Origin of the sequence: Paraburkholderia oxyphila NBRC 105797 (genome assembly GCF_000685075.1) — a bacterium.
GTDB classification, from domain to species: Bacteria; Pseudomonadota; Gammaproteobacteria; order Burkholderiales; family Burkholderiaceae; genus Paraburkholderia; species Paraburkholderia oxyphila.
The window spans coordinates 115,047-172,446 of sequence record NZ_BAYD01000007.1 but is presented as its reverse complement, the minus strand read 5'-3'; the positions used below and the strand labels follow the sequence as shown (position 1 = coordinate 172,446).

51 protein-coding genes (2 of these 51 only partly in view) are annotated in these 57,400 nt (G+C 65.9%); 10 read left to right on the top strand and 41 right to left on the bottom strand.

Annotated elements, in window-relative coordinates; translation table 11 throughout:
- A protein-coding gene (locus BO1_RS06855) for a Tex family protein (RefSeq protein ID WP_028216928.1) crosses the window boundary here: on the top strand, positions 1–2,295 show its 3' portion. The gene continues 45 nt to the left of window position 1, outside the view; 2,295 of the gene's 2,340 nt are visible here — the last part of the coding sequence; its start codon lies off the left edge, out of view; it ends in the stop codon at positions 2,293–2,295.
- 108 nt (positions 2,296–2,403) lie between these two features.
- On the opposite strand, the gene BO1_RS06850 is transcribed toward BO1_RS06855, so the two are convergent.
- The 17 genes from BO1_RS06850 to ndk form a co-directional block, all read right to left on the bottom strand.
- Positions 2,404–4,290, bottom strand: a complete 1,887-nt coding sequence (locus tag BO1_RS06850) for a potassium transporter Kup (RefSeq protein WP_028216927.1) — start codon at positions 4,288–4,290, stop codon at positions 2,404–2,406.
- A 309-nt stretch (positions 4,291–4,599) separates the two neighbouring features.
- The gene (locus BO1_RS06845; protein ID WP_028216926.1) at positions 4,600–5,172 is read right to left on the bottom strand and encodes a phosphoribosyltransferase; all 573 of its coding nucleotides are present in this window, start codon (positions 5,170–5,172) and stop codon (positions 4,600–4,602) included.
- A gap of 23 nt (positions 5,173–5,195) precedes the next feature.
- A complete protein-coding gene (locus BO1_RS06840) occupies positions 5,196–6,542 on the bottom strand; it encodes an adenylosuccinate synthase (RefSeq protein WP_028216925.1) in 1,347 nt (448 codons plus the stop codon).
- 143 nt (positions 6,543–6,685) lie between these two features.
- On the bottom strand, positions 6,686–7,837 hold the full coding sequence (locus tag BO1_RS06835; protein WP_028216924.1) for an ATP phosphoribosyltransferase regulatory subunit: 1,152 nt from the start codon (positions 7,835–7,837) through the stop codon (positions 6,686–6,688).
- A 135-nt stretch (positions 7,838–7,972) separates the two neighbouring features.
- Positions 7,973–8,164 (bottom strand): DUF2065 domain-containing protein, encoded by a 192-nt coding sequence (locus BO1_RS06830; RefSeq protein ID WP_028216923.1) that lies wholly within the window; start codon positions 8,162–8,164, stop codon positions 7,973–7,975.
- A 47-nt stretch (positions 8,165–8,211) separates the two neighbouring features.
- The gene (gene hflC, locus BO1_RS06825; RefSeq protein ID WP_028216922.1) at positions 8,212–9,120 is read right to left on the bottom strand and encodes a protease modulator HflC; all 909 of its coding nucleotides are present in this window, start codon (positions 9,118–9,120) and stop codon (positions 8,212–8,214) included.
- Positions 9,121–9,132: 12 nt separating this feature from the next.
- Positions 9,133–10,596, bottom strand: coding sequence for an FtsH protease activity modulator HflK (gene hflK / locus BO1_RS06820; RefSeq protein ID WP_028216921.1), 1,464 nt, complete (start codon positions 10,594–10,596; stop codon positions 9,133–9,135).
- Between the two features lie 108 nt (positions 10,597–10,704).
- Positions 10,705–11,877, bottom strand: coding sequence for a GTPase HflX (gene hflX / locus BO1_RS06815; protein WP_028216920.1), 1,173 nt, complete (start codon positions 11,875–11,877; stop codon positions 10,705–10,707).
- Between the two features lie 74 nt (positions 11,878–11,951).
- Positions 11,952–12,188, bottom strand: coding sequence for an RNA chaperone Hfq (gene hfq, locus BO1_RS06810; RefSeq protein WP_028210028.1), 237 nt, complete (start codon positions 12,186–12,188; stop codon positions 11,952–11,954).
- 163 nt (positions 12,189–12,351) lie between these two features.
- The gene (gene der, locus BO1_RS06805; protein ID WP_028216919.1) at positions 12,352–13,689 is read right to left on the bottom strand and encodes a ribosome biogenesis GTPase Der; all 1,338 of its coding nucleotides are present in this window, start codon (positions 13,687–13,689) and stop codon (positions 12,352–12,354) included.
- Positions 13,690–14,152: 463 nt separating this feature from the next.
- Positions 14,153–15,298 (bottom strand): outer membrane protein assembly factor BamB, encoded by a 1,146-nt coding sequence (bamB, locus tag BO1_RS06800; RefSeq protein ID WP_028216918.1) that lies wholly within the window; start codon positions 15,296–15,298, stop codon positions 14,153–14,155.
- Positions 15,299–15,364: 66 nt separating this feature from the next.
- Positions 15,365–15,994: a YfgM family protein gene (locus BO1_RS06795; RefSeq protein ID WP_028216917.1), complete on the bottom strand. Its 630-nt coding sequence runs from the start codon at positions 15,992–15,994 to the stop codon at positions 15,365–15,367.
- A 143-nt stretch (positions 15,995–16,137) separates the two neighbouring features.
- A complete protein-coding gene (hisS, locus tag BO1_RS06790; RefSeq protein WP_028216916.1) occupies positions 16,138–17,475 on the bottom strand; it encodes a histidine--tRNA ligase in 1,338 nt (445 codons plus the stop codon).
- Between the two features lie 70 nt (positions 17,476–17,545).
- Complete coding sequence (ispG, locus tag BO1_RS06785; RefSeq protein ID WP_028216915.1) at positions 17,546–18,853, bottom strand: flavodoxin-dependent (E)-4-hydroxy-3-methylbut-2-enyl-diphosphate synthase; 1,308 nt, start codon at positions 18,851–18,853, stop codon at positions 17,546–17,548.
- A gap of 112 nt (positions 18,854–18,965) precedes the next feature.
- Positions 18,966–20,111, bottom strand: a complete 1,146-nt coding sequence (locus BO1_RS06775) for a helix-turn-helix domain-containing protein (protein ID WP_028216914.1) — start codon at positions 20,109–20,111, stop codon at positions 18,966–18,968.
- 249 nt (positions 20,112–20,360) lie between these two features.
- Positions 20,361–21,515 (bottom strand): 23S rRNA (adenine(2503)-C(2))-methyltransferase RlmN, encoded by a 1,155-nt coding sequence (gene rlmN, locus BO1_RS06770; RefSeq protein ID WP_028216913.1) that lies wholly within the window; start codon positions 21,513–21,515, stop codon positions 20,361–20,363.
- Between the two features lie 128 nt (positions 21,516–21,643).
- Positions 21,644–22,069, bottom strand: coding sequence for a nucleoside-diphosphate kinase (ndk, locus tag BO1_RS06765; RefSeq protein ID WP_028216912.1), 426 nt, complete (start codon positions 22,067–22,069; stop codon positions 21,644–21,646).
- A 293-nt stretch (positions 22,070–22,362) separates the two neighbouring features.
- Between ndk and BO1_RS06760 the strand changes: the two genes are divergently transcribed.
- Positions 22,363–23,061: a Bax inhibitor-1 family protein gene (locus tag BO1_RS06760; protein ID WP_028216911.1), complete on the top strand. Its 699-nt coding sequence runs from the start codon at positions 22,363–22,365 to the stop codon at positions 23,059–23,061.
- A 117-nt stretch (positions 23,062–23,178) separates the two neighbouring features.
- Here the strand turns inward: BO1_RS06760 and BO1_RS06755 are convergent, their stop codons facing one another.
- The 10 genes from BO1_RS06755 to BO1_RS06710 form a co-directional block, all read right to left on the bottom strand.
- Positions 23,179–23,952, bottom strand: a complete 774-nt coding sequence (locus BO1_RS06755; protein WP_028216910.1) for an MBL fold metallo-hydrolase — start codon at positions 23,950–23,952, stop codon at positions 23,179–23,181.
- A gap of 8 nt (positions 23,953–23,960) precedes the next feature.
- Entirely contained in the window at positions 23,961–25,100 is a 1,140-nt protein-coding gene (gene bamC / locus BO1_RS06750) for an outer membrane protein assembly factor BamC (protein WP_028216909.1), read from the bottom strand.
- A 137-nt stretch (positions 25,101–25,237) separates the two neighbouring features.
- On the bottom strand, positions 25,238–26,143 hold the full coding sequence (gene dapA / locus BO1_RS06745) for a 4-hydroxy-tetrahydrodipicolinate synthase (protein ID WP_028216908.1): 906 nt from the start codon (positions 26,141–26,143) through the stop codon (positions 25,238–25,240).
- Between the two features lie 44 nt (positions 26,144–26,187).
- Positions 26,188–26,913, bottom strand: a complete 726-nt coding sequence (locus BO1_RS49925) for a class I SAM-dependent methyltransferase (RefSeq protein WP_063744666.1) — start codon at positions 26,911–26,913, stop codon at positions 26,188–26,190.
- Between the two features lie 14 nt (positions 26,914–26,927).
- On the bottom strand, positions 26,928–28,130 hold the full coding sequence (locus BO1_RS06735) for a tryptophan--tRNA ligase (protein ID WP_028216907.1): 1,203 nt from the start codon (positions 28,128–28,130) through the stop codon (positions 26,928–26,930).
- 4 nt (positions 28,131–28,134) lie between these two features.
- Positions 28,135–28,800 (bottom strand): site-2 protease family protein, encoded by a 666-nt coding sequence (locus BO1_RS06730; RefSeq protein ID WP_028216906.1) that lies wholly within the window; start codon positions 28,798–28,800, stop codon positions 28,135–28,137.
- A gap of 78 nt (positions 28,801–28,878) precedes the next feature.
- Positions 28,879–29,514, bottom strand: a complete 636-nt coding sequence (locus BO1_RS06725; RefSeq protein ID WP_028216905.1) for an L-threonylcarbamoyladenylate synthase — start codon at positions 29,512–29,514, stop codon at positions 28,879–28,881.
- Between the two features lie 161 nt (positions 29,515–29,675).
- A complete protein-coding gene (locus tag BO1_RS06720; RefSeq protein ID WP_028216904.1) occupies positions 29,676–30,506 on the bottom strand; it encodes a 3',5'-nucleoside bisphosphate phosphatase in 831 nt (276 codons plus the stop codon).
- Positions 30,507–30,609: 103 nt separating this feature from the next.
- Complete coding sequence (locus BO1_RS06715; RefSeq protein ID WP_028216903.1) at positions 30,610–31,518, bottom strand: alpha/beta fold hydrolase; 909 nt, start codon at positions 31,516–31,518, stop codon at positions 30,610–30,612.
- Between the two features lie 69 nt (positions 31,519–31,587).
- Positions 31,588–32,532, bottom strand: coding sequence for a ferritin-like domain-containing protein (locus BO1_RS06710; RefSeq protein WP_084687787.1), 945 nt, complete (start codon positions 32,530–32,532; stop codon positions 31,588–31,590).
- A 214-nt stretch (positions 32,533–32,746) separates the two neighbouring features.
- Here BO1_RS06710 and BO1_RS06705 point away from each other — a divergent pair, with 214 nt between their 5' ends.
- The 3 genes from BO1_RS06705 (at position 32,747) to BO1_RS06695 (ending at position 34,825) form a co-directional block, all read left to right on the top strand.
- Positions 32,747–33,271, top strand: coding sequence for a gamma carbonic anhydrase family protein (locus BO1_RS06705; RefSeq protein ID WP_028216901.1), 525 nt, complete (start codon positions 32,747–32,749; stop codon positions 33,269–33,271).
- Positions 33,272–33,337: 66 nt separating this feature from the next.
- Positions 33,338–34,300, top strand: coding sequence for an Hsp33 family molecular chaperone HslO (gene hslO / locus BO1_RS06700; protein WP_028216900.1), 963 nt, complete (start codon positions 33,338–33,340; stop codon positions 34,298–34,300).
- A gap of 105 nt (positions 34,301–34,405) precedes the next feature.
- Positions 34,406–34,825 (top strand): hypothetical protein, encoded by a 420-nt coding sequence (locus BO1_RS06695; protein ID WP_407669906.1) that lies wholly within the window; start codon positions 34,406–34,408, stop codon positions 34,823–34,825.
- Between the two features lie 129 nt (positions 34,826–34,954).
- Here the strand turns inward: BO1_RS06695 and ftsB are convergent, their stop codons facing one another.
- From ftsB to BO1_RS06650, 9 genes are all read right to left on the bottom strand, one after another.
- Complete coding sequence (ftsB, locus tag BO1_RS06690; RefSeq protein WP_028216898.1) at positions 34,955–35,380, bottom strand: cell division protein FtsB; 426 nt, start codon at positions 35,378–35,380, stop codon at positions 34,955–34,957.
- 101 nt (positions 35,381–35,481) lie between these two features.
- Positions 35,482–36,765: a phosphopyruvate hydratase gene (gene eno / locus BO1_RS06685; protein ID WP_028216897.1), complete on the bottom strand. Its 1,284-nt coding sequence runs from the start codon at positions 36,763–36,765 to the stop codon at positions 35,482–35,484.
- A 339-nt stretch (positions 36,766–37,104) separates the two neighbouring features.
- A complete protein-coding gene (gene kdsA, locus BO1_RS06680) occupies positions 37,105–37,959 on the bottom strand; it encodes a 3-deoxy-8-phosphooctulonate synthase (protein WP_028216896.1) in 855 nt (284 codons plus the stop codon).
- Positions 37,956–39,617 (bottom strand): CTP synthase, encoded by a 1,662-nt coding sequence (locus BO1_RS06675; protein ID WP_028216895.1) that lies wholly within the window; start codon positions 39,615–39,617, stop codon positions 37,956–37,958. The genes kdsA and BO1_RS06675 overlap by 4 nt, the downstream gene beginning before the upstream one ends.
- A 164-nt stretch (positions 39,618–39,781) precedes the next feature.
- Positions 39,782–40,585, bottom strand: coding sequence for an alpha/beta fold hydrolase (locus BO1_RS06670; RefSeq protein WP_028216894.1), 804 nt, complete (start codon positions 40,583–40,585; stop codon positions 39,782–39,784).
- Positions 40,586–40,752: 167 nt separating this feature from the next.
- Complete coding sequence (locus BO1_RS06665) at positions 40,753–43,320, bottom strand: DNA internalization-related competence protein ComEC/Rec2 (RefSeq protein WP_028216893.1); 2,568 nt, start codon at positions 43,318–43,320, stop codon at positions 40,753–40,755.
- Positions 43,321–43,429: 109 nt separating this feature from the next.
- The gene (locus BO1_RS06660; RefSeq protein ID WP_028216892.1) at positions 43,430–44,218 is read right to left on the bottom strand and encodes a TatD family hydrolase; all 789 of its coding nucleotides are present in this window, start codon (positions 44,216–44,218) and stop codon (positions 43,430–43,432) included.
- Between the two features lie 89 nt (positions 44,219–44,307).
- Positions 44,308–45,039, bottom strand: coding sequence for a lipoprotein-releasing ABC transporter ATP-binding protein LolD (gene lolD / locus BO1_RS06655; protein ID WP_043283964.1), 732 nt, complete (start codon positions 45,037–45,039; stop codon positions 44,308–44,310).
- Entirely contained in the window at positions 45,032–46,285 is a 1,254-nt protein-coding gene (locus BO1_RS06650) for a lipoprotein-releasing ABC transporter permease subunit (RefSeq protein WP_028216890.1), read from the bottom strand. Before BO1_RS06650 ends, lolD begins: the two co-directional genes overlap by 8 nt.
- 361 nt (positions 46,286–46,646) lie before the next feature.
- Between BO1_RS06650 and BO1_RS06645 the strand changes: the two genes are divergently transcribed.
- From BO1_RS06645 to BO1_RS06625, 5 genes are all read left to right on the top strand, one after another.
- Positions 46,647–47,867: a hypothetical protein gene (locus BO1_RS06645; protein ID WP_028216889.1), complete on the top strand. Its 1,221-nt coding sequence runs from the start codon at positions 46,647–46,649 to the stop codon at positions 47,865–47,867.
- Positions 47,868–47,898: 31 nt separating this feature from the next.
- A complete protein-coding gene (gene recJ / locus BO1_RS06640) occupies positions 47,899–49,605 on the top strand; it encodes a single-stranded-DNA-specific exonuclease RecJ (RefSeq protein ID WP_028216888.1) in 1,707 nt (568 codons plus the stop codon).
- Positions 49,606–49,721: 116 nt separating this feature from the next.
- Positions 49,722–50,826, top strand: a protein-coding gene (prfB, locus tag BO1_RS06635) for a peptide chain release factor 2 (protein ID WP_167338316.1) whose coding sequence is annotated in 2 segments (ribosomal slippage) — positions 49,722–49,802 and positions 49,804–50,826 — 1,104 coding nt in all. Because the reading frame shifts where the segments join, the coding sequence is not laid out codon by codon here.
- A gap of 216 nt (positions 50,827–51,042) precedes the next feature.
- On the top strand, positions 51,043–52,578 hold the full coding sequence (lysS, locus tag BO1_RS06630) for a lysine--tRNA ligase (RefSeq protein WP_028216886.1): 1,536 nt from the start codon (positions 51,043–51,045) through the stop codon (positions 52,576–52,578).
- Between the two features lie 376 nt (positions 52,579–52,954).
- Complete coding sequence (locus BO1_RS06625; protein ID WP_028216885.1) at positions 52,955–53,698, top strand: glycine zipper 2TM domain-containing protein; 744 nt, start codon at positions 52,955–52,957, stop codon at positions 53,696–53,698.
- A 155-nt stretch (positions 53,699–53,853) separates the two neighbouring features.
- Here the strand turns inward: BO1_RS06625 and iscX are convergent, their stop codons facing one another.
- The 5 genes from iscX to iscA form a co-directional block, all read right to left on the bottom strand.
- Positions 53,854–54,051 (bottom strand): Fe-S cluster assembly protein IscX, encoded by a 198-nt coding sequence (iscX, locus tag BO1_RS06620; protein WP_028216884.1) that lies wholly within the window; start codon positions 54,049–54,051, stop codon positions 53,854–53,856.
- A gap of 26 nt (positions 54,052–54,077) precedes the next feature.
- Positions 54,078–54,419, bottom strand: coding sequence for an ISC system 2Fe-2S type ferredoxin (fdx, locus tag BO1_RS06615; RefSeq protein ID WP_028216883.1), 342 nt, complete (start codon positions 54,417–54,419; stop codon positions 54,078–54,080).
- Positions 54,420–54,610: 191 nt separating this feature from the next.
- Complete coding sequence (gene hscA, locus BO1_RS06610) at positions 54,611–56,482, bottom strand: Fe-S protein assembly chaperone HscA (RefSeq protein WP_028216882.1); 1,872 nt, start codon at positions 56,480–56,482, stop codon at positions 54,611–54,613.
- A 131-nt stretch (positions 56,483–56,613) separates the two neighbouring features.
- A complete protein-coding gene (gene hscB / locus BO1_RS06605; protein WP_028216881.1) occupies positions 56,614–57,150 on the bottom strand; it encodes a Fe-S protein assembly co-chaperone HscB in 537 nt (178 codons plus the stop codon).
- Positions 57,151–57,268: 118 nt separating this feature from the next.
- Positions 57,269–57,400 carry the 3' portion of an iron-sulfur cluster assembly protein IscA gene (iscA, locus tag BO1_RS06600; RefSeq protein ID WP_028216880.1) on the bottom strand. 192 nt of this gene lie beyond the right edge of the window, so only the last 132 of its 324 coding nucleotides appear in the window; its start codon lies beyond the right edge, outside the window — the gene reads right to left on this strand; it ends in the stop codon at positions 57,269–57,271.

Genomic DNA, 57,400 nt, shown 5'->3' with positions numbered 1-57,400 from the left:
GAACTGACCGTTCAACCGCGTCAGGTGGCGGCCGCCGTCCAGCTTCTCGACGAAGGAGCGACCGTTCCGTTCATCGCCCGTTATCGCAAGGAAGTCACGGGCAATCTCGACGATACGCAGCTGCGCACGCTCGAAGAGCGACTGCTCTATCTGCGCGAGCTCGAAGACCGTCGCGCCACGATCCTCGAGAGCATCGAAGAGCAAGGCAAGCTCACCGACGAGCTGCGCGCCGCCATCGAAGCGGCCGACAGCAAGCAGGTGCTCGAAGACCTCTATCTGCCGTACAAGCCCAAGCGCCGCACGCGCGCACAGATCGCGCGCGAAGCCGGCCTGCAGCCGCTCGCCGACGCCTTGCTCGCCAATCCGCTGCTCGATCCGCAGACGGAAGCCGCGCAATACGTGAACGCCGAAAAGGGTGTCGCCGACGTGAAGGCCGCGCTCGACGGCGCGCGCGACATCCTCTCGGAGCAATTCGGCGAAACGGCCGAGCTGCTCGGCAAGCTGCGCGACTGGCTGTTCAACCAGGGCGTGGTGATGTCGAGCGTGGTCGAGGGCAAGGAAAACGAGGAAGGCGAGAAGTTCCGCGATTACTACGAGTACTCGGAGACGATCAAGACGGTGCCGTCGCACCGCGCGCTCGCCCTGTTCCGCGGCCGCAACGCCGGCGTGCTGATGGTCAAGCTGGGCCTCGGCGGCGAGCTCGACGCGCAGGTGCCGCATCCGGGCGAAGCGATGATCGCGCGCCACTTCGGCATCGCCAACCAGGGCCGGCCGGCCGACAAGTGGCTCTCCGACGTGTGCCGCTGGTGCTGGCGCGTCAAGGTGCAGCCGCACATCGAAAACGAGCTGCTCACGAACCTGCGCGAGCAGGCCGAGGCTGAAGCGATCCGCGTGTTCGCGCGCAATCTCAAGGACCTGCTGCTGGCGGCGCCCGCCGGCCCGAAGGCCGTGATCGGCCTCGATCCGGGCCTGCGCACCGGCGTGAAGGTCGCCGTGGTCGACCGCACCGGCAAGCTGCTCGCCACCGACACGATCTACCCGCACGAGCCGCGCCGCGACTGGGACGGCTCGCTCGCGAAGCTCGCGCGCATCGCCGCGCAAACGCAGGCGGAGCTCATCAGCATCGGCAACGGCACGGCTTCGCGCGAAACCGACAAGCTCGCGAGCGAGCTGATTTCGAAGCATCCGGAGCTGAAGCTGCAGAAGATCGTGGTCTCCGAAGCCGGCGCCTCGGTTTATTCGGCATCCGAACTGGCCGCGAAGGAATTCCCCGAGCTCGACGTCTCGCTGCGCGGCGCGGTATCGATCGCGCGGCGCCTGCAAGATCCGCTCGCCGAGCTCGTCAAGATCGAGCCCAAGGCGATCGGCGTGGGCCAGTACCAGCACGACGTGAACCAGCGCGAACTGGCGCGCTCGCTCGACGCCGTGGTCGAAGACTGCGTGAACGCCGTGGGCGTGGATGCGAACACGGCGTCGGTGGCGCTGCTCGCGCGCGTGTCGGGCCTGAACGCGACGCTCGCGCGCAATATCGTCGATTACCGCGACGCCAATGGCCCCTTCCCCTCGCGAGAGCAACTGAAGAAGGTGCCGCGTCTGGGCGACAAGACCTTCGAGCAGGCTGCGGGCTTTTTGCGCATCAACGGCGGCGCGAATCCGCTCGACCGCTCGTCGGTGCACCCGGAAGCCTATCCCGTGGTCCAGCGCATGCTCGCGAAGATCAAGCGCACCATCGGCGACGTGCTCGGCAATCGCGAAGCGCTTTCGGGCCTCGCGCCCACCGAGTTCGTCGACGAGCGCTTCGGTCTGCCGACCGTGCGTGACATCCTCTCGGAGCTCGAAAAGCCGGGCCGCGACCCGCGCCCCGAGTTCAAGACCGCGACCTTCCGCGAAGGCGTGGAGAAGGTCTCCGACCTCGTGCCGGGCATGGTGCTCGAAGGCGTCGTGACCAACGTGGCGGCCTTCGGCGCGTTCATCGACGTGGGCGTGCATCAGGACGGCCTCGTGCACGTCTCGGCGATGTCGACGAAGTTCATCAAGGACCCGCACGAAGTCGTGAAGGCCGGCCAGGTGGTGAAGGTGAAGGTGCTCGACGTCGACGTGAAGCGCCAGCGCATCGCGCTCACGATGCGCATGGACGACGATCCGGCGAGCGCGGCGCAGCGCAGCGGCGGCAATGCCGGCAGCGGCGGCAACCGCGATCAGCGCGGCGGCAATGCGAACCGCGGCGGCCAGCGCTCGCGCGACGCTGAACCCGTCAATGCGATGGCGGCGGCGTTCGCGAAGCTCAAGCGCTGACGCGCGAGCGCCGCGCGGCGCGGGGCCTGCAACAACCCCGCGCTCGCCTGGCTGCAGACAACAAAAAAGGCGCCGTGGCGCCTTTTTTGTTGTCAACGCAACGAAGCATCAAATCTCGATCTTCGTGCCCAGCTCGACCACGCGATTCGCGGGAATGCTGAAGAAGTCGGTCGGCTTCGCGGCGTTCTGATGCATCCACGCGAACACGCGCTCGCGGAAGATCGACATGCCCGGCAACTGTGTGGGCACCACGGTCTCGCGTGCGAGGAAGAACGACGTATCCATCATCTCGAACGTCATGCCCTCCTTGCGGCCGATCTCTTCGAGCACGGCCTTCACGTCCGGCGTCTCGTTAAAGCCATAGTCGGCCTTCGCGAGATACAAGCCGCCACCGATATCCTTCACCTGCACGCGCTCCGAGTCGGCCACGTAGGGAATGTCGCGAATCCGGAATGTGAGAAAAATCGTGCGCTCGTGCAGCACCTTGTTGTGCTTGAGGTTGTGCAGCAGGCTCACCGGCACGAGCGTGTCGCTGCCCGTGAGATAGATGGCCGTGCCCGACACGCGGTGCGGCGGATGCGCGAGCAATCCCTGCAGGAAAGGCATGAGCGGAATACCATCGGCGGCGGTGCGCTCCTTGACGATCATGCGCCCCTTGAACCACGTCATCAGCAGGAAGAACAGCAGCGCGCCGATGCTGAGCGGCAGCCAGCCGCCCTCCTCGACCTTCAGCAGGTTGGCGCCGAAGAAGCCGACATCGACCACCATTAAGCACCCGATGATGAGCGACACGAGCCAGATGTTCCACTTCCACAGCTTCACCATTACGACGCTCGCGAGCATGGTGGTGATGACCATCGTCGCGGTCACGGCAATGCCGTATGCGGCGGCGAGATTATCGGAGCTCTTGAAGCCGACGACGATGCACAGAATGATGAGGAGCAGCATCCAGTTCACGACCGGCACGTAGATCTGGCCGATCGCGAGATCAGACGTATGCAGCACCTTCATGCGCGGCACATAGCCCAGCAGAATCGCCTGGCTCGTGAGCGAGTACGCGCCCGAGATCACAGCCTGCGAAGCAATCACGGTTGCGACCGTCGACAGCACCACGAGCGGCAGCAGCGCCCAATCCGGCGCGAGCAGGAAGAACGGATTCTCGATCGCGCTGTGGTCCTGCATCAGGAGCGCGCCCTGGCCGAAGTAGTTGAGCACGAGCGATGGCATCACGAGCCCGTACCACGCGTAGCGGATCGGCTTCGCGCCAAAGTGGCCCATGTCGGCGTAGAGCGCTTCCGCACCGGTCAGCACCAGCACGACCGAGCCCAGCACCACATAGGCCTGCAGCACGTGCGCGCTCATGAACGTGACGGCATAGTACGGATTGAGCGCGGCGATGACGCCCGGCGCCTGAACGATGCGCGAGAGGCCGAGCACGCCGATGGTCACGAACCAGAGCACCATGATCGGCCCGAACAGGCGACCGACGAGCGAGGTGCCGTGCCGCTGGATCCAGAACAGCGCGACGAGGATCACCATCGTGAACGGCAGCACGAGATGCGAGAGCTTGGGCGCGGCGATCTCGAGGCCTTCGACCGCCGACATCACCGAGATGGCCGGTGTGATGACCGCATCGCCGTAGAACATGCAGGCGCCAAAGATGCCCAGCGCAGTCAGCACGACGGCGGACTTGCTCTTGCGGTCGAACGAGCGCAAGGCGAGCGCCATGAGCGCGAGCACGCCGCCTTCGCCGTTGTTGTCGGCGCGCATCACGAAGAGCACGTACTTGACGCTGACGACGATGATGATCGCCCAGAACAGCAGCGAGATGACACCAAGGATGGATGTTTCGTTGAGCGGAATGCCGTGTGCCGGGCTGAACGCTTCTTTGAGCGAATACAGCGGGCTCGTGCCGATGTCGCCGAACACCACGCCGATGGCCGCTACTGCGAGTGTGGGGAGCGGCTGCTTTGCCACGTGCGTGCTAGTTGTCATATACGCGGAAATCCGTTCGAGGCGGAAAAAACGAGCGCTATTCTAAACCGGCTGCGGGGGAAACCCGAGTGATCGTTGTGACCCCGCGACGCCCCTCTTGTCCCGCGGCAGTTTAGCATGGCACCCTGCGGCGCCTGGCGGGCTGTGCGCCAAAGCTTGACACGCGGAGGCGGTAACGCCGCTGCAAGCCAACGCGACAAGGCGCGCAAGCACGGGACACATAAAAAAACGGAGCCCGAAGGCTCCGTTCCTGATGATGTCCGCCGGCAAGCGCACGCTGCCGGCGACACGGCGTTCTGCTGAGCGCCCTTACTTCTGCGGATCCTGCTGGGCCTGCTGAAGCCCGCGCTTGATCCATGCGCCGAGGTTGTGCGGACGCACCGTGTCCCACTCCTCGAACGGCTGGTGGATCCACGGATTGGTCGGCAGATGCTGGACGAAGTAATCCGGCTTCACCTTCGAGCAGCCCTTGTACCAGAGCACCGCCGAGCGCACGCCGGTCACGGACGGATAACGCACCTTGAGATGCTCCTGCACGCGCGCGAGCGTGACGCCCGAATCGACGAGATCGTCGACGAGCAGCACGTTGCCCGCGAGTTCGCCGCGCGTCATCGTGATGTACTGCGCAATGTCGAGCTCGCCCTGCTCCGTGCCCGCCGCTTCGCGGTACGAGCTCGTCGCGAGGATCGCGAGCGGCAGGTCGTAGATGCGCGAGAGCTGGTCGCCCACGCGCAGGCCACCGCGCGCGAGACACAGGATCTGGTCGAACTTCCAGCGCGACTCGTGTACCGAGAGCGCGAGCAGTTCGATCAGCCGGTGATATTCATCCCAGCCGACCCACAGGTTCTTTTCGTCGTTGCGCGGGTCCATCATTTGAATCATTTTTGCTTCTACCTTCTTGCCACTTAGACCTTGAACGGATGACGCAGCAGGATCGTTTCGTCGCGATCCGGGCCGGTCGAAACCATGTCGATCGGCACGCCGGCGACTTCCTGCACGCGCGTGAGGTACGCCTGCGCGCTCTTGGGCAGCGCGTCGAACTGCGTGATGCCGATCGTGCTTTCCTTCCAGCCTTCGAACGTTTCGTAGACCGGCTCGCACGCCGCCACTTGCGAGGCGCCGCGCGGCAGGATGTCCACATCTTTGCCGTCGACCTTGTAGCCGACGCACAGCTTCACTTCGTCGAGGCCGTCGAGCACGTCGAGCTTGGTGATGCACAGGCCCGTCACGCCGTTGATCTGGATCGAGCGGCGCAGCGCGGCGGCATCGAGCCAGCCGGTGCGGCGCGGACGGCCCGTGACCGAACCGAATTCCTTGCCGACCTTCGCGAGCGTGAGGCCCACTTCTTCCTGGCGGTCGGCGTTGTCGGCGTCGTACAGCTCGCTCGGGAACGGGCCCGAACCGACGCGCGTGCAGTACGCCTTGGTGATGCCGAGCACGTAGTTGAGCTTTTGCGGACCGACGCCCGCGCCGGCCGAAGCCGCACCCGCGACGCAGTTGCTCGACGTGACGTACGGATAGGTGCCGTGGTCGATGTCGAGCAGCGTGCCTTGCGCGCCTTCGAACAGCAGGTTGCCACCTTCGTTGTTCACGTCATAAAGGCGACGCGAAACGTCCGTTACCATCGGCTTCAGACGCTCGGCGTACGAAAGCATCGTGTCGAGGGTCTGCTGGAAATCGACGGCTTGCGCGCCCAGGTACTGCGTGAGCACGAAGTTGTGGTAATCGAGGTTTTCGCGCAGGCGCTCGGCAAAGACTTCCGGCTCGAACAGGTCCTGCACGCGCAGACCGCGACGCGCCACCTTGTCTTCGTAGGCCGGGCCGATGCCACGGCCGGTCGTGCCGATCTTCGCGGCGCCGCGCTTGGCTTCGCGCGCCTGGTCGATGGCGATGTGATACGGCAGGATGAGCGTGGTGGCTTCGGAGATGAACAGACGCTTCTGGACGTCGATGCCCGCTTCTTCGAGTTCGCCGATTTCCTTGAACAGGGCTTCAGGCGAGAGCACCACGCCGTTGCCGATGTAGCAGGCGACGCCGGCGCGCATGATGCCCGAGGGGATCAGCCGGAGAATGGTCTTCTTGCCGCCGATGATGAGTGTGTGACCGGCGTTGTGACCGCCCTGGAAACGCACCACGCCTTGCGCGTGGTCCGTCAGCCAGTCGACGATCTTGCCCTTGCCCTCATCGCCCCATTGGGTGCCCACGACGACGACATTGCGCCCCGGGGTTACATTCACTGCGCTGGCAGACATGGTGTTTCGTTAGCTGGTTAAAAACGTATTCTACCTGGGTTCGGCGGCAAGGCCGCCATTTTTTCCCAAAATTCCGGGAATTTCCTTTTGCGCTCAACGGCATGCGCGCCACGGCGCCCTCTCCGCGGCACCCCGGTGCGGGCTCAGGCGCGCGCTTCGACCACCCATGCGCCGTCGCGCTCGACCAGCACGCGGTCGCATGCGAATTCGTCCATGTCGTGCTCGTGGCCCGGCAGTGCCTGGATCACGACCTCGCCCGCATCGCGCAGGGCCGCGACAGCGGCGCGCAGCGATTCGTCGTGGCGCCACGGCGCGAGCACCGCGCTGCTGCGCGCCTCCACCGGGGAAATACGCGCCACTTCGCGCAGATCCATCGAAAAACCTGTCGCCGCGCGGGCGCGGCCATATGCCTCGCCCACCTTGTCGTAACGGCCGCCACGCGCGACCGCATTGGGCACGCCGTCCACGTACGCCGAGAACATCACGCCGCTGTGGTACGCGTAGCCGCCGAGATCGGCGAGGTCGAGCATCAGCTCCGCGCCCTCGATCTTGCTCATGAGGAATGCCAGGTCGTCGAGTGCGCGCGCGATGCCGGGCAGCGCCGGCAGGCGCTTGCGCGCCTCATCGATCACGCTCGCGTCGCCATACAGCGAAGGCAGCGCGCGCAAGGCGTCGCGCGACACCGGCTGCAGGTTCGCGGTGAGCTCGGCCAGATCCGGCACGTCCTTGCCAGCCAGCGCTTCATACAAAGCATCGCCGAGCACGGCGGCTGCCGGATCGGCTTCGAAGATCGCCGCCAGTACGCCCGCGTGCGAGAGGTCGAGACGCACCTTCGTGAGACCCGCGAGGCGCAGCGCGTCGAGCATCAGCTGCTGGATTTCGAGGTCGGCTTCGAGGCCCGCGTGGCCGTAAATTTCCGCGCCGATCTGGATCTGCTCGCGCGTGGCGTGCAGGCCGCGCGGGCGCGTGTGCAGCACGTTGCCTGCGTAGCACAGGCGCGTGACGCCCTGGCGGTTCAGCAGATGCGCGTCGATGCGCGCGACCTGCGGCGTCATGTCCGCGCGCAGGCCGAGCGTGCGGCCTGAAAGTTGATCGACGAGCTTGAACGTGCGCAGGTTCAGATCGCGCCCGCTGCCCACCAGCAGCGACTCGAGATACTCGAGCAGCGGCGGCATGACCATTTCGTAGCCATAGGCGCGGAAGCGGTCCAGCAGGCGGCGGCGCAGCTCTTCGATCTTGCGCGCCTCGGAAGGCAGCACGTCGGCGATATTCTCGGGAAGTAACCAGGTCGACATCGGGTCAGTCCTACGACGATGAAAGGCCGCGCGGGCGCGGAACGCGCCAGCCGCAGGGACTCGAGCGCGCACACGCGCCTGCCGCGCGGGCCGGACGATAGAAACGGCGCACGCCTCGCGGCACGCGCCTTGAATTCAGGTAGCGATCAGCAGCAGCACGAGGCCGAGCCCCATCACGATCAGCCCGCCGATCCGGATGTGATGCGGCGGCCGTTCCGCAATTCTACGAAATGTATCGCGCCACGCCGTCGGGAAAACGAACGGGAACATGCCCTCGATAATCAGCATCAGCGCGATCGCGAGCAACAGGGAGCCAGCTATGTCCATGCGAAGAAACGCGCCGCGCACACGCGCGGCGCCCGTGTCTCATTGATCTAGTGTTTGCGCGCTGCGGCGGGGGCGGCAGGAGCCGGCGGCGCCTCTCCGTTCGGACTGCGCATGAAGCGGAAGAAGTCGCTCGACGAATCGACCACGACCACATCGCCCGGCTTGAAGCTCTCGCGGTACGCCTGCATGCTCTGGTAGAAGCGATAGAAGTCCGGATCGCGGCCATACGCCTGCGCGGCAATCGCAGCGGCCTTGCCGTCGCCGTCGCCCTTGATGGCCTGCGCCTGGCTGTACGCGTCGGCGATCACGCCCTGCTGCTTGCGCTCTGCCTCGTCCTTGATCTTCTGCGCCTCGGCGGCGCCCTTCGCGCGCTCGTCGGCGGCGGCCTGCTCGCGCGCGGCGCTCATACGCTTGTAGACCACCTCGGCGAGTTCCGCCGGATAGTCGATGCGCGTGAACTCGATGTCGACCACGTCGATGCCGAGCGGCGCAGCGGCGGCCTTGAGCGTGTCGCGCGCGCCGTTGGCGATTGCTTCCTGCTGGGCAAGCGCATCGCTCAGATCGACCTTCGAGAACGCGCCCGAAAGCGCATCGCGCGAGAGCGACGCGAGCCGGTCCGCGAGCGTCTGCGGGTCGCCCTTGGTGGCGGCGAAGAGCTTGAGCGGATCGGCAATGCGATAGCGCACGACCGGGTTCACGAGCAGCTCGGTCTTGTCCGACGTGGTGTAGCGGTCGGCATCGGGCGCATCGAAGGCCTGAATGCGGGTATCGATGAACGTCGCGGTCTGGAACGGCGGCGGCAGCTTCACGTGCAGGCCCGGGCCCGCGAGCGTCGCTTTGGCGCCGCCCGAGGAGGACACCACCGCCACATGGCGCGGACCGACGACGAACACCGCCGACGAGGCCACGAGCACCACCACCACGAAGGCGACGACGAACGCAATGATCTTGTTCATGTCGGCGCTCCGTTATTGCACGTCGTCTTCGCGGCCACGCGAACGCAGCGCGTCGCGCGAACGGAAGGCATCGCTCGCCGCCTCGGCCGCGTCGCTCGCCGACGGTGCCGGTGCAGCACTCTGCTGCGGCTGCGCGTTTTGCTGTTGCGTGCCCTGCTGCTGGCTTTGCGGTTGCGCGTTTTGCTGCGTCTCGCCGTTTGCTGCGGGCGCGGCGGCGGCATTCGCATCCGGCGCGGCGCTAGCCGGTGCCGCGGCTGCCGCAGCACCCGACGCGCCCGCGGCTGCCGCCGCGCGCTGACGCGTCGCGTCGACGAGCTTGTCGAGCGGCAGATAGATCACGTTGTTGCCCGACTTGCTGTCGACGAACACCTTCGTCGTATTCGAGTAGATGTGCTGCATGGTGTCCAGGTACATGCGCTCACGAATGACGGCCGGCGCCTTCGCGTATTGGTCGTAGACGCTGTTAAAGCGCTGCGCATCGCCCTGCGCCTGCGCGACCACACGGTCGCTGTAGGCCTTCGCGTCTTCGATGAGACGCGCTGCTTCGGCTTGCGCGCTCGGCAGCGTCTGATCGGCGTAGGCCTCGGCGTCGCGCTTCGCGCGCTCGCTCTCCTGATGCGCCTTCGCTTCGTCGTCGAAGGCGGCCTGCACGCGATCGGGCGCGCTGACGCTCTGGATCGTCACGCCAACCACGCCAAGCCCCGTCTTGTAGAGGTCGAGCGCGTGCTGGATGGAGTCGGCGAGTTGCGCGCGGATCGGTTCGCGGTCCGCATAGAGGAGATCATGCGTGCTGCGCGCGCCCACCACGGTGCGCACGGCCGCCTGCGCGGCCTGACTCACGGCGAGGTCGGGATCGACGCTGTGGAACAGATAGTCGGTGGGCTGCTTGACCTGATACTGCACGGTGAAGCGCACGTCGAGAATGTCGCCATCGTGCGTGAGCACCGAGGCATCCTTCACATTCGACGGGCGCACGAGATTATTGCGGCCGATCTCGACGCTGCGGATCTGACCGACATTGACGATTTCCTGCGTCTGGAACGGGAACGGCAGACGCCAGTGCACGCCCTGGCCGACCGTGTGGCGATACTGGCCGAACTGCAGCACGACACCGGCCTGGCCGTCCTGAACGACGAACACACCGCTGCCCACATAGATGGCGATGAGCACGCCGAGCACGATGCCCACGCCAATGCGCGCGCTGCGGCCATTGTCCGGCCGCGGGCCGAGCCCGCCGCCGCCCTTGCCCTTCTTGCCGAAGAACGCCGACAAACGGCGATTGAAATCGCGCCACATTTCGTCGAGATCGGGTGGGCCATCACCCTTGCCACCGTCTTTGTTGCCGTTATTGCCCGACGGACGCCGCGCGTCGTCAGTGCGCTGGCCATTGCCATCGCCGCGGCCCCAACGCGGGTCGTTCAGCGAGAAAATGGCGCGTGTGCGCTGCCAGCCAGTCCGCTTGTTGTAATCGTTCACCTGTGTTCGTTCACCAGAGTAGACAGCGGGTCATGTGCGTGGGGGCACCTCATCGGCGCACTTCGGGGCACGCCACGGGGAGCGCCTCAAGGCGTCGCCCGATAGCGTTCAGCGGCCCAGCTCGGGTTCCCTGCTGGGTTCGTGCGGCACCGCGTTCCAGTCGGCGGCGGGCAGGAGCTGCGACGCCTGGACGAGCGGCTCGGCAGTCGCGATTTCGGCGATGGCGGCGCGCAGCGCATCCAGTCCGACGCCCGTGCGCGCGCTCAAAAAGACGCGCGAAATATTACCATACTCGTCCCGCTCGACCGTCCCGCCGCGGGCCGCCAGTTCAGGCACGGCGTCGATCTTGTTGAACACCAGCACCTGACGGATGGTGTCCGCGCCAATCTCGTGCAGCACCTCGTTCACCTGATCGATCTGGTCTAGCCGCACCGGGCTCGAGGCGTCCACCACGTGCAGCAACAAGTCGGCCTGCACGGTTTCCTGCAACGTCGCGCGAAACGCCGCGACGAGCTGGTGAGGCAGTTCGCGGATGAAACCCACGGTGTCCGACAACACGATCTGGCCCACGTCGTCGCCGAGCCACAGGCGCCGCGAAGTGGTGTCGAGCGTCGCGAACAACTGGTCCGCGGCATAGGCCTGCGCCTTGGTCAGTGCATTAAAGAGCGTGGATTTGCCCGCGTTCGTGTAGCCGACAAGCGAGACCGACATCGTGCGCGTGCGCTCGCGCTGGCGCCGCTGCGTGCCGTGCTGGCGACGCAGCTTGGCGAGCTTGCCCTGCAGCATCTTGATGCGCTCGCCAATCAGGCGGCGGTCGGTTTCGAGCTGCGTTTCGCCAGGACCGCGCAGGCCAATACCGCCCTTCTGGCGCTCGAGGTGAGTCCAGGCGCGCACGAGGCGCGTGGCGAGATACTGAAGCTGCGCGAGCTCGACCTGCAGCTTGCCTTCATGGCTGCGTGCGCGCTGCGCGAAAATGTCGAGAATGAGGCTCGTGCGGTCGATCACGCGGCGATCGAGCGCACGCTCCAGATTACGTTGCTGGGCGGGCGAGAGCGCGTGATTGAAAATGACGATTTCGACGTCGTTCGCCTCGCAGGCGAGACGCAGTTCCTCGGCCTTGCCGCTGCCGATGAACATGGCGGCGTCGGGGCTGGAACGCCGCCCGGTGAGCGTGACAGCGGGCGTGGCGCCCGCGCTCTTGGCGAGCAGGCTGAGTTCTTCGAGACTGGCTTCGAAATCGGTCTTGCCGAAGTCGATGCCGACGAGTGCGGCGTTGATCAAATTAGCAGATGTCAAAATGGAAGCGGCCGGATCGGGAGCGCCGGCCTGGCGCTCCGGACCGGCCGCGTCAAAGATCAGGACGCTTCCGCATCCGGGTGGAAGTTCACCGGACGGGCCGGAACCACCGTGGAAATGGCGTGCTTGTAAACCATTTGCGTAACCGTATTACGGAGCAACACGACGTACTGGTCGAACGATTCAATGTTCCCTTGAAGCTTGATGCCGTTGACCAGATAGATCGAAACAGGCACGTGCTCCTTGCGCAGCGCGTTCAGAAACGGGTCTTGTAACAGTTGCCCTTTGTTGCTCATAGCAAACTCCGTATTTTTTTGCAGGTTTAACTAAATTGGCGCCGAAGAAAAAGAAATCCGACGCCAATCGCTACACTATAGCTGATTCTCGTTCCACCGCGCCGGTCCCCACCGTCCGGCCAGGAAGGCCAACAGCGCGATTGCGCGCGGTAGCGAACGCAGCTCAGCTTTTTTCAGTGTAGGGATTCGTCGAGGAACGAAACTCTATGCGCAATGGAGTCCCGGTCAGCGAGAAAGTTTCCCGGAAACGGTTCTCCAGGTAGCGCTTGTAGGTATCGGTCACCGCATCGAGCGCATTGCCGTGGATCACGATAATGGGGGGGTTCTGTCCCCCCTGGTGCGCATAGCGCAGCTTCGGACGCACCGGGCCGCGACGACGCGGCTGCTGGAATTCCACCGCTTCGATGAGCGCGCGCGTGAGTTTCGGCGTGGGAAGCTTCGCCATCGCCGCGGCATACGCGTTGTCCACCGAACGCATCAGCGGGCCGATGCCGAATTTTTCCGTCGCCGAAATGAAGCGCATTTCCGCGAAGTCGAGGAACTTCAGCTTGCGTTGCAGGTGGTGCTTGGTGCGCTCGCGCGCGTGGTCGTCCATGCCGTCCCACTTGTTCACGCCCACCACGAGCGCGCGCCCCTGTTCCACCACGAAGCCGGCGATATGCGCATCCTGGTCCGAGATTTCCTGGCGCGCGTCGAGCAGCAGAATGACCACGTTGGCGTCGGCGATCGACTGCAGCGTCTTCACCACCGAGAACTTCTCGATGGCCTCGAACACCTTGCCACGGCGGCGCAGACCCGCCGTATCGATCAAGGTGTACTTCTTGCCGCCGCGCTCGAAATCCACGTAGATGGAGTCGCGCGTGGTGCCCGGCATGTCGAACGCGATCACGCGGTCTTCGCCGATCAGCGTATTGACGAGCGTGGACTTGCCCACGTTCGGACGGCCGACGATCGCAATCTTGATGCCGTGCTTTCCGGCATCTTCTTCGCTTTCTTCCGGGCGATCGGCGTAGGCCTGATCGAGCGCCTCGTTGATCATCTCGGTCACGCCGTCACCGTGCGCCGCGGAAATCGCGCGCGGGTCGCCGAGGCCGAGTTCGTAAAAGTCGGCGGCGACCGCGCTGTACTTCATCCCCTCAGCCTTGTTGACCACGAGGAAGATCGGCCGGCCGGTCTTGCGCAGGTAATCGGCAATGTGCTTGTCCTGCGGCGCGAGGCCATTGCGGCCATCGCAGATGAACACGACGATGTCGGCTTCCTCGACCGCCTGACGCGTCTGGCGCGCCATTTCATGCAGGATGCCGTCCTTGGCGATCGGTTCGAAGCCACCGGTGTCGACCACGAGATACGCACGATCGCCCACGCGCCCTTCGCCATAGTGGCGGTCGCGGGTGAGACCGGGCAGATCGGCCACCAGCGCATCGCGCGAGCGCGTGAGCCGGTTGAAGAGCGTGGATTTCCCCACATTGGGGCGCCCGACGAGGGCGATTACGGGTTTCATCTGATCTTTTCTACAGTAAGGCGCGGCACCGGAACGTCCGGCGCGCTGCGCGGCAAGCACCTGCGTTCATGCTCGCAGAAGCTGCAATAGTTGCAAATTATCACGAATTGGGTCGTGCGCCCGGTACTTGAGCCCTTCGGGGCCCAGCACGCGCCGGGCCAGCGCTCGGGGCGTGCTCGCCAGCCGAGCAGTCCAACGGATCGATTCTTTCTTCAGCCTGGTCGCCGGTCTGGGGCAATCCAGCCCGGAGCCATCCAGCGTCTCATAATCTGCGCGCGGCCGGCATGCATCGGCCAGCGGAGCGGCAACCCAGACGAGGCTCGGGGCCGCCCACAATTTTCTATAAATGGCCCCGGGACAGCCAAATGCAAGAGGTGCGAGCACCAAATGCAAGAGGCCGCCGCCCGCGGGCGCGGCCCCTCGATGCGACGCCCGACGCCATGCGCCGGACATTGTCATCCGATCAACGCGGACGCAGACCGTAGAGGTCGCCGTCCTTCGTCTGCACGACCAGCGTGTTGCCAGCCAGCACCGGTGCAGCGGTGATCGGGCTGCCGTCGGTCTTCACGCGCGAGACGAAGCTGCCGTCGTCGAGCGAGAGGAAATGCACATAGCCCTGGTAGTCGCCCACCACGACCGCGTGGCCGAGCACGGCCGGCACGCTCACGTCGCGGTTCTTAAGCTTGTCGGTGCTCCAGGTCTGGTCGCCGTTCGAGACGCTGTACGCCTTCACGACCGACCAGTCGTCGCCGCCCACCACCGTGGTCTCGTCCTGAGCGATCCCGCTCGTGCTCGAGAATGCCTTCTCCCACATTGCACGGCCCGAGTTGGCGTCGAAACACCCCAGTTGGCCCTGGAACGTGACCGCACACGTGGTGGCGCCGACGAGCGTGGGCGGACCGCTCACGTCGTTGATGCGCTCGACTTCGGTCACGCCCTTCGGATAGGACACCGGCGTTTCCCAGAACGCATCGCCGGTCTGCAGGTTGATCGCCGCGAATGCGCCGCCCGGGAAGCCCGCGAGCACGGCCTGGTCGCCCGCGAACGTCATGCCCGCGGAGACGCGCAGGTTCAGCGGCACCGCGCGGTTGCGATAGACCCACTTCTGCTCGCCGGTCTGCGCGTTGAACGCGATGACCTGACCATCGATGGTGCGCACGATCACGAGACCGTTGCCGACCAGCGGCGGCGAAATGATCTCGCCCGGCGCCCTGGCTTGCCACGAGAGCTTGCCACTGGCGTCGAGCACGTAGACGTTGCCCTTCAGGCCGCCGACAGCCGTGAGATTGCCGTCGCTGCCAACGCCCGCCGAGATGTCGTCCTTGAGCTTGGTGCGCCAGATGTCTTTGCCGGTCTGCGCGTCGATCTTCGCGACCGAGCCGTTCTCGCCCGCGGCGTAAACAGCGTCGCCCACGGCGACCGGCGAGAACAGGTAGCGACCCGCCTTGCCGACGCTCGACTTCCACACCTGCTGGACGTCCAGCACCGGCTTGAACTCGGTCAGCGGCACCGGTACGCGACGCTCGTCTTTGGTGGACGAGCAAGCCGCCAGCGCGAGGACGGTCATCGCACAGGCGACAGGTACAACGGTTCGTTTCAGCAAATTCATCGGTGAACGAAGCATGAATGGAGTTGGTTTAGCTGTTTATATTCACGGGCGGGCAGCGCGGCTTCCTTAGCCGCCCAGCGCGTCGAGCTTGAACTGGATCAACTGGCGCTCGGAGGCATCGCTCTTGGGCAAGCTGTCGAGCGCGAGCTTGTAGGCCGTGCGCGCATCGTCGCGTTTGCCGGCTGCCGCGAGCAGGTCGCCGCGGCCATCCGCGACGATCCCCTTGAACGGGCCCGAATCCGGTTGCGGAATCAGCGCGAGGCCCTGATCGTAGGCCTTTTCGTCGAGCAGCACGGAGGCAAGACGGATCTTGGCGATCTGGCGGAACTCCTCGTCCTTCGCGTGATCGGCCGCCCATTGCAACTGCGCCTTGGCGCCCGCGGTATCGCCCGCCATGTAGAGCGCCTTGGCCACGTCCAGCGCGGTCATCTGCGCATACGCGGTGCGGCCGAAGCGGTCTTCCATGTCAGTCGCAATGCGCGTGAGCAGCGCTTTGTCGTCGCCGGCCGATGCCTGCTGAACCTGGTCGTACAGCACCGCGGCCTCGGCAGCCTGACGGCGCTGCCAGAAGTTCCAGCCGTTCCACGCAGCGAGCGCGAGCAGAACGATCAGCACGATCCACGTAGTGATGTTGCCCCACTGCGTCCACCATGCCTTGAAACTCTCGATCGATTCCTGTTCGTCGTGATAACTCATCGCGTAGCGATTCCTTGTTTATTCTGAAGCCCGCTGCCGTACGCGCCACGTACACCTTTCGTGGCACGCCGCGGACAGCGGTCAAATGCGTAGATCGCGCGTCGATGACGGTTGACTACTCACCGCGACCTGTAACGACCCTATCAGTCGTCGCCGTCTTCGGCGGATGCAACCATCGCATTGATTAGATATTCGGTCAAGTCTTCGAGTGCTACCGTCTGTTGCTCGCTGCGAGCGGCTTCGGCGCCACCGCGCAGTGCCTTCACACCCGCTACGCCCTTGGCCACTTCGTCTTCGCCAAGCACCACGGCGAACGCCGCGCCGCTGGCATCCGCGCGCTTCATCTGCGACTTGAAGCTCGCGGGCTGACCGTCGGCGCTGCAGTGGAGGATGACGTCGAGACCGGTGTCACGCAGACGCTCGGCCACGATGAACGCCTGCTCGCGTGCCGCGTCGCCCTGGTGCACAACGTAGACGTCGCAACCGTCGTCTTCCGGCACGAGGTCCTCTTCCTTGAGCAGCTCCAGAATGCGCTCGACGCCCATGGCCCAGCCGCAAGCCGCCGTGGGCTTGCCGCCAAGCTGCTCGATCAGCGGATCGTAACGGCCGCCGGCCGCCACCGTCCCCTGCGCGCCGAGCTTGTCGGTGACCCACTCGAACACGGTCAGATTGTAGTAATCGAGCCCGCGCACGAGACGCGGGTTGATCTTGAACGGAATGTTGTTCGCCTTGAGCAGGCGCTGCAGCCCTTCGAAGTGCGCAAGCGACGCCTCGCCGAGGAAGTCGATCAGCTTCGGCGCGTTGTTCGCGATTTCCTGCAGCGCAGGGTTCTTCGTATCGAGCACGCGCAGCGGGTTCGTATACAGGCGGCGCTTGCCGTCTTCGTCGAGCAGGTCGACGTGCTGCTCGAGATACTTGATGAGCTCGACGCGATGCGCGGCGCGCTCTTCCGCGAGACCCAGCGAGTTGATTTCAAGCTTGATGCCGGTCAAGCCGAGGTCGTCCCAGAGACGCTGGCACATCAGGATGATTTCCGCGTCCGCATCGGGGCCCGCGAAGCCGAGCGCTTCCACGCCGACCTGATGGAACTGGCGATAGCGGCCGCGCTGCGGACGCTCGTGACGGAACATCGGGCCGATGTACCACAGGCGCTTCGGGCCGTCGTAGAGCATGTTGTGCTCGATCGACGCACGCACGACGGCCGCTGTGTTCTCCGGCCGCATCGTGAGGTTTTCGCCGTTGAGCGCGTCGGTGAAGCTGTACATCTCCTTTTCGACGATGTCGGTCACCTCGCCGATACCGCGCGTGAAGAGCTGCGTATGCTCGACGATCGGCGTGCGGATGTTCTGGTATCCGTACGAACGGAGCATGGACTTCACGGTGGTTTCGAAGAAGTCCCACAGCCCTGCGTCCTGCGGCAGGATGTCGTTCATGCCCTTCACGCCGGTCAGCTTTTCGGGCTTTCTTTTCTGTTCAGTCATTGCGTTGCGAGTGTGCTTGCGAATGGCGATATTTGGTTATGCCTGGAAACGGTGCTCGGTAGCGCGGCGCTCAGACCGGCGCTTCCGCCTTGCCGTACTTGCGCGCGACGTAGTCGCTCACGATCTGCTGGAATTCTTCCGCGATGTGCTCGCCGCGCAGCGTCTTGACCTTCTCGCCGTCGACGAAAACCGGCGCCGCGGGATTCTCGCCCGAGCCCGGCAGGCTGATGCCGATGTTCGCGTGCTTGGACTCGCCCGGGCCGTTCACGATGCAGCCCATCACGGCCACGTTCATCGTCTCGACACCGGGGTACTCGCCACGCCACACGGGCATTTGCGCGCGCAGATAGTTCTGGATCCGCGAAGCGAGCTCCTGGAACAGCGTGCTGGTCGTGCGACCGCAACCCGGGCACGCGATGACCATCGGCGTGAACGAGCGCAGGCCCATGGTTTGCAAAATTTCCTGTCCGACCACGACTTCGCCGGTGCGCGGGGCACCCGGCTCCGGCGTGAGCGAAATCCGGATGGTGTCGCCAATGCCCTGCTGGAGCAGCACCGAGAGCGCCGCCGTCGACGCGACGATGCCCTTCGAGCCCATGCCCGCCTCGGTCAAGCCGAGATGCAGCGCGAAGTCGCAACGCTTGGCGAGTTCCCGGTAGACGGCGATCAGGTCCTGCACGCCGCTGACCTTGCACGACAGGATGATCTTGTCGCGGCCGAGGCCGAGTTCGACCGCGCGTTCGGCCGAGCCGATGGCCGACTGAATGAGCGCTTCGTACATCACGCTCTGCGCTTCCCACGGCTCTTTACGCGCCGCGTTCTCGTCCATCATGCGCGCGAGCAGATCCTGGTCGAGGCTGCCCCAGTTCACGCCGATGCGCACCGGCTTGTCGTACTTGATGGCCGCTTCGATCATCTGCGCGTACTGCGTGTCGCGCTTGGCGCCCTGGCCGACGTTGCCCGGGTTGATGCGGTACTTCGAGAGCGCCTCGGCGCACGCCGGATAGTCGCGCAGCAACAGGTGGCCGTTGTAGTGGAAGTCGCCGACGAGCGGCACCGTCACGCCCATGCGGTCGAGCTGATCGCGCACGTGCGGCACGGCTGCGGCCGCTTCCGGCGTGTTCACCGTGATACGCACGAGCTCCGAGCCGGCCTGCGCCAGCTCCTTGATCTGGATAGCGGTACCGATCGCGTCTGCGGTATCGGTATTGGTCATCGACTGCACGCGCACCGGCGCGTCGCCGCCGATCGTCACCAGCTGGCCGCCCCAGCGCACATGCACGGCGTGCGACTTGCGGCGCGGCGCGTGGCCGCCGAGGACCGGCTCGCTGGAGCAGATCTGGCTATTGCTGGACGGGGATTGCGTTTCGCTTTGCATCGAAGAGCCCATTTACACCTCGCGCGCGCCGCGACTGTCGACTTGCGGACAGCGCGCGAATTGATAAAGCATCGCGGCCCACTTGCCGGCCGCAATGCACGTCATGTCTTGATCAGGGCAGCACGAAGCGCGCGACATTGCCACGCGCCGACGCATACTTCGATGCGTCGACCGGCTGACCGTCGATGGTCATCGACTCGATACCGGCCTTGTTGCCCACCGTGATCCTGAGCGGCTCGACACCGGAGATCTCACGCCCATCATTGGCGTGGACCAGTCCGGAGAAGAGCTCCTTGCCATCTTTCTGGCGCACGCTGACCCAGGAGTCCTGCGTCACGCGTATCGCGAACGTCGACGTGCCGGGCGCGGCCGGCACCGAAGCCGCTTGTTCCGTTGCCGCGGTTGCCACCCCCGCCACTGCTGCCGCGCTCGCCGCAGCCGCGCTCGCGGCAGGCGCCGCGCTGGCCGGCGCAACCTGGGTCGCCTGCGGCGCACTCGCCGTAGCCTGCGGCGCACTCGCCGCACCCTGAACGGCCGAGGCTTCGCCGCTGACCTGGCCATTGACCTGGCCGCTAGCCTGAGCGTTCGAGGCCGCGCCGGCCTCGTCCGTGCCCTGCCCGGTCGCTGCGCCCGTTGTCGTGCCCTCGGTCACCTTCGCTGACGACGCGCCCGATTCACTGCTTGCGCTACTGGTCGTGCCGCTGGCCATCGACTTCAGGCGCGCGAACCATGCCGACGATTCGCCGCTGTTCGTATGCCACATCGAGATGCCGATCACCGCGACGACGACGAACGCCACGCCCCACAGCCACGACGCACGGCGGCGCGGCGTGCGCACCCCGCCGCCCAGCGAGAGCGAGACGCGCCCGCGCGGCAGATCCGCGCCCGACGACGCGGGCATCGACAGATCCGGCTGCGGCACGCCGCGCTCGCGGCGCAGCGCCTGGGTGAGCGGCGCGGGATCGGCGCCGAGCAGCTTCGCATAGGCCCGCACCACGCCGAGTGCGAACGTGGCATCCGGCAGATGGCTGATGTCGCCCGCCTCGAGCTCGCGCAGCTTCGAAACCGACACCTTCAAGCGCGCCGAGACGTCCTCGACCGACCAGTTTTTCGCCTGGCGCAGCTGCGCGAGGCGCGCGCCCACCGCGGCCAGCGTGTCAGGCACGGCCTGCACCGGCGATGGCGAGCCGTCGGATCCCGAACGGCCTGCGTTGGTCTCTGTTCCGTCTGTCCCGAAAGGGTGCTGCGGCTCGCTCATCCCAAAGTCCTTGCGTCGATTCTTTTCTATCCCGGAACCGGCGGGCGCACTGCGCCCGGCCCCGATTCGCAGACCGTTTATAACAAAATGCGCGGCTACTGTGCCGCATCCGATCGCTTCTGCAACGTTTCTTGTCAAACTCGCCGGCAATACTGCGTCATTCCCCGCGCAGCTGCACCGGCACTGCCTTTCGTGCCCCGTTTCTACCGTGTTATCGCCCTTTTTCGCCTTGACCGGGGTCCACCGCGTTCAGTGCTGAACCGGATGGACGTCGATCACCTTGCGGGCGGTGCGCTCGGCAAGGCGCGTGCGGTCCTTCACCTCGCCTGCGAGCTGGCCGCAGGCCGCGTCGATGTCGTCGCCGCGCGTCTTGCGCACGGTCGTAACGACGCCCGCATCCATCAGGATCTGTGCGAAGCGCTTGATCTGGTCCGATTTCGAACGCAGCAGGCCCGACTCGGGGAACGGATTGAACGGAATCAGGTTGAATTTGCACGGCACGTCACGCGTTACCGCGAGCAATTGGCGTGCGTGCTCCTCCGTGTCGTTGACGCCGTCGAGCATGCAGTACTCGAAGGTGATGAAGTCGCGCGGCGCAACCAGCAGGTACCGCTGGCAGGCGGCCATCAGCTCGCGCAGCGGGTACTTGCGGTTCAGCGGCACGAGCTCGTCGCGCAATGCGTCGTTGGGTGCATGCAGCGACACCGCGAGCGCGACCGGGAGGTCGGCGCCGAGGCGGTCCATCATGGGCACGACGCCCGAGGTCGACAGCGTGACGCGCCGGCGCGACAGGCCGTAGGCGTTGTCGTCGAGCATCAGGCGCATCGCGGGAACGACCGCGTCGTAGTTCAGGAGCGGCTCACCCATGCCCATCATCACGACGTTGGTGACGACGCGCTCGCCCTTGCCCTCACCGCCGGTCGCGCGGCCGCCGGCCTCGCCAAGGAGCGACGCGCGCAGGGCGAACTCCGCCATGCGCAGCTGGCCGATGATCTCGGCGGTGGTGAGATTGCGTGAAAATCCTTGCTTGCCGGTCGAACAGAACCGGCAATTCACCGCGCATCCCGCCTGAGACGACACGCACAGCGTGCCGCGCGTTTCTTCCGGAATGAACACGGTCTCGACCGCGTTGCCGTTGCCGACGTCCACGAGCCACTTGCGCGTGCCGTCGGTGGAAACGTTGTCGGAAATGATTTCGGGCATGCCGATCGAGGCGCGCCCTTTCAGCTTCTCGCGCAGCGATTTGGCCAGATCCGTCATGCCGTCAAAGTCGGCGGCATTGTATTGGTGAATCCAGCGCTGAAGCTGTTTGGCGCGAAACGGCTTCTCGCCCAGGCTCTCGCAATATGCGACGAGCCCTTGGGCGTCGAAATCGAGAAGGTTGACGGTGGAACTGCTCGTCATGTCGAATCCTGCCATTTCAGTGCGAGAGCGCGTTCACTGCCGGATCCGAGAAAACCCGGCACCGGACAGTGAACGTCATCGCCGTTCGCGACCCTATGCTACCTTGAACTGCCGCTTACTCTTGCCGATTAGCGCGAGTAAACGTTGACTTCCGGGAAGAAGAACGCGATTTCGACGCGAGCCGTTTCAACGGCGTCCGAGCCGTGAACGGCGTTGGCGTCGATGCTGTCCGCGAAGTCGGCGCGGATCGTGCCCTTCTCGGCCTTCTTCGGGTCGGTCGCGCCCATCAGGTCGCGGTTCTTCAGGATGGCGTTCTCGCCTTCCAGAACTTGAATCTGCACCGGGCCCGAGATCATGAACTCAACGAGGTCCTTGAAGAACGGACGCTCTGCGTGAACAGCATAGAACTTCTCGGCATCAGCGCGCGAGAGGTGGACCATGCGCGAAGCAACGATCTTCAGGCCAGCGTTTTCGAAGCGGCTGTAGATCTGGCCGATCACGTTCTTTGCCACTGCGTCCGGCTTGATAATCGACAGGGTGCGTTCGAGCGCCATAAAAACTCCAGAAAATTAAGAGGTTACAGATTCAAATGAATCCGCAATTGTAGCATGTTCCCATGTATGATTGCGATTGAACCCCGTTAGGCCGACAGACTCGGCCTCGCCGGCGCAAACGCCGCGCCGCCGGGCTTTTCAGCCCCAATTAAGCATGGGAGGCTACGCTCTCAAACGTAGCGAAACTGTGTGGCGTCCCGTTGAAACTCCGGGACACCGCGCATATCTTAAGAGGGAGCGGATCGCGCACGTGACGCGCACCGCCTGCCACGCGTCTCACGCAAGGAGAAAGCATGAACGAGTACCCCTACAACTTCGGCCGCGGCGGCACCGTCGTCTCCGCCGAGACTCGCAACCGCGTACTGCGCAACACCTACTGGCTGCTCGCGCTGTCGATGGTGCCGACGGTGCTCGGCGCGTGGGTGGGCGTCACCACGGGCTTCTCGCTGTTCGCCGCCACCAGCCCGACGATGAGCCTGCTCGCGTTCTTCGCGATCGCCTTCGGCTTCATCTTCGCCATCGAGCGCACCAAGAACAGTTCGCTCGGCGTATTCGTGCTGCTGGGCTTCACGTTCTTCATGGGCCTGATGCTCTCGCGGCTGCTGGCGTTCATTCTCGGTTTCTCGAACGGCGCGTCGCTGATCATGCTCGCGTTCGGCGGCACCGGCATCATCTTCGCCACCATGGCGACCATCGCCACCGTCAGCAAGCGCGACTTCTCGGGGCTCGGCAAGTGGCTGTTCATGGGCGTGATCGTGATCCTGCTCGCAGGCATCGCGAACATGTTCCTGCACCTGCCCACGCTGATGCTCACGGTGTCCGTGCTGGCCATCGCGATCTTCTCGGCCTATATGCTGTTCGACGTGCAGCGCGTCGTGAACGGCGGCGAGACCAACTACATCACGGCTACGCTCGCGATCTACCTGGATCTCTACAACGTGTTCACGAACCTGCTCGCGATCCTCGGCATTTTCGGCGGCAATCGCAACTGAACTCAGCAGGGCCGGACCTGTTCCGGCCCTCGCCCACAAGCAAAAAGCCCATGACTCGCGTCATGGGCTTTTTTTCGTCCGTGCGCCGCCGGCCACGGGCCGTAGACATGAAGCAGGCTAGAGAGCGAGCCAGTCGAAGCCTTCGCCTTGCGTGGCGACCCCGATTTCCGTGGCCGCGTTGCCGAGCACGGCCGCCATGGCTGCGCGCGCGAGTTCCGGCGTGTTGTTTTGCTGGCTCAGGTGCGCGGCGACCAGATGACGCAATTTCGAGCGATCGAGCGCCGCGAGAATGCCGCCGGCCGCCTCGTTGTTCAAGTGACCGTGGGAGCCGCCAATGCGCGCCTTGAGCGACGCCGGATAACGGCTCGCCGCCAGCATCTCGAGGTCGTGATTGCATTCGAGCACGAGCGCGTCGCAGCCGCTCAGCACGGCGTTGATGTGCGGCGTCGACTCGCCGACGTCGGTCAGCACGCCAAGCCGGCTCGCGCCATCGCTGAAAACGAATTGCAGCGGCTCGCGCGCATCGTGCGGCACGGTGTAAGGCTGCACGCCGATCGCGCCGATTTCGGCCACCTCATCGCCCCAGAGAACGTTGAGTTCGACGCCCGCGTCGTCGGCGCCTACGGCCTGCGCCGTGCCCCAGCTCATGTAGAGCGGAATCGACCAGCGGCGCGCCAGCGTCAGCGCGCTGCCGATATGGTCGCTGTGTTCGTGGGTGATGAGAATTGCGCTGAGCGTGTCGGCGGCAAGACCCACCCGGGCGAGCCGCCGCTCGACTTCCTTCGCGGAGAATCCGCAGTCGAGCAGCACGCGCGTGGGCGTCGCGCCGCCGCCTGCTTCCACGACCAGTGCATTGCCCTCGCTGCCGCTGCCGAGGCTCGCAAAGCGCACGGCGTGTTTTAGTTCAACTGGGCGTGCAGCGCGGTCACGATGCGCTGCGCGTCCGACGAGGTGTCCACCTGGCCGTTCGGGTTGAGCACCGCCACCTGGGTCGAGTTGCCGCTCGAACGCACCGAAATCATGATCTCCGGCCCCTGATCCTTCTCGGCCTTTTTCGGGTTGTAGAACAGCTTGCCGAGCAGGCCGTCGCCCTTCAGTTCCTGCATGGAATCGGCGTAGCGCACGTAGTAGATGCCCTTCTCGCGGTCGCGGTTGTCGACCGTGAAATTGGTGCGATCGAGCGCGAGACCCACGCGCAGCCATGCGGTATCGAATGCCTCGGGCAGATCGAGCGTCGTGCCGTCGGTGCCGGCCACGACCTTGGCCGCGGAGGACGACGGACGCGCATCGGTCAGCAGTTGCTTGGCCTGCGCGTCGGTCAGGCCGAACTTCTGCATGACCTTGTCGAGGAAGGCGGCCTCGAGGGCAGGATCGCGCGGACGCTCCACCCACTTCGACCCGGTCTTGTCCTGGCCGGTCAGCACTTCTTCCATCGCGCTGTGTGTGATCGAAATGTCGGTCTGGCCGTCCGCGCCGCGCGTGACCAGCGTACGGAATTTGTCGCGCGTGCCCGACGAATACGCAAAGTCGACCACGCGGCCGATCGTGCGGCGGAACCAGTCGTCCGGAATATTGGCGCGGTTTTCGGCCCAGTCCGTGGTCATGATGCCCGTGGCCGGCGAATCGGTCGTGAGCGTGAAGCCGTTGTCGGTCCAGAATTCCTGCAGCTGCGGCCAGACGTCGTCGGGCGTGCGGCCGTCGATCACGAGCCAGCGGCGGTCGCCATCGCGCTCGATATGCATGCCGAGCGGATCCTGCGCATCCGGCACGCCGAGCGTGGCATTGCCCGCGCTCGTGACGGTGCGCTGCGCGGCGCCGCCCAGCGTCACCGTGGCCGGCGGCGCAATGTACTTCTGGTCGGTCGGCACCGCCGACAGATCCTGCGGCACGGCCAGTGCCGGCGCGCTTGCCGTGTCCTTGTAGTTGACGCGATCCGACGCGAACATGTCGTTCAGCGACTCACAACCTGCGAGCGAGCCGAGTGCGAGCGCCAGCACCGCCATGCGGGTTGCGTGGAGGGAAAGAACGGGATGTTTCATGTGGACCTTCGTAATACGGGAACGCTAAGCCTTGACCTGCCAGGATATCTGTCGTCGATTGTGTCGTCGATTTGGGTGCGTGGCTCGTGGGCGTCAGTTGAAAATACGGCGCTTTCGGCTGATCGGGCTTAAACCGATCAGCCGATCAGGCCAGCCTCGCGCAGCGCCGTGCGCACCACGTCGTGGTAGCGCGCGTCGAGCGGCGTGAGCGGCAGACGGATGCCGCCCTCGATGCGGCCGAGTTCCTGCAGTGCCCACTTCACCGGAATCGGGTTCGATTCGATGAAAAGATTCTTGTGCAACGACAACAGCTTCAGGTGGATCGCACGCGCGGTCTTGGCGTCGCCTTCCAGCGCGGCGCGGCACAGCTCGCTCATCTGGCGCGGCGCGACGTTCGCGGTCACCGAGATATTACCGTGGCCACCCAGCAGCATCAGCGCGATCGCGGTGGGATCGTCGCCGCTGAAGATCTTGAAGCCTTCCGGCGCGTGCTTGATCAGGTGCGCGGCGCGGTCGATATTGCCCGTCGCTTCCTTCACGCCGACGATGCCCGGCACCTGCGCGAGGCGCAGGATCGTCTCGTTCGACATGTCCGCGACCGTGCGGCCCGGCACGTTGTACAGCAGGACCGGCAGGTCCACCGCTTCCGCAATCGTCGCGAAATGGCGGTACATGCCTTCCTGGGTCGGCTTGTTGTAATAGGGCACGACCTGGAGCGACGCCTGTGCGCCGACACTCTTCGCGTGCCTCGTGAGCTCGATGGCCTCGGCCGTGGAATTGCCGCCGGCGCCGGCGATGATCGGCATACGGCCCGCGGCGTGCTCGACCGCCGTCTTGACCATCAGGATGTGCTCTTCGACGTCCAGCGTGGCGGACTCGCCGCTCGTGCCGACGACGACGATTGCATCCGTCCCCTCTTCCACGTGCCAGTCGATCAGTTTGCGGAATGCAGGCAGATCGAGGCTGCCGTCTTCGTGCATGGGGGTGACGATCGCGGGAATGCTGCCGCGCAACGTAATGCCGTGCTGGGTGCCGTTAGCCATGAAACTTCAAAAGAATGAGTACGTTAAACCGCGATTGTAGCGGATTACCTGGTCAGATCGTAACGCACCAGGGGTAGTACCTGAGTCGCCGCGCTGTTACCGGTTCTTTCGACCGTATCCGCGCCGTTCTGACGGGCAAAATTTTCCGCCGATGAATTTTGCGCCGGGCGCATCTCGCGCACGGCGCAGATGCGCTGGACGAACGCTTCCCGGGGTTGCGGGATAAATCCGTCCTGGTAGGCGATCACGCGCAGCGCGGGCGTGCAGACCGCCAGCAACTCGCCCGGCGCCAGCAGGAATGCCGGGTTCGAAGGCTTGCCGACAGTCTCGTTGCCCTGCGCGAAGGTTTCGTAGATCAGCACGCCGCCCGACGCCAACGCGTCGATGAGACGCGGCATGAGCGGACGATACAGATAATTTGTGACGACTATGCCCGCAAAACGCGCATCGTCCGGGAGCGGCCAGGGCGCGCCTTCGAGGTCGCACTCGAGCGTGGCGATGCCGGCCACGTCGCGCATTGTCGCGAGCGCGGCGACGTCGCGGTCGAGCGCCGCGACCGGATGGCCGTGGGCCGCAAACCAGCGCGCATGGCGCCCCGCGCCCGAGGCGAGGTCGAGCACCGTGCCACCCGGCGCGATCAGGTGCGCCCACTGGCGCACCCAGCCGGACGGCTCGGAGAGCCCCGCATGGGTCGGACCCTGATGGGCCAGCCCGCCATGGGCCAACCCCTTGGGCGCTGGCGGCGCACCGCCGCCGGACGTGGGCGTCATCGCGATTGTCTGCCTTAGCTGTACGAGAGGCCCATCGCCTCACGCACGTCGCGCATGGTCTCGTTGGCGAACTTGCGCGCCTTGTCGCAACCATCGGCCACGATCGCGCGCAACAGCGACGGATCGTCCATGTACTTCTGCGCGCGCTCGAGCATCGGCTGCTGCTCGCGCAGGATGCCTTCGATCACCGGCTGCTTGCACTCGAGACAGCCGATGCCCGCCGTCCGGCAACCCTTCTGCACCCACTCGTGCGTCGCTTCGTCCGTGTAGACCTGATGCAGCTGCCACACCGGGCACTTGTCCGGATCGCCCGGATCGGTGCGGCGCACGCGCGCCGGATCGGTCGGCATGGTGCGGACCTTTTTCGTGATCGACTCGGCGTCCTCGCGCAGGCCGATCGTGTTGCCGTAGGACTTCGACATCTTCTGCCCGTCCAGACCCGGCATGCGCGAGGCCTCGGTCAGCAGCACCTGCGGCTCCGGCAGGATGATCTTGCGCGAGCCTTCGAGGTAGCCGAACAGGCGCTCTCGGTCGCTCATCGACAGGCTCTGCGACTCCGACAGCATGGCGCGCGCCTGTTCGAGCGCCTCTTCATTGCCTTCCTGCTGATACGCGACGCGCAGCTCGTGATAGAGCTTCGAGCGCTTTCCGCCGAGCTTCTTCGCGGCGTCGTTGGCTTTCTCTTCGAAGCCAGGCTCCCGGCCGTACATGTAGTTGAAACGCCGCGCCATTTCGCGCGCCATCTCGACGTGCGGCACCTGGTCCTCGCCCACCGGCACCAGCGAGGCGCGGTACAGCAGGATGTCGGCGGCCATGAGCACGGGATAGCCGAGGAAGCCGTAAGTGCCGAGATCCTTGTCGCGCAGCTTCTCGATCTGCTCCTTGTAGGTGGGCACGCGCTCGAGCCACGACAGCGGCGTGCTCATGCCGAGCAGCAGTGCGAGCTCGGCGTGCTCGGGCACGCGGCTCTGGATGAAGAGGGTCGACTGGTTCGGGTCGATGCCGGAAGCCAGCCAGTCGATCAGCACGTCCCACACGTTCTTCTCGATCACCTCAGGCGTTTCGTAGTGCGTCGTGAGCGCGTGCCAGTCGACCACGCAGAAGAAGCACGGGTACTCGGACTGAAGCCGCACCCAGTTTTTCAGCACACCGTGATAGTGGCCGAGGTGCAGCGACCCGGTGGGCCGCATGCCGGAGAAGATACGGTCTGGGAACATGATGTTATGAAAAGAGCGATACAAGGGGAGTAAGGATAGCCGTCACCGCGTCGTAGCCGAGAGACACGAGCGGGCGCAGCCAGAAGCGCGTAAAGACGCCGCTCACGAGGAGCGCCATCACGATGATGAAACCATAGGGCTCGAGGCGCGAGAGCGCAATGCTCGCGCGCGTGGGCAACAGCGCCGCGAGCACGCGGCCGCCGTCGAGCGGCGGCAGCGGAAACAGGTTCAACACGCCGAGCACCAGATTCACGCCGATGCCGGCGGCGGCCATGCGCGTGAAGAACGGCTCCTGAACGCCGAACACCGCCAGCGCTACGCCGAACACGCCCCACAGGAGCGACTGCACGAAGTTGCAGGCCGGCCCCGCCGCGGCCACCCACAGCGTGCCCCAGCGCGGATTGCGCAGGTTGCCGAACGCAATCGGCACCGGCTTGGCATAGCCGAACACGAAGGCGCCGCTCGTCAGGAAATAGAGAATGAGCGGCATCGCGATCGTGCCGACCGGATCGATGTGCCGCATCGGATTCAGCGACACGCGGCCCAGCACATAGGCGGTATTGTCGCCGAGCAGGCGCGCAACGTATCCGTGGGCGGCTTCGTGCAGCGTGATCGCGAAGATCACGGGCAACGCGTAGACGACGAGCGTCTGAATAATGTTGTCTTCCATGGCGCCGTATTGTAACAACGCGCTGTCAATGCGGAACCGATGCGCCGGCGCATGTGAGATCTGGGCCCACCGCGCGCATCAGGCCGGCTCCTCGAGCCCGAACGGCGTCAGGTCGCCCAGCCCCGCGCGCACGAGCACGGGCTCCTCGCCCGTGAGATCGATGACGCTCGACGACTCGCGCGGGCACGCCCCGCCGTCGATCACGAGATCGAGCTGCTTCTCGAGCCGCTCGCGGATTTCGTCGGGATCGTTCAGGGCCTCGGTGTCGGGCGGCAGGATCAGCGTCGAGGCGAGTAGCGGCTCGCCCAGCTCCTCGAGGATCGCGAGCGGAATCGCGTGACCCGGCACGCGCAGCCCGATGGTCTTGCGCGAGGGATGCGAGAGCCGCCGCGGCACTTCCTTCGTCGCTTCCAGCACGAACACGTAAGGGCCCGGCGTCACCGACTTGATGAGCCGGTACTGACGATTGTCCACCATCGCGAAGTTTGCGAGCTCGGAGAGATCGCGCACCATCAGCGAGAGCAGCGCCTTGTCGTTGAGGCCGCGGATGCGCCGCAGACGCTCCGCGGCCTGCTTGTCGTCGATGCGCGCGGCGAGCGCGTAGCTCGAATCGGTGGGCAGCGCGATCACGCCGCCATCGCGGATGATCTGCACGGCCTGCTTGACGAGGCGCGGCTGCGGATTTTCTGGGTGAAGCCGAAAAAACTGTGACATGGCAGTAATCAGCTGACGAAGGCAAGGCGGAACGTGAAGCGCGACGCGAAATTCCGGTGCAAGCGCGCGCAGCGAGACGAACAGGACAACACGGAAACAGAGCGCGGCGGGCCGCGCGCAGGCTCAGGAACGGCGGCTGTGGGCCACGCGGCGGGCGCGGCCTACAGCCATCGCTCCCAGACGGGCTTGAGACCGGAAGGCAGCGGCGGCAGCGAGCCCGGCATGATCGCGTCGGGGCCCGGGGCGTGAAAATCCGAGCCGCGCGACGCTTCGAAGCCGAAGCGGCGGGCGACGGCGGCGTATTCGCCGTACTGGTCGGGCGTATGGCTGCCCGTGACGACTTCAATGGCCTTGCCGCCCAGATCGATGAACTCGCCAAAGAAGGTGTCGAATTCGAGCGGCGTGTAGTGGTAGCGGCCGGGATGCGCGACCACGGCCTCGCCGCCCGCGGCCTTGATCCAGGCGACGGCGTCCGCCAGTTTGGCCCAGCGGTGCGAGACATAGCCGGGTTTGCCCTCGCCCAGCCAGCGCGTGAACGCGTCTTGAGTGTTCTGGGCTCGCCCCGATTCCACGAGAAAGCGCGCGAAATGCGTGCGCGAAATCAGGTCGGGATTCGAGACGTACTGGAGCGCGCCTTCGTAGGCGTTCGGGATGCCGAGCGTCTCCAGCCGTTCGCCAATCGCTTCGGCGCGCGCGGCGCGGCCGTTGCGCGTGCGCGCGAGCCCGTCGACCAGCGCCTTGCAATCGGGATCGACGTGCAGACCGACGATGTGCACCGTGCGCGACGCCCACGTGACCGAAATCTCGACGCCCGTGAGATAGCGCATGCCGAGCGCCTCGGCGGCGGCCCGCGCCTCGTGCTGGCCGCCCAGCTCGTCGTGATCGGTGAGCGCCCACAGCGTCACGCCGCCCGCCTTCGCCAGCTGCGCGACGGCAGCCGGGGCCATCTGGCCGTCGGAGACAGTGGAGTGACAATGGAGATCGGCGTTCATCGCAGGCTTAAAAAGAGTAACAGCCCATTTTACTGCAATGCGACGAAGGCGTCGCAGGCGTCCGGCCGGCCTTCGTGTGCCCCGGCGCACGCAGGCGGGAATACTAGCCGGCGCAGAACGCCTCGATGAGGTGGGCGACGGCTTCGGGCTGATCGTGATGGACCATGTGGCCCGCATCGTCGATGAAGCGCTCGCGCCAGTCGGGAAACGCCTCGAAGCGCTTCTTGAACTCGCCGATGGGCACCTTGCCCGCAATCCGCGCGAGCGTCTCCGACTGCCTCGCTTCGACATGGAGCACCTTCGCCCGCACGCACGCCCAGACCGCCATGATCTCTTCCAGGCGATACAGCACCGGGTTGACCATCTTGTGCGCGGGGTCGCCGAGCAGGATATAGCCGCCCTCGCCTTGCTGGCCGCCCGTGCCATCCACGGGCTTCGACCAGTGCTGGGCGAGAAAGCGCGCACGCGCGGGCGCGAGGCGCGGGTTCGTTTTCACGAGCCGCGCGGCGACGTCGTCGAGCGTCGCGTAGGGGCGCAATTGCGGCGGCGCGCGCATCTCGTCGAGCCATTGCCGCACGCGGCCTGGCGCCTGTGCGGGCACGGCCGCCGGCATGCCGAAGCCCTCCAGATCGACCACGCGCCGCACGCGCTCGGGCCGCACGCCGGCATAGAAGCACACGATGTTCGCGCCGAGGCTGTGCCCGACGAGGTTCACTTCACCTCGAGGCGCGTAGTGCTCGAGCAGCGCGTCCAGGTCGGCGACGTAATCGTGGAACCAGTAGCTGCCCCCGCCCCGCTGCGCCGCCGGCCAGTCGGACAGGCCGAAACCGCGCATATCCGGCGCGATCACCTGCCAGTTGCCGCCGAGCGCGTCGACGACGAACTGGAACGAGGCGGCCACGTCCATCCAGCCATGCAACATGAAGAGCATGGGCGCGTCTTCGGCGCCCCAGCGACGCACGTGCAGGCGGACGCCGTTCACGTCGACGAATTCGGATCGGGAAAGATTCATTGCGCTCGCACAAAAACGAATGGTCGTTCGATTATATCGACACGTTCTGACGGATGGGCTAAAGCCCTTTCATTTTTCTTCAGCGCCGCGACGGGCGGCGGATTCGCTTGCCGCGGCGGCGTCCTGCGCCGCCAGGGTATCGAGCTCGGCCTGATCGAAGCCCGCCGAGCGGCGCGCCTCGAAATTGAAGGGCCCGCGCATGCGTGGCGCGTTGTACTGCGCGGCGAGCGCGAGCCACGCGGCGTGCGGATCGAGGCCGCGCGCTTCGCATAAATAGCGGAACCAGTGATTGCCGATGCGCACGTGCCCGACCTCGTCGCGCAGGATGATGTCGAGGATCGCTGCGGACTCGTCGTCGCCGGCCTGCTTCAGGCGTACGCGGATGGGCGGCGAGGCGTCGAGACCGCGCGCCTCCAGCACGCGCGGCACGAGCGCCATACGCGCGAGCACGTCGCCGCTGGTGCGCTCGCACATCTCCCAGAGGCCGTTGTGCGCCGGGAAATCGCCGTAGGCATGGCCGTAGTCGGCGAGCCGCTGGCGCAGCAGCGAGAAGTGATACGCCTCTTCAGCCGCGACCCGGAGCCAGTCGGCGTAGAAAGCGTCGGGCAGATTCGGGAAGCGCCACACGGCGTCGAGCGCGAGATTGATCGCGTTGAACTCGATATGCGCCAGCGCATGCAGCAACACCACGCGCCCTTGCGGCGTGCTCATGCTGCGGCGCTGCAGGCTGCGCGGCTCGACCAGCTCGGGGCGCGTCGGGCGGCCGGGGAGCTCGCCGTGCGCGACGAGCGCACTTGAGGCGTCCCAGTGCGTCACGCCTTGGGACGCTGCCTCCAGCGCCTCGGCATGGAGCACGCGCACGGCTTCGGCCTTGGCAAGCGGATCGCGTTCGCGCAGGGCGTCGAGGGCGGCGGCGCGCCAATCGATACGGGCCGGGATGCAGGGGGCGCCGTGGGCAGAATCGGCGGGATGCCGGGGCGTGGAGGCGGCGGCTTCGGAAAACACGGAACTCATTGCAAAACGGACAAAAATCGGCAAGAAACTCAGGAATGCGCGCCTCGGCGGGCGCCGCAAGCGCTGCCACGCATGCCAACCCGCGCGTTTGCGGAGGCAGGACGAGCGTACGCACGCAACCGTTTACAATACGCGATTCACCCGGCCTGCGCCGCCTGCGCTCTCGAGCGCGCCCGCAGGCGCCCCACAGCAAGATAAAAGGAGACGTAACACCGTGGCCATCTACAAGCTTGGCGAAGCAGCGCCCACCATTCACGAGAGCGTATTTGTCGCGGACAACGCCACCGTCATCGGCAAGGTCGAACTGGCCGAGGATTCGAGCGTCTGGTTCGGCGCAACCCTGCGCGGCGACAACGAGCCGATCAAGGTCGGCCCGCGCAGCAACGTTCAGGAAGGCGCGGTCCTGCACACCGACCCCGGCTACCCCCTCACGCTCGAAGCGAACGTGACGATCGGGCACCAGGCCATGCTGCACGGCTGCACGGTGAAGGAAGGCGCGCTCATCGGCATTCAGGCCGTGGTCTTGAATGGTGCGGTGATCGGCCGCAACTGTCTGGTTGGTGCGGGCGCCGTTGTCACGGAAGGCAAGGTGTTCCCCGACAACTCGCTCATTCTCGGCGCGCCGGCCAAAGTGGTGCGTGAGCTCACCGAGGCCGACATTGCCGGCCTCAAGCGCAACGCGGACGTCTACGCGCAGCGCCGGGAGTATTTCAAGGCGCAACTCGTGCGCATCGGCTAAAGGCTGCCCGCCTCGCCGCTGCAGTCTACGGGACGTGCCGCAAGGATCGAAATGAAGGAAAAGATTGTGAACGACCAGTTGCAGAAATTCATGTTCAGCGCGGCGCCCGTGCGCGGCGAGATCGTCTCGTTGCGCAATACGTGGCAAGAGGTGCTGACGCGCCGCCAGTACCCGACGCCCGTGCGCACCGTGCTCGGCGAAATGATGGCCGCCTGCGCCCTGCTCTCGGCGAACCTGAAGTTCGACGGCACGCTGATCATGCAGATTCTCGGCGACGGCCCGGTGCGGATGCTGGTCGTGCAGTGCAGCTCGGACCTCTCGATGCGCGCCACCGCGCGGCTCGCAGATGGCATCGAAGCCGAGGACGTGGCCGCGCTCGCCGAAGGCGCCACGCTCGCCGATCTCATCAACGTAAGCGGTCACGGCCGTTGTGTGATCACGCTCGATCCGGCCAACAAGCAGCCCGGCCAGCAGCCGTACCAGGGCATCGTGCCGCTGAATGGCGAGGACGGCCCGCTGAAGTCCGTCGCGGAAGTCCTCGAGCACTACATGCATCATTCCGAGCAGCTCGACACGCGCCTGTGGCTGGGCGCGAACGACGACCGCGCGGTCGGCATGCTGCTGCAGAAGCTGCCCGGCGATGGCGGCATTGTGCCGCATCCTCATGAGCTCGACACCGACACATGGGAACGCGTCTGCACGCTCGGCGGCACGCTCACGCGCCAAGAACTGCTCGAACAGGAACCCGAGACGCTATTCCGCCGCCTGTTCTGGCAGGAGAACGTGAATCACTTCGAGCCCGTGACCACGCGCTTCCTGTGCAGCTGCTCGCGCGAAAAAGTGGGCGCGATGCTCAAGATGCTGGGCCGCGAGGAAGTCGACGGCGTGATCGAGGAGCGCGGCCACGTCGAAATTCATTGCGACTATTGCAACCAGCGCTACGAGTTCGATCCCGTGGATGTGGCGCAACTTTTCGCCACGCCTGGGCTCTCAGAAGGTGTCACCCCCGCGGCGGACCGGCGCCACTGATCGATAGCGGCCGGCGCGGCGGCGCACGGCCGCAACCATGAGCTGAATCTCGGACCCGCTCATCATTTCGCGTTGCTTAGGCGTCCGACAGATGGAGGAAAAGCAATGAAGACGAAGAAGTCCTTCGCATGGCAGTCGCGCGCACGGGGATTGCGGCATGCAAAGGCGCTGCTCGCGATGGGCGCGCTCGGCGCTGGGGTCGCCGGCGTCACGCTCATGAGCGGCTGCACGCTCGACCCTCCAGGACCTTCGCCGATATACAGCCGCCTGCCCGCCAACCAGGCGGACGCGCTGCAAAGCGCGCCGGTGCTGACACCTGACGAGCGCGCCCGCTATGACGCGATCGACCGTCAGGCGCTCACCGAGTCGGACCGTGCAGCCACTGCGGAAGCCGCCGCGCAAGCCTGGGCGCGCGCCTATACACCGCCCGTGACCGTCTACGGCAGTTACTACAGCGGCGGATGGGGAGGCGGCTGGGGCACGGGCATCGGCTATGGCTACCCCGGCTGGGGTTGGGGCTGGTAAGGCCATAGTCGCTCGAGCGAATCCCGTACCCCGTTGTCAGGCACAAAATAAAAGCGCGGCTTCCGTTTGTCGGAAGCCGCGCTTTTTTGTCCCTCGAAGGCGAGACCGGAATCTGCCCGAACGGGCCGTTCAACCCGCCTTCTTCTTCGTGTCCTCGGCATGCCCGTGGTGCTTCTCCGGCACGCGCGATACCGGGTTCGGCACCACCTTGACCGGCGCCGCCGACATCTCGCCACGCGTGGAGACGTTCGACGAGTCGGTCGGGGTCGACGGCAGGGGCTGATTCGGCGAGACGAACTGCACGAACACCTCGCCGTCCTTGACCATGCCCATCTCGTAGCGCGCGCGCTCCTCGACGGCCGCCGTGCCGTTCTGGAGATCCTGCACTTCGCCCTCGATGCGTTCGTTGCGCAGTTTCTCGTCGTCGTTCTGCTTCTGCTGCTGGGCGAGCTGCTCGCGCAGTTCATGCACACGCAACCAGCCGCCATGCCCCCACCAGAGCGGATACTGGATCAGCACGAGCAGGAGAATCAGGACGACAGTGACGAGCCGCATGTAAGGTGCCGGATAAATACACGCCGCCCTGCGCTTGACGCAGGGCGGCGGGGAGGGATTACGAGAGGGGACAGCAAGGCTGCTGCCGGGTTCGGGTCCGCTTAACGGAGGTTATAGAACGCCGACTTGCCCGGATAGCTGGCGATATCACCGAGATCTTCCTCGATACGCAGCAGCTGGTTGTACTTCGAGATGCGGTCGCTGCGCGAGAGCGAACCGGTCTTGATCTGACCAGCGTTCAGGCCCACAGCGATGTCGGCGATCGTCGAGTCTTCGGTTTCGCCCGAGCGGTGCGAGATCACGGCCGTGTAGCCGGCACGCTTGGCCATCTCGATGGCTGCGAAGGTTTCCGTCAGCGTGCCGATCTGGTTGATCTTGATGAGGATCGAGTTGGCGATGCCCTTCTCGATGCCTTCCTTCAGGATGCGCGTGTTGGTGACGAAGAGGTCGTCGCCGACGAGCTGGACCTTCTTGCCGAGCTTGTCGGTGAGCAGCTTCCAGCCGGCCCAGTCCGACTCGTGCATGCCGTCTTCGATCGAGACGATCGGGAACTTGTCGGCGAGCGTCGCGAGGTAGTCGGCGAACTCGGCCGACGAGAGCTGCAGGCCTTCGCCCGCGAGCTGGTACTTGCCGTCGTGGTAGAACTCGCTCGCTGCGCAGTCGAGCGCGAGCAGCACGTCTTCACCCGCGCGGTAGCCGGCCTTCTCGATCGCTTGCAGGATGGTCGAGAGGCATTCGTCGTTGCTGCCGAAGTTCGGTGCGAAGCCGCCTTCGTCGCCCACTGCCGTGCTCATGCCGCGATCCGAGAGGATCTTCTTGAGCGCGTGGAACACTTCCGCACCGCAACGCAGCGCTTCGCGGAAGGTCGGCTGGCTCACCGGCACGATCATGAATTCTTGAATGTCGAGGCTGTTGTTCGCGTGCGCGCCGCCGTTGACGATGTTCATCATCGGGACCGGCAGCTGCATCGCGCCCGAGCCGCCGAAGTAGCGGTACAGCGGCAGGCCGGCTTCTTCAGCGGCAGCCTTCGCGACGGCCATCGAGACGGCCAGCATCGCGTTCGCGCCGAGGCGCGACTTGTTGTCGGTGCCGTCGAGCTCGAGCAGGGTCTTGTCGAGGAAGGCCTGTTCCGAAGCGTCGAGGCCCATGATCGCCTCGGAAATTTCGGTGTTGATGTGCTCGACCGCCTTCAGCACGCCCTTGCCGTTGTAGCGGCCGGCTTCGCCGTCGCGCAGCTCGATCGCTTCGCGCGAGCCCGTCGACGCGCCCGACGGCACTGCCGCGCGGCCCATCGTGCCCGACTCGAGCAGCACGTCGCATTCGACGGTGGGATTGCCGCGCGAATCCAGGATCTCGCGACCGATGATATCTACGATTGCACTCATGGGTTTCCTCAGGAAATGACAGTAATTCTTGCGCGACCGGCGGCGCCTGCTGCATTGGCCCACGAGGCACAGCTTCTATGCTCGTTCCGGGCACACCGTCACATGGGACAGGCGGCGCGGTCACCAGTTTCAACTTGCCGCGGTGCGCCGGCTACACACTTGCCTTAGCCCTTGCACCGCCACGCTGCCTTGCACATCATGCGCGGCGCGTCTGGCCGTTGCCCGCACAGCATGGCGTCCTTGTGTGACACCCGCTGCGCGGCCGGCCTTGCGCCGCGTTGCTCCTCCACTGCGCCGCTCATGCAATCGAAGCGGCGCACACTGCTTGCGACCTGACGATCAGTTGAAATCGTTCTCGAGGAACGGCGCCCGCTTGACCGCCTGGTCGAGCGTGACGAGCGTTTCGAGCAGGTCGGCCATACGGTTCAGCGGCACGGCATTGGGGCCGTCCGACTTTGCCTCGGCGGGATTCGGGTGGGTCTCCATGAACAGACCCGCCACGCCCGTGGCCACGGCCGCGCGCGCGAGCACCGGCACGAATTCGCGCTGGCCGCCCGAGCTCGTGCCCTGGCCGCCCGGCAACTGCACCGAGTGCGTGACGTCCATCACGACCGGCGCATTCGTCTCGCGCATGATCGCGAGCGAGCGCATGTCCGAGACGAGGTTGTTGTAGCCGAACGAGACGCCGCGCTCGCACGCCATGAAGCGGTCTTCGGACAGACCCGCCTCACGCGCCGCGTCGCGCGCCTTGTCGATCACGTTCTTCATGTCGTGCGGCGCGAGGAACTGGCCTTTCTTGATGTTGACCGGCTTCCCCGAGCGCGCGCACGCGTGGATGAAGTCAGTCTGGCGGCACAGGAACGCGGGCGTCTGCAGGACGTCCACGACCGATGCCACGGGCCCGATCTCCTCTTCCGTGTGCACGTCGGTCAGCACGGGCAGGCCGAGCTGACGCTTCACTTCGGAGAGGATGCGCAGGCCTTCGTCCATCCCGAGGCCGCGGAACGACTTGCCGCTCGAACGATTGGCCTTGTCGTAGGACGACTTGTAGATGAACGGAATGCCGAGCTTCGCGGTGATTTCCTTGAGGCGCCCGGCCGTGTCGATCGTCATCTGCTCGGATTCGACCACACAGGTGCCCGCGATCAGGAAGAACGGCTTGGTGAGGCCTACCTCGAAACCGCACAAATTCATGCTTTCTCCTCAGCGTGCGCCTGCTGGTGCGCAACCGCCGCTTCGACATAGGCCTTGAACAGCGGATGGCCGTCACGCGGCGTGGACGTGAATTCCGGGTGGAACTGGACGCCGACGAACCACGGGTGCATATCGCGCGGCAGCTCCATCATTTCCGGAAGATCTTCCGACGGCGTACGGGCGCTGATGATAAGCCCGTTCGCCTCGAGCTTGGGCACGTAGCCGTTATTGACTTCATAACGGTGACGGTGACGCTCGTTCACATCCTTGCCATAGATTTCCGCCGCGAGCGTGCCGGGCTTGATCGGGCAGCGCTGCGAACCGAGGCGCATCGTGCCGCCGAGGTCGGAGTCTTCGGTGCGCTTCTCGACCTTGCCTTCGCGGTCGGCCCATTCGGTGATGAGCGCGACGACGCGGTCAGGCGTGTCCGGATCGAATTCCGTGCTGTTCGCGTGCTTCAGGCCCACCACGTCGCGCGCGAATTCGATCACGGCGAGCTGCATGCCGAGGCAGATGCCGAGATACGGCACCTTCGCTTCGCGAGCGTATTGAATCGCCTTGATCTTGCCTTCGGTGCCGCGACGGCCGAAGCCGCCCGGCACGAGAATCGCGTCGAGGTGCTTGAGGCTCTCCACGCCCTCTTCGTCGATCTGCTCGGAGTCGATGTACTCGATGTTCACCTTCGTCGAGGTCTTGATCGACGCGTGGCGCAGCGCTTCGATGAGCGACTTGTACGACTCGGTCAAATCGACATACTTGCCGACCATGCCGATCGTGACTTCGTGCTTCGGGTTCTCGAGCTTCTCGACCATCTCCGACCACATCGAGAGGTCGGCGGGCTTCGCGGAGAGCTTCAGCTCGTCGCAGACGATCGAATCGAGGCCCTGGTCGTGCAGCATCTGCGGGATCTTGTAGATGCTGTCCGCGTCCCACACCGAGATCACGGCGTCTTCGGGCACGTTCGAGAACATCGAGATCTTCGCGCGCTCGTCGTCGGGAATGCGACGGTCGGCGCGGCACAGCAGCACGTTCGGATAGATACCGATTTCGCGCAGCTTCTGCACGCTGTGCTGCGTGGGCTTGGTCTTGAGCTCACCCGCCGTGGCGATGAACGGCACGAGCGTGAGGTGCACGAAGCACGCGCTGTTGCGGCCGAGGCGCAGGCTCATCTGACGCGCGGCTTCGAGGAACGGCAGCGACTCGATGTCGCCCACCGTGCCGCCCACTTCGACGATCGCGACATCCGGCTCGCCGCACGTCGCCGATGCGGCGCCGCGCTCGATGAACGCCTGGATCTCGTTCGTGATGTGCGGAATGACCTGCACGGTCTTGCCCAGATAGTCGCCGCGGCGCTCCTTGCGGATCACCGATTCGTAGATCTGGCCCGTGGTGAAGTTGTTGGCCTTGCGCATCTTCGTGCTGATGAAGCGCTCATAGTGGCCGAGGTCGAGGTCGGTTTCCGCTCCGTCTTCCGTCACGAACACTTCGCCGTGCTGAAACGGGCTCATCGTGCCGGGGTCGACGTTGATGTAGGGATCGAGCTTGAGGAGGGTGACTTTCAGACCGCGCGATTCGAGGATCGCGGCGAGGGAGGCGGCGGCAATACCCTTGCCAAGGGACGAAACTACGCCGCCGGTGACGAAAACATATTTGGTCATCGCTGAATGCTCGCGGGAAAAACGGATTATACCGTAAAGCAAGGGCTAACCCTGAATTTTGAGCGAGCACTTTGCATGGCGGCGCGCGCCACCCGGTACCCGTGCGGGACTGATTGCGCCCCTTGGGCATGCCCCGCCACTGAGCCGGCGCGAAGCCAGTTGGCTCAGCCGCCGTTCTCCATCGCGTAGAGCATGCGCTGCACCGCGCGCGCCGTCTCGATCGGCCGCTCCATCGGGTAGAGATGACTGCCCTCGATCCATTCGAACCGCTCGCCGGCGAGGCGCTGCGTGGCCGCCAACCCGACCTGGCGCACCTCCTTCGACTGCGTCCCGCCGATGAAGCTGACCGGCACCGGCGAGCCGTGAGCGAGCCGCGTGCCGAAGGTATGCGGCAAGGTCCGGTAGATCAGGTACTCGGTGCGGCGGTCGAAGGCCAGCGTGCGCGTGCCGTCGGTCGAGGTCTGAGGAATGCCGAAGTCGATATAGTCGGACAGTACGCGCTCGTCCCAGCGGGCAAACGCGGGCTTCGAATAGAAGTGGCGCCAGGCCTCGTCACGGTTCGCCCAGCTCGTGCGGCGCGTGCGCGTGGCGGCGGCCGGCGAGAGGCGCTCGTCGAGCCCGGTCCATTGCGAGACTTTCAGCATGCCGCTGCGCCAGCCCGCGATCACCGGCGAATCGAGCATCACCACGCCCCTCACCCACTGCGGTTTCCTCAGCGCCGCCATGAGCGAGAGATAGCCGCCGAGCGAATGGCCGACCAGCCAGACCGGATTGTCATAACGGCGCCCGATGTCCTGGATCAGTTGATCGACGAGGTGCGGCCAGTCGCGCGTGACGGGATAACGCGTGTCGTGGCCGATGCGCTCGATATAGCGCAGCTCGCAGGTGTCGCCAAGCTCGGCAAAAAGCGTGCGATAAGTCGATGCCGGGAAGCCGTTCGCGTGTGAAAAATGGATGACGTTCTTCAATGCCCTGTTTTCTCCGGTCCTCGGTCCTGTTCACGGCCGTTTAGCACCTGTCACACCTGCGCGCCCGGCCGTCCACTCCAATTGCTGCATGTGCTGTGCTTGTATTACCGGATGCGCGGCGCCGGCAAGCCGGCGCACCGATCGTGCCGCCCAGCCTTGCCTGCGCTTCACTCGCCCGCCTCCATCCAGTAGCGCCGCTGCGTATCGCGAAAGCGCTCGACGGCGAGCACACCGGGCGCCGCTTCGACACGGGCCGCGCCGTCGGCGTCGCTGCGCGCTATCACGATATGACGCGACTCGTAGCGCGCGAACACGCCTGGGTGCGGATGGTGAAACCGGTTCAAATAGCCTACCTGAAATATGGCGACGAGCGGCCAGACAGAATCGAGGAACGGTTCAGTCGACGATGTCTTGCTGCCGTGATGCGGCACGACCAGCACCTGGGCCTGCAGACGGCCAGCGTCGCGCGCGACGAGCGTGCGCTCGGCGGGCGCCTCGATGTCGGCGGCGAGGAGCGCGGAGACGACGCCTCCCGCCGTGTCGCGCCCCGGCGCCGTGGAGACGCGCAGCACGCAGCAATGCGTATTGGGTTTGCCGGAGAGCGGCCCGGCGTCTGGCCAGAGCACCTCGAACGCGACGCCGTCCCATTGCCAGCGCTGTCCGGCGGCGCATTGCACGAGATCGGCGCCTGCGTGGCGCGCGCTCGCCCACAGCGGATGGCCGGGCAGGATGCCCGCCACGAACTGACGCACAGGCACGGCATCGAGCACAGCCTGCGCGCCGCCCGAATGATCGGAGTCGTCGTGGCTCACCATGAGCGCGTCTAGCCGCATCACACCGTGCGCCTGCAGATAAGGCACGACGATGCGCTCGCCCGCGTGCGTGGATTCCGGTCCCGGGCCGGCATCGAAGAGGAGCGTGTGCCGGGCGGTCTCGACGAGCACCGACGTGCCCTGCCCGATGTCCAGCGCAGTCAGGCGGAACGCGCCGGGCGGCGGACCGCCTGGCGCGGGCACGAGCAGCGGCAGCCAGGTGAACGGCGCGAGCCAGCGCAGCGGCCAGCCGCGCGGCGCGAGACACCAGGCGACGCCGACCGCTGCGCAGCCGAGTGCCCAGTAGCCAGGCTGCGGCAGGCGCAGCACGGCCCATGGCCAGCCTTCCAGCGTTGCCAACGCGGCGGCGAGCGCCTCGATCAACGTGTGCGCCACACGCAGCGCGAAGGCGTCGAGCGGCGCGGGCAGCATGACACCGGCCAGCACGGTGGGCGTGACGAACACGCTCACCCACGGAATCGCAAAAGCGTTCGCCAGCGGACCGATCAGCGGGATCTGCATGAACCAGTACGCGGTGAGCGGCGCGAGCGCGAGCGTGACCGCCCACTGCACGCGTGCGCCGTCCCTCACCCTGGCCCAGAAGCGCCGCGCGGCTCGACGCCGGCGTTCATAGTCGAGGGCCGCGGAAATGCGCGCATAGAGGCCTGGTGAACAACTCACGCCGCGCGGTTCCGCTTCCCGCTCGCGCATCGGGTCGGCTTCGTCCGGCGAAAGCTCGATATCGCCGACTTGCCGCATGCGCGGCACTCCGCTCGCCGCAAAAAGAATCGCGGCGACGGCGCCGAACGAGAGCCAGAAGCCTGCCGCCGTAACCGACCATGGGTCGCGCAGCAGGACCAGCCCGAGCGCCCACGCGAGCACATGACCACGCACCAGCTCGCGCGAGCGCCATAGCGCCACAGCCGTGACCGCGAGCATCCACAGCGCACGCTGCACGGGCACGTTGAATCCGGCCAGCGCGGCGTAGGCCGCCGCCGCGCAAAGCGCGCCGGCAACCGCGATTTTCTGTGCAGGCACGACAAGCGGCGCCTCCACCCCGCGCCAGCGTGCGCGCCGCCAGAGCGCACCCGTGGCCCAGCCGGCCAGGCCGGCGACGAACGTCAGATGCAGTCCCGAAATCGCCACGAGATGACTCGTGCCCGTATTGCGCAGCAGCCGCCAGTCGGCGTCGCTGACGGCGTCCTGCGCGCCGGTTGCCAGCGCCACGACTATGCCGCGATGTGGCGCCCCGGCGAGCACCGCGTCGATGCGTGCGCGCACCGCTGCACGCGCACGTTCGATCCAGACGCCCATGCCCTGCGCATCCGCTGCCAGCCGTCGCGCGCGTTCCGGGTTGTTGACGTAGCCCGTCGCGCGCACGCCGCGCGACAGCAATGTGGTTTCCAGGTCGCGCAAGCCGAAGTTGCCCTCGCCATGCGGGCGCTTCAGACGCACGGTCAAGTGCCAGCGAGCGCCGGGCTCGATGCGTGGCAGCGGCGCGTCGCGCGCAACCCACGTGAGCTGTATCCGTTGCGGCAGCCTCGAACCCGACGCGCGCGCCGACCAGGTTTCCACGGCGAACAAGAAACTCGCCTTGTTCGCGTCGCGCGCGAGAACGCGGCTGATATGTCCGGTCACGTCGATATCGCGAGCCTGCCAGGCGGCAGGCAAAGCAACGGCCAGCAGCCGTTCCGCACGCACGGCCGCATAGCCAAAGCCCACGCACGCCGACGCCACGCCGACTGCAGTCCAGGCGGCCAGCTTGCGCACGCCACCCGGCGCGTCGTGCAGCATCCACGCCGCACCCAGCGCCGCAACAACCGCCAGCACCACCAATGCGAGCCACATGAGCCGACCAGGCAATGCCGCCTGGCGTTGCAGCGCGATCACCCCGAGCGCAAATCCACACCACACTGTCCGCATCGCGCCTCCTTCATGACTAGGTGGCGCGCAAGTGCGAACCGCATACCGTTGCGCGCACAACCGTATGCAGCAGCTTTAGCGCGTGAACCGCGCGTCACCCTCGAAGGAATTATGCAGACGAAAGCGCGAGCCGGGGCAGCGCCGCCGCGGCGTTGGCCGTTGTGCCAAGGGCGAGTTCCTCGGGCGTCAAGCCGCGCAACGCAGCCAGCACGGCGCCGATGCGCGGCACCTGATCCGGTGTGTTGCGCGCCCGATAGAGCCAGGACGGCGAGATGTCGGGCGCATCGGTTTCCATGACGATCGCCTCGAGCGGCAATTGCGCCGCGAGGCGCCGGATCTGCAAGGCCCGCTCGAAGGTCACGTTGCCGCCGAAGCCCAGATGCATGCCTTGCTCGATGTACGCATTCGCCTGCTGGAAACTGCCGTTGAACGCATGGGCAATGCCGCGGCGCACGCCGTTGCGGCGCAGCCCCTTGAGCACCTGATCCTGCGACTTGCGCACGTGGCAGATCGCGGGCAGGTCGAATTCGCTGGCAAGCCGCAGCTGGGCGTCATAGAAATGCTGCTGGCGCGCGTCGTCCAGACCCGGCACGAAGTAGTCGAGGCCGATCTCGCCGATACCCACGAAGCGCGGATCGGCGAGACTCGCCTCGATCTCGGCGCGCAGCGCGTCGAGATCCTCGTCACGCGCTTGCGGCGTATACAGCGGATGAATGCCGAGCGCGTAGACCGCACCAGGTGTGCGATGCGCGAGCGCGCGCACGGTCGCGAAATTCTCGCGCGCGACGGCGGGAATCACGATGCGCGTGACGCCCGAGGCGCACGCCGCCGACGCCACCGCGTCGCGATCGGCGTCGAACTCGCTGGCATCGAGATGGCAATGCGTATCGATCCACATGGAAAGCGCGCTCCCGCCGCGCATGGGCACTTGCTGCGCCAGCGCCGTGCAGCCCGCCACAGGCGAGCCGCACGGCGCTGCGTTGTCGATCACACCGGGACGACCGGCTCCTCGTGCAGCATGCCGTCGCGCAGACGCACGATGCGGTCGCAGCGCGCCGCGAGGTCGGGGTCGTGCGTGACGATCACGAAACTGGTCTGGAACTGGTCGGACAATTCGAGCATCAGGTTGAACACCGTGTCCGCCGTGCTGCCGTCGAGATTGCCGGTCGGCTCGTCCGCCAGCACGCAGGCGGGCCGCGTCACCAGCGCACGCGCGATCGCCACGCGCTGGCGCTCGCCGCCCGAGAGCTCGCCAGGCCGATGCCGTGCGCGATGGTCGAGGCCCACGCGCGCAAGCATATCCAGCGCCTCGCGACGCGCGTCGTCCTGCGTCATACGGCGGATGCGCAGCGGCATCGCCACGTTGTCGAGCGCCGAAAACTCGGGCAGCAGATGATGGAACTGATAGACGAAGCCCAGCGCGCGGTTGCGCAAGTCGTTGCGCTCACGCTCGGAAAGCTCGGTGAACGGCTTGCCGAGCAGCTTGACGTTGCCGGTGCCGGGCTCGTCGAGGCCGCCCAGCACGTGCAACAGCGTGCTCTTGCCCGAGCCCGACGCGCCCACGATCGCCAGCTTCTCGCCGCGCTTCACCGAGATCTCGGTGTCGTGCAGAACGTTGACCGAGAGCTGGCCCTGGCCGAACACCTTCGAAATGCCGTGCGCTTCGAGCACGTACGGATAGTCGCCCGCCGCGGCGAGGATCGATTGACGGTCATTCATAACGCAGCGCCTCCGCCGGACGAACCTTGGCCGCGCGCCAGCTGGGATAGAGCGTCGCCAGCGCGGAAAGCACGAACGCAATCGAGCCGATGCGGATCACGTCAGAGGCGACGAGTTCCGAAGGCAGCTCGCTGATGAAATAGACGGACGGCGGCAGGAATTGCACGCCGAGGAGGTGCTCGATCATCGGCACGCTCCAGGGAATGCTCCACGCGATGAGACAGCCGAGCGCGATGCCGATGGCGGTGCCCGCGAAGCCGATCGTCACGCCCTGCACGAAGAAAATCTTCATGATCGAGCCGGGCTGCGCGCCGAGCGTGCGCAGGATCGCGATATCGGCCTGCTTGTTGGTGACGGTCATCACGAGCGACGAAACCAGATTGAACGCCGCCACTGCGATGATGAGCGTGAGAATGATGAACATCATGCGCTTTTCGATCTGCACCGCGGAGAACCAGGTCTTGTTCTGCTGCGTCCAGTCGCGGATATAGAGGTCGCCCGAGAGCGTGTGCACGAGCTGGCGCGCCACCGCGGGCGCGCGCTGCATGTCTTTCAGGCGCAGGCGCACGCCGGTAGGTGCAGGCAGCCGGTAGAGCACCTCGGCGTCGTGGATGTTGATGAGCGCGAGCGAGCTGTCGTACTCGTAATGCCCCGACTCGAACACACCGGCCACCGTGAACTGCTTCAGGCGCGGCAGCATGCCCGCGGGCGTGATGCTGCCCTCGGGCGCGACGAGCGTGACCTTGTCGCCCACCGTCACACCGAGGCTCACCGCAAGGTCCGCACCGAGCACGATGTTGAAGCTGCCCGGCGTGAGGTCGTTCATGCTGCCGGCCTTCATCTCCTTGTTGATGTCGGACACCTGCGGCTCTTCGGACGGTTCGACGCCACGCAGCGCGACGCCGCTCAGGCTGTCGCCGCGCGTGAGGAGCGCCTGCGCATCCACATAGGGCGCGGCGCCGATCACCTCGCGATTGGTCTTCGCCTCCTTGGCGGTGAGCTGCCAGTCGGGCATCGAGCCCGTCGGCGAAAAGATCTCGATATGCGCGAGCACGGAGAGCATGCGGTCGCGCACGTCGCGCTGGAAGCCGTTCATCACCGAGAGCACGACGATCAGCGCCGCCACGCCGAGCGCGATGCCCGACATCGAAATGAGCGCGATGAACGAGATGAACCCGTTGCCAGTCGTGCGCTTGCCGGCGCGGGTGTAGCGCCAGCCTATCTGCCATTCGTAGGGAAGTTTCAAGCGAATCCTTTAATGCGTCTTCGTTGCGCGTGCCGACCGTTGTGCCTGCCGGCCCGCAAGCCGGATTACGTGCCGGAGCATTTCGGCGATCAACCGCGAAGTTTGCCACACTAGCGGCACCTCACGGACTTTGCGCCGCCTCGGCCCGGCACGCTCGCGGCCCCGGCTCCTTCCGTTGGATGCGGATTACACGCCCGGGTGCCCGGATTGTTGCCGATAAGTCGCTGATTTCTATGGCGCTCTTGTCGATCTCCTGCGAATTTCCTGCGCTTCGGCGCCCGCAGCTACCCCTTGCCGCAACGCACGCCCGGGACCGCGCATGGCTCGTGCCGCACCCAGGCGCCACCTGGGCCGAAGTACAATGCGCACCATCATGCCTGTCGATCGTCTCCATCTCCTCGTGCCGTTTGCGCTGCCGTCCGCGACGGCGGCCTCTACCGCCCTCGCCGGACTCGAATATCCAGCCCTCTCGAAACTGGTCGCGCGCGCGAGCCTTGGCGAACAGACAATCGGCGAGGATTTCCAGCGCACCTTGCCGCACGAGCGCTGGGTTGCGCGAGCGTTCGGAGCGGCCGCGCCGCAGGCGGCCACCCCGGCCGGCACGACCGCATCAAGCGGCACAAGCAGCGCAGCCGACGACGAAGCCCCGCTCGCGCCGTGGATGCTGCTCGCAGACGGCGGCACGCCCGGCGACGCCATCTGGGCCTGCGTCCAGCCCGTGCACGTGCGCATCGCGCACGACCATCTGGTGCTGATCGACCCCGCCTCGCTCGAACTCGCCGACGCCGATGCCGCCGCGCTCTACGCAGTCGCGCGGCCCCTCATCGAAGAACTGGGCGTGCGCATCGAAGCGCCCACGCCCCAGCGCTGGTACCTGTCGAGCGAGCAGTTCGGCACGCTCGCGGGCGCCTCGCCGCTGCGCGCGAGCGGGCGCAACATCGAAATCTGGCTGCCGCACGAGGCGCAGTCGGGCCAGCGCTCGCGCGCATGGATGAAGGTGCAGAACGAGGTGCAGATGGCCTGGTTCGAGCATCCCGTCAACGAAGCGCGCGAGGCGCGCGGCCTGCCCGCCGTCAACTCGATCTGGTTCCACGCGCAAGGCGCGCTGCGCCCGGTCAAGCGGGCCTTCTCGCGCGTGCGCTCGGACGCGGCCGCCACGCGCGGGCTCGCGCTCGCCGCCGGCGCCGAGCTGGGCGCGGCGCCCGAGACGTTCAGTGCGCTTGCCGCATCGGCTGGCGCACCGACGAGCGCGGCGCCCGGCATTGCACCGAACAATGCACGGATCAGCGCGCCAAACGGCGCTGCAAACGCTGGCACGCACGCAAACGGCGCCACGCTCGTCGAAATCGACCCGTTCTCCGCCGCCTATATCCAGCAGGACTGGGGCCGCTGGAACGCGGCGTTCGCGCAGCTCGAGCGCGACTGGTTCGCGCCCGCGCTCGCCGCCCTCGAGGCCCGCGAGCTGGCCGAACTCAGCCTCACGCTGTGCGGCGACACCGGCTCGGTCACGCTCACCGCCAAGCGCGGCGACCTGCGCAAATTCTGGCGACGCCGCGAGTTCGCGTCGCTCATCATCGACTAATGTCCAACGTTTCTTCCACGGCCTCTCACGCATGACCCGAATCGTCACCCGCGCCTGCTCCCCCGCCGATACCGAAGCCCTGATCCGTCACGGCCTGCATCCGGTCCTCGCGCGGCTCTATGCCTCACGCGGCGTGTGCCAGCCCGACGAGATCGAGACCGGCCTGAACCGCCTGATACCGCCCGCCGGCATGAAAGGGCTCGACGACGCTGCGATGCTGCTCGCCGACGCGCTCGAAGCGGACTGCCGCATGCTCGTGGTCGCCGACTATGACTGCGACGGCGCCACCGCTTGCGCAGTCGCCGTGCGCGGCCTGCGCATGCTCGGTGCGCAGATCGACTACCTGGTGCCGAACCGCTTCGAGTACGGCTACGGCCTCACACCCGAGATCGTTGCACTCGCTGCACAACGCAAGGGCGGTCAGCCCGACCTGCTGATCACCGTCGACAACGGCATCGCGAGCGTCGAGGGCGTGGAGGCCGCCAATGCGCTCGGCATTGAAGTGCTCGTGACCGACCACCATCTGCCCGGCGACACGCTGCCCGACGCGCGCGCCATCGTCAATCCGAACCAGCCGGGCTGCACCTTCGAGAGCAAGTGCATCGCGGGCGTGGGCGTCATGTTCTATACGCTGCTCGCCTTGCGCGCCGAGTTGCGCACGCGCGGCTGGTTCGACGACGCGCGTCCCGAGCCGCGCCTTGACGGCCTGCTCGATCTGGTCGCGCTCGGCACCGTCGCCGACGTCGTGAAGCTCGACTGCAACAACCGTGTGCTCGTCGCGCAGGGTTTGCAGCGCATCCGCAACGGCCGCATGCAGCCCGGCATCGCCGCGCTGTTCCGCGCCGCGGGCCGCGACGCAAAGAGCGCCTCGGGCTTCGACCTGGGCTTCGCGCTCGGGCCGCGCCTGAATGCGGCGGGCCGCCTCTCCGACATGTCGCTCGGCATCGAATGCCTGACCACCGACGACGTGGGCCGCGCATGGGAGCTCGCCCAGCAACTCGACACCATGAACCGCGAGCGTCGCGAAATCGAAGCGGGCATGCAGCAGCAGGCGCTCGCCGATCTCGCCAACGTCGATCCGCAGGACAACGCCACGCTCACGCTCTTCAATCCGGGCTGGCACCAGGGCGTGATCGGCATCGTCGCGGGGCGGCTCAAGGAAAAGTTCCACCGCCCCTCCTTCACGTTCGCGCCCGCCGACGAAAGCGGCGAGCTCGTGAAGGGCTCGGGCCGCTCGATCCCCGGTTTCCATCTGCGCGACGCGATCGATCTGATCAGCAAGCGCGAGCCTGGCCTCATCCACAAGTTCGGCGGGCACGCCATGGCCGCCGGCATGACGCTCGCCGCCGCCGACGTGCCGCGCTTTGCCGCCGCGTTCGAGCGCGTGGGCCGCGAGTGGCTCTCCGCCGAGGCGCTCGCGCGCACGGTGGAGACCGACGGCGAGCTCGAAGACGCCTGGTTCACGCCCGATTTCGTCGAGATGCTCGACGCGGCCGTGTGGGGCCAGGGCTTTCCGGCGCCCGTGTTCTCGGGCGAATTCGAGGTGGCCTCGCAGGCGCTCGTGAAGGACAAGCATCTGAAGCTGCAACTGCTGCGCGGGCGCCAGCGCTTCAACGCGATCTGGTTCAACCACACCGAGCCGCTGCCGCAGCATACGACCGTCGCCTACCGGCTCGTGCGCGACACGTGGAACGGCGTCTCGCGCGTGCAGCTCGTCGTGGAGCATGCGGCGCTCTGAGCGGCGCACGGCGCTACACCAGGGACACGCACGAAGCAACGGCACCGCCCGCCGCGCCCTTGACGCAGGTCCAATCGGCTATAATTCAATGTTTTACACGCCGGATCACGACACAAATGGAAGCGGAACGTCTCAACGCGATCGAAGCCCTTTTGGCGGACCTGCGCACGCGCGCGGGCGAGCTACGGGGGTATCTTTGACTACGACGTAAAAGCCCGACGGCTCGTCGAAGTCAACAGCGAACTCGAAGACCCCAACGTCTGGAACGACTCGAAGCACGCCCAGGGTCTCGGCAAGGAGAAGAAACTCCTTGAAGGCGTCGTGCACGTGCTCGACGGCATCGAGAACGATACGCGCGACACCCAGGACCTCTTCGAGATGGCGCGCGAGGAAGGCGACGAGGACACGCTCGTCTCGATCGAAGCCGATGCCCAGGCCATCGAAGTGCGCGTCGCCGACGTCGAGTTCCGCCGCATGTTCGCGAACCCGGCCGACCCGAACAACGCCTTCATCGACATTCAGGCCGGCGCGGGCGGCACCGAGGCCTGCGACTGGGCCTCGATGCTGCTGCGCCAGTACGTGCGCTACTGCGAGCGCAAGGGCTTCAAGACCGAAGTGCTCGAAGAGTCCGAAGGCGACGTCGCCGGCATCAAGAGCGCGACCATCAAGGTCGAGGGCGAATACGCCTACGGCTTCCTGCGCACCGAAACCGGCATTCACCGCCTCGTGCGCAAGTCGCCGTTCGATTCGTCGGGTGGGCGTCACACGTCGTTCTCGTCGGTGTTCGTGTATCCGGAAATCGACGATTCGTTCGAGATCGAAGTCAATCCGGCCGATCTGCGCATCGACACGTACCGCGCTTCGGGCGCGGGCGGTCAGCACATCAACAAGACCGACTCCGCCGTGCGTATCACGCACATGCCGTCGGGCATCGTCGTGCAGTGCCAGAACGACCGCTCGCAGCACCGCAACCGCGCCGAAGCCATGGCGATGCTGAAGTCGCGCCTCTACGAAGCCGAGATGCGCAAGCGCCAGTCTGAGCAGGACAAGCTCGAAGCGGGCAAGTCGGACGTGGGCTGGGGTCACCAGATCCGCTCCTACGTGCTCGACAACAGCCGCATCAAGGATCTGCGCACCAACGTCGAAATCAGCAACACCAAGGCCGTGCTCGACGGCGATCTCGACGCCTTCATCAGCGCAAGCCTGAAACAGGGCGTGTAAGCCCGGGCGCGCCCCAGGGCGCCGCCCTCTCCCGCCGCGCCGCCACCCGTCTGGAAACGTCAGACTGCGGCGCGCGCCACGGGAACCGAAGTCCGCACGTTGCGCCACACGGGACCCGACATGGCCCGATGGGCGCTGCGGCCCGCGAGGCAACCACGCCCGGGCCCAAACTGAAACATCCGCCGTAACACCGCGAATCCAATCATCCGAGCCACCATGACCGAACCGACCCAGCCGAACGCGGCCAGCGCCGCGCCCGAAGTCGACGACAACCAGATCATCGCCGAGCGCCGCGAAAAGCTGCGCGCGCTGCGCGAAGCGGGTGTCGCCTATCCGAACGACTTCCGTCCCACCCACCACGCTGCCGACCTCCAGCGCGACTACGCCGACACCGACAAGGACGCGCTCGAATCCCAATCTCTCGAAGTTTCGGTCGCCGGCCGCATGATGCTCAAGCGCGTGATGGGCAAGGCGAGCTTTGCGACGGTGCGCGACGGCTCGGGCCAGATCCAGTTCTTCATCACGCCCGCCGACGTGGGCGAGACCACCTACGACGCATTCAAGAAGTGGGACCTGGGTGACATCGTCGCGGCGAGAGGCGTGCTGTTCCGCACCAACAAGGGCGAGCTCTCGGTGCGCTGCACGGAGCTGCGCCTGCTCTCGAAGTCGCTGCGTCCGCTGCCGGACAAGTTCCACGGTCTCTCGGACCAGGAAATGCGCTATCGCCAGCGCTACGTCGACCTGATCGTCACGCCCGAAGCGCGCGAGACCTTCGTCGCGCGCACGAAGGCGATCTCGTCGGTGCGCCGCTTCATGGCCGACGCCGGCTTCATGGAAGTCGAAACGCCCATGCTGCACCCGATCCCGGGCGGCGCGGCGGCGAAGCCCTTCGTTACGCACCACAACGCGCTCGACATGCAGATGTTCATGCGCATCGCGCCCGAGCTCTATCTGAAGCGCCTCGTCGTGGGCGGCTTCGAGCGCGTGTTCGAAATCAACCGGAATTTCCGTAACGAAGGCGTCTCGCCGCGTCACAATCCGGAATTCACGATGATGGAGTTCTACGCCGCGTATACGGACTACACGTGGCTCATGGACTTCACGGAACAGCTGATCCGCCAGGCCGCCGTGGATGCGCGCGGCAACGCCGTGCTCACCTACCAGGGCCGCGAGCTCGATCTTTCGAAGCCGTTCCATCGCCTGACGATCACCCAGGCAATCCAGAAGTACGCGCCGCAGTACACGAACGAGCAGCTCGCCGACGCCGCCTTCCTGCGCGCCGAGCTCAAGAAGTTCGGCGTGGACGCGAACCAGCCGGCGTTCCTGAACGCGGGCGTGGGATCGCTGCAGCTCGCCCTCTTCGAAGAGACCGCCGAGTCGCAGCTGTGGGAGCCGACTTTCATCATCGACTACCCCGTCGAGGTTTCGCCGCTCGCGCGCGCCTCCGACACGGCCCCGGGCATCACCGAGCGCTTCGAGCTCTTCATCACCGGCCGCGAAATCGCCAACGGCTTTTCGGAGCTCAACGATCCGGAAGACCAGGCCGCGCGCTTCAAGAAGCAGGTCGAGCAGAAGGACGCCGGCGACGAGGAAGCGATGTTCTACGACGCCGACTACATCCGCGCGCTCGAATACGGCATGCCTCCGACTGGCGGCTGCGGTATCGGCATTGACCGTCTGATCATGCTGCTCACGGACAGCGCAAGCATCCGCGACGTCATTCTCTTCCCGCATCTGCGCCGCGAAGACTAAGCATCGAGATGGCACGGCGCGCCTGATTCGTTACAGACGCGCTGAACGGGGCGCATGCGGTTCACGCCGCATGCGCCCCGTTTGCCTTTTTCCACACGTTTTTCGTTGCGCTTGCACGGCTGCTTGTCAGCCGTCGTTCAGCTCGTCGTTCAGCTGTTTGTAACCAGCGGTAAAAGCGACCGGCCCGCTTCCCGGGCATGCCAGATGCGCGATGCCTGAAACCCGCATCGCACAGGGCTACGCGGCGGCCGCATTTGTTTGATCCCTTTTTCGGCTTGCGCACACGCTAGCAGGGTTACAAATTGAAACGCCCGGGCTGCTGAATTGCCTCAAACTGGTCTGAACAAAGCCAACTCTGCTTAAGACGGAGCCTGTCATGAACAATCCCGATCCGAAACCGACCACACCGAACCGCCGTATTCATCCGCTCGTCGCAACCGCCGCGGCGGCTGTGATCGTCGCGAGCCTCGCAGCCACGGCGGCCATCACCGGCGTCTTCCCCAAGGCATCGAGCACGACCGAGCAGAGCGCACAAAGCCAGACCGGCCAAACCACAGTGATGGCTTCGGCGCCGGTGGTCGACTCGACCCGGCCCGCGACCAGCGCGCAAATCGCACAGAACGGCGCGCCGGTTGCGGTCCCGAACAACGAACCCGCGAATGAGCCCGCGCAACCGCAGCCTGCGCCGGCCGCCCAGCAGCCGGGCGCGGCACCGGCCGCCCCACCGCCTCAGTACGGCCAGCAGCCGCAGCAATACGCTCAGGAAGCACCGCCCCAGCAGGCAGCGTGCGCCTCTTGCGGCGTGGTCGAGGGTATCTCCGAGACGCGCCAGGAAGGCCATGGCACCGGCATCGGTGCGGTGGGCGGCGCAGTGGTGGGCGGCGTGGTCGGCAATCAGTTCGGCAGCGGCAATGGCCGCACGGCCATGACGCTGCTGGGTGCGCTGGGTGGCGGCCTCGGCGGCAACGCGGTGGAAAAGCATCTGCGCAGCACCACGAGCTACTCGGTGCGCGTGCGCATGGACAACGGCAAGATGCGCTACTTCACGTATCACCAGGCGCCGCCGTTCCAGCAAGGCCAGCGCGTGCGCGTCGAAAACGGCACGCTTGCCGCGGCCTGACGATGCTTGACTGCTGGCACGTCGCTGCGTGCGCCGGCCGCTAACGCGCGCGGCCCATCAATGAAAAAGGCGATCCGCCACCAGGGCGAATCGCCTTTTTCATTGCGACCGGCGGCGGACCAAGGCCACCGGCAACTGAGCCCGCGAACGCGGAATCAATACTCCGAGTCTTCGATCCAGGCCGCCTGGATGGCCTCGAGGATCTTCTCGTTCGAGCGCGCGGGATCGTCGTCGAAACCTTCGAGCTCGGTGATCCAGCGATGCAGATCGGTGAAGCGCACATACTGCGGGTCGATGTCCGGATGCGTATCCGTCAACGCCATTGCGATGTCCTGCGTATCGGTCCATTTCATGACAGCGCGCTCCTCTCTCCGATGGATTAGTGGTTTTCCTTCGCGTGGTTGATCGAGTAACGCGGAATCTCGACCACCAGGTCATCTTCGGCGGGCACGATGGCCTGGCACGACAGCCGCGAAGTCGGCTCCAGACCCCAGGCCTTGTCGAGCAGGTCGTCTTCAGTTTCTTCCGACGGCTCGAGCGCGTTGAACCCTTCACGCACGATCACGTGACAGGTCGTGCACGCGCACGACTTCTCGCACGCATGTTCGATCTCGATGCCGTGCTCCAGCAGCGCATCGCACACACTCTCACCCGGCTTGGCGTCGATGACCGCGCCCTCCGGACACAGTTCGACATGGGGCAGCACCACGATTTGAGGCATTGTGATTTCCGTATCCAATAACTTCTGTATCGGGCGCGCCCCGTCTGCCGACGGTGTCATCGCCCATTCTACTGACGTCGCGCACCTGGCTGCATCGGGAAAGCACGCACGCGTGGCGTGCTTTCCGGTGCGTTTGCCGGCGCGCGTTCAAACGTCCATAACGTTCATTGATCGCGCATCGAAGCGCGCATTTAGCCGATCTCGTCGAGCTTCTTGCCCGCGAGCGCGCGCTTGATGCCCTTGTCCATGCGCCGTGCGGCGAACTCGTCGGTGCCCTCGGCGAGCGACTTGGTCGCCGCTTCGATCGCGTCGGTGTCCTCGCCCTGCACGATTTGCACGAGCGCGGCGATCAGCGCATCGAGCTGCGCGCGCTCCTCGGCGTTCAGCAGCTCGCCATCGGCGGCCAGTGCGGAATTCGTCGCTTCGACGACGCGCTGCGCCTCCACCTGCGCCTCGCGCAACGCGCGTGCGCGCATGTCGATGTCGGCCGTCTTGAAGCTGTCTTCGAGCATCTTCGCGATGTCGTCGTCGGCGAGGCCGTAGGACGGCTTCACCACCACCGACGCCTCCACGCCCGAGATCTGCTCGCGCGCGAACACGGACAAGAGGCCATCGGCGTCCACCTGGTAGGTCACGCGGATGCGCGCCGCGCCCGCCGCCATCGGCGGAATGCCACGCAGCTCGAAGCGTGCGAGCGAGCGGCAGTCGGAGACGAGCTCGCGCTCGCCCTGCACCACGTGGATCGCCATCGCGGTCTGGCCGTCCTTGAAGGTCGTGAAGTCCTGCGCGCGCGCGACCGGAATGGTCGAGTTGCGCGGGATGATCTTCTCGACGAGGCCGCCCATCGTCTCCACGCCGAGCGAGAGCGGGATCACATCGAGCAGCAGCCAGTCGTCTTCGCCGCCGCGGTTGCCGGCGAGCAGGTCGGCCTGGATCGCCGCGCCGAGCGCGACGACCTGATCCGGGTCCAGATTCGTGAGCGGCGGCTGGCCGAAGAACTGCTCGACGGCGCGCCGGATCACCGGCATGCGCGTCGCGCCGCCCACCAGCACTACGCCCTTTACGTCCTTCGCGGTCACCCTGGCGTCGCGCAGCGCCTTCTTCGTGGGCGTGAGCGTGCGCTGCACGAGCGCCTGCGTGAGCGCCTCGAAGCGCGGCTCGTCGATCGTCAGCGCAATCTGCTTGCCGTTCGAAAGCGCGACCTCGATGCGCGCCTCGGGCGCCGCCGAGAGCGCTTCTTTCGCATCACGCACGCGGTCGAGCAAGAGGCGCACGTCTTCGGGCGCGAGCGTGGCGCGCTCGATGCCGGACTGCTCGAGCGCCCAGGCAAAGAGGGCGTGATCGAAATCGTCGCCGCCGAGCGCGGAATCGCCACCCGCCGCGAGGACTTCGAATACGCCCTTCGTGAGCTTGAGAATCGACAGGTCGAAGGTGCCGCCGCCGAGGTCGTACACCGCGTAGAGCCCTTCGGCGCCGTTGTCCAGCCCGTAGGCGATGGCCGCCGCCGTCGGCTCGTTGAGCAGGCGCAGCACGTTCAGGCCCGCAAGGCGCGCGGCGTCCTTGGTCGCCTGGCGCTGCGCCTCGTCGAAGTACGCCGGCACCGTGATGACCGCGCCGACGAGATCGTCGCCGAGCGTGTCTTCGGCGCGCTGGCGCAGCGTCGCGAGGATTTCCGCCGAGACTTCGACCGGGCTTTTCACGCCGTCGATGGTCTGGATCTGCACCATGCCCGGCGCGTCGACGAATTCGTACGGCGCGTTGACCGCGCCTTCCACCTCGGCCTTGCCGCGGCCCATGAAGCGCTTGACCGAGACGATCGTGTTGCGCGGGTCGGTGGCCGCGTCGGACTTGGCCGTACGGCCGATGCGACGGCCGCCGTTCGCGAGATAGCGCACGACCGACGGGAGCAGCACGTGGCCGTCTTCGTCGGGCAGCACGTCGGGCACGCCGCTGCGCACCGCGGCGACCAGCGAGTTCGTCGTGCCGAGGTCGATGCCGACGGCGAGCCGCCGCTGATGCGGCGCCGGCGCCATGCCGGGTTCGGAGATTTGCAGTAATGCCATCTGTGTGATCTGTTGCGGGCCGCCTCACGTCGTCGATCGATGCGTATCGATGCGTCGGCAACCCTGTCCTGTATCCGTGTTCTACGCTCTTTTCTGCCGCACGCCCAGCGGGGGCGCCTGGCCGGGGAGCCCTAGCCTTCCAGCCGCTCGATCTGCGCGTCGACTTCGGCCGCCACGCGCTCGACGAACATCAACTGGCGCACGGCTTCCGCCGCCGGCTGGTTCGAGCCGCTGTCGAGCAGCGCGCCGAGCTTCGCGAGGCGCACGCGCTCGTCGTCGCGCAATTCGGCGAGCAGCGCATCGAGCGCATCGACGTTCTTCGCGCCCACCGCGTCCTCGATCGCCTCGCGCCACTCCATCTGCTGCATCAGGAACGCGGGCTCCATGGCCGTGTTGTTCTCCGCGCCGACGTCGAGGCCGCGCAAATGCAGCAAGTACGTCGCGCGCTTGAGCGGGTCGCGCAGCGTCTGGTACGCCTCGTTCGCGCGCGTGGCCCACTGCATCGCCACGCGTTTTTGTGCCTCGCCGGCCGCGGCGAAGCGGTCGGGGTGCACCTGCGCCTGCACGGTGCGGTACGCGTGGTCGAGCGAGGCGGCGTCGAGCGCGAACTGCTCGGGCAGGCCGAACAGCACGAAATGGCTATCGGAGAGCGAGGAAAGCGAGGCCATCGGAATGAACGTTCGGGTGGGGCTGTCGTCAGGATCGGGCGCACTGCTGTCGTGCGGTGCGCCGCATCAAAAAATCAAAAAGGCGGCACAGGCCGCCTTTTCAGCGCAACGCGCGGGCTCAAACGCGGAAGGACTCGCCGCAACCGCACTCGTCCTTCACGTTCGGGTTGTTGAACTTGAAGCCCTCGTTCAGGCCTTCGCGCACGAAGTCGAGCTCCGTGCCGTCGATATAGGAGAGGCTCTTCGGGTC

Excerpts from the sequence above, each read along its gene's own strand:
- ftsB (WP_028216898.1), bottom strand. The coding sequence starts at position 35,380 with ATGCGGCTCGTCACTGTCGTCCTGATTCTCCTGCTCGTGCTGATCCAG.
- kdsA (WP_028216896.1), bottom strand. The coding sequence starts at position 37,959 with ATGAATTTGTGCGGTTTCGAGGTAGGCCTCACCAAGCCGTTCTTCCTG.
- lolD (WP_043283964.1), bottom strand. The coding sequence starts at position 45,039 with ATGAATGACCGTCAATCGATCCTCGCCGCGGCGGGCGACTATCCGTAC.
- BO1_RS06845 (WP_028216926.1), bottom strand. The coding sequence starts at position 5,172 with ATGATTCAAATGATGGACCCGCGCAACGACGAAAAGAACCTGTGGGTC.
- bamB (WP_028216918.1), bottom strand. The coding sequence starts at position 15,298 with ATGAATTTGCTGAAACGAACCGTTGTACCTGTCGCCTGTGCGATGACC.
- BO1_RS06660 (WP_028216892.1), bottom strand. The coding sequence starts at position 44,218 with ATGTGGATCGATACGCATTGCCATCTCGATGCCAGCGAGTTCGACGCC.
- BO1_RS06695 (WP_407669906.1), top strand. The coding sequence starts at position 34,406 with ATGAAGACGAAGAAGTCCTTCGCATGGCAGTCGCGCGCACGGGGATTG.
- der (WP_028216919.1), bottom strand. The coding sequence starts at position 13,689 with ATGAAACCCGTAATCGCCCTCGTCGGGCGCCCCAATGTGGGGAAATCC.
- eno (WP_028216897.1), bottom strand. The coding sequence starts at position 36,765 with ATGAGTGCAATCGTAGATATCATCGGTCGCGAGATCCTGGATTCGCGC.
- hflC (WP_028216922.1), bottom strand. The coding sequence starts at position 9,120 with ATGAACAAGATCATTGCGTTCGTCGTCGCCTTCGTGGTGGTGGTGCTC.
- BO1_RS06830 (WP_028216923.1), bottom strand. The coding sequence starts at position 8,164 with ATGGACATAGCTGGCTCCCTGTTGCTCGCGATCGCGCTGATGCTGATT.
- BO1_RS06715 (WP_028216903.1), bottom strand. The coding sequence starts at position 31,518 with ATGAATCTTTCCCGATCCGAATTCGTCGACGTGAACGGCGTCCGCCTG.
- BO1_RS06710 (WP_084687787.1), bottom strand. The coding sequence starts at position 32,532 with ATGAGTTCCGTGTTTTCCGAAGCCGCCGCCTCCACGCCCCGGCATCCC.
- BO1_RS06835 (WP_028216924.1), bottom strand. The coding sequence starts at position 7,837 with ATGTCGACCTGGTTACTTCCCGAGAATATCGCCGACGTGCTGCCTTCC.
- BO1_RS06795 (WP_028216917.1), bottom strand. The coding sequence starts at position 15,994 with ATGAGTTATCACGACGAACAGGAATCGATCGAGAGTTTCAAGGCATGG.
- recJ (WP_028216888.1), top strand. The coding sequence starts at position 47,899 with ATGACCCGAATCGTCACCCGCGCCTGCTCCCCCGCCGATACCGAAGCC.
- dapA (WP_028216908.1), bottom strand. The coding sequence starts at position 26,143 with ATGGCTAACGGCACCCAGCACGGCATTACGTTGCGCGGCAGCATTCCC.
- BO1_RS06760 (WP_028216911.1), top strand. The coding sequence starts at position 22,363 with ATGAACGAGTACCCCTACAACTTCGGCCGCGGCGGCACCGTCGTCTCC.
- BO1_RS06775 (WP_028216914.1), bottom strand. The coding sequence starts at position 20,111 with ATGAGCGAGCCGCAGCACCCTTTCGGGACAGACGGAACAGAGACCAAC.
- BO1_RS06735 (WP_028216907.1), bottom strand. The coding sequence starts at position 28,130 with ATGTTCCCAGACCGTATCTTCTCCGGCATGCGGCCCACCGGGTCGCTG.
- BO1_RS06720 (WP_028216904.1), bottom strand. The coding sequence starts at position 30,506 with ATGAACGCCGATCTCCATTGTCACTCCACTGTCTCCGACGGCCAGATG.
- BO1_RS06850 (WP_028216927.1), bottom strand. The coding sequence starts at position 4,290 with ATGACAACTAGCACGCACGTGGCAAAGCAGCCGCTCCCCACACTCGCA.
- fdx (WP_028216883.1), bottom strand. The coding sequence starts at position 54,419 with ATGCCTCAAATCGTGGTGCTGCCCCATGTCGAACTGTGTCCGGAGGGC.
- BO1_RS06725 (WP_028216905.1), bottom strand. The coding sequence starts at position 29,514 with ATGTCACAGTTTTTTCGGCTTCACCCAGAAAATCCGCAGCCGCGCCTC.
- BO1_RS06665 (WP_028216893.1), bottom strand. The coding sequence starts at position 43,320 with ATGCGGACAGTGTGGTGTGGATTTGCGCTCGGGGTGATCGCGCTGCAA.
- lysS (WP_028216886.1), top strand. The coding sequence starts at position 51,043 with ATGACCGAACCGACCCAGCCGAACGCGGCCAGCGCCGCGCCCGAAGTC.
- BO1_RS06675 (WP_028216895.1), bottom strand. The coding sequence starts at position 39,617 with ATGACCAAATATGTTTTCGTCACCGGCGGCGTAGTTTCGTCCCTTGGC.
- BO1_RS06840 (WP_028216925.1), bottom strand. The coding sequence starts at position 6,542 with ATGTCTGCCAGCGCAGTGAATGTAACCCCGGGGCGCAATGTCGTCGTC.
- hfq (WP_028210028.1), bottom strand. The coding sequence starts at position 12,188 with ATGAGCAACAAAGGGCAACTGTTACAAGACCCGTTTCTGAACGCGCTG.
- hscB (WP_028216881.1), bottom strand. The coding sequence starts at position 57,150 with ATGGCCTCGCTTTCCTCGCTCTCCGATAGCCATTTCGTGCTGTTCGGC.
- ndk (WP_028216912.1), bottom strand. The coding sequence starts at position 22,069 with ATGGCGCTCGAACGCACCCTGTCGATTATCAAGCCGGACGCAGTGGCA.
- BO1_RS06645 (WP_028216889.1), top strand. The coding sequence starts at position 46,647 with ATGCGCACCATCATGCCTGTCGATCGTCTCCATCTCCTCGTGCCGTTT.
- rlmN (WP_028216913.1), bottom strand. The coding sequence starts at position 21,515 with ATGACGAGCAGTTCCACCGTCAACCTTCTCGATTTCGACGCCCAAGGG.
- iscX (WP_028216884.1), bottom strand. The coding sequence starts at position 54,051 with ATGAAATGGACCGATACGCAGGACATCGCAATGGCGTTGACGGATACG.
- BO1_RS06730 (WP_028216906.1), bottom strand. The coding sequence starts at position 28,800 with ATGGAAGACAACATTATTCAGACGCTCGTCGTCTACGCGTTGCCCGTG.
- BO1_RS49925 (WP_063744666.1), bottom strand. The coding sequence starts at position 26,913 with ATGACGCCCACGTCCGGCGGCGGTGCGCCGCCAGCGCCCAAGGGGTTG.
- ispG (WP_028216915.1), bottom strand. The coding sequence starts at position 18,853 with ATGCAAAGCGAAACGCAATCCCCGTCCAGCAATAGCCAGATCTGCTCC.
- BO1_RS06625 (WP_028216885.1), top strand. The coding sequence starts at position 52,955 with ATGAACAATCCCGATCCGAAACCGACCACACCGAACCGCCGTATTCAT.
- bamC (WP_028216909.1), bottom strand. The coding sequence starts at position 25,100 with ATGAAACATCCCGTTCTTTCCCTCCACGCAACCCGCATGGCGGTGCTG.
- hscA (WP_028216882.1), bottom strand. The coding sequence starts at position 56,482 with ATGGCATTACTGCAAATCTCCGAACCCGGCATGGCGCCGGCGCCGCAT.
- hisS (WP_028216916.1), bottom strand. The coding sequence starts at position 17,475 with ATGACTGAACAGAAAAGAAAGCCCGAAAAGCTGACCGGCGTGAAGGGC.